Genomic DNA, 57,671 nt, shown 5'->3' with positions numbered 1-57,671 from the left:
AACCCGATTGGCGAGCAGAAATGGGCGATACAAGTGAAGTACGCATTGATGCCAATAATTTCAGCAGGCTATCCCCGACGAATTTCTATACAGTAAACGGCAACGTTCTTGAAATTCATACAAATTGGGGCGGAACGTTCGCTCTTGTTGACCTGAACGGCGCAGTTCTGTACAAAGTTCATATCAAAACGGGCGTCACCAGCCTGACCATTCCGGCCAAGGCAAGGGACAAGCACTGGATAGCAACACTCAACGGCAAGATGATGAATCGCTAAGAGATAAAAAATGGGGGTGCAGAAAAGATGATACATCTAAAAAAATTACTTTGCACAGCAGCGTTGCTCATGGCAACCGCTATTTTTGCGCAAACATACGATTTGCCCATTATATTTGTAGACACCAAATATCATCAATGCCTCGACGACAAGATTATCGAAAAAATACCTGCTACAATAAGAGTCCTGGACGGGAAAACAAACAACGTAGCCGATAGTTCCAAAGCAACCCCATACGAAATAGGCATCAAAGTCCGCGGAAGAGGTTCATCGGGCTTTCCCAAGCTAAACTATACCATCGAATTCCACGACTCGACGGACAAAGACATAAACGTGAGCCTTTTAGGCCTCCCGCCTTCCGACGATTGGGTACTGCACGGGCCTTATGTCGATAAAAGCATGGTAAGGAACTCGTTTGGTCACTGGCTCTTTCGGCAAACAGGCCACTACAGCCCACGCACCAAACACTTCGATTTGTACATCAATGGAGTCTATCGAGGCGTCTATGTGCTTATCGAAAGAATCAAGCGCGGCAAATACCGGGTCAACGTGAGCAAGCTTAAGAAAACAGACATCGAAGGCGACAACCTTACCGGTGGCTACATTTTGGCAATCGACCGAAAATATGACAGTTATTCGAAACTCAGCAAAACAGAATCAGAATTCGTGACCTCTGATGGAGTAAAAGTCATCTTGCGCTATCCCAAAAAAGATAAAATGGCGAAAGAGCAGGAAGAATATATACAAAATTATTTGAACGAACTCGAAGCACTATTCAAGGACGGCAAAAACGGGAGCGGATACGAAAACTACGTGGATGTAGCATCCGCAGCAGATTACCTTTTGCATCTAGAACTCACCAACAATATGGATCCTTATTTAGCGAACAACTTTTTCATGTACAAACCCAAGGATAAAACGGACGACCAAGGCAACAAGACCGTTGGCAAAATAACACTTGGCCCACCGTGGGATTTTTACCTAGCCTTCAAAAATAGGCTTACACCAGAAAGTAGCAACGATGATAAAAATGGAACCGATTCCACCATAAGTTCCCAATACCAATACGACAATATCTGGATAATCGAAAAACTCTACACAAGTTTTACTTCTTTTTTAGGTTGGCATCAGGCAAATTGGGTTTTTGAAATGTGGAAGGACAGCATTTTCCAGATTGAAGTGTCAAAGCGATGGGCGGAGCTCCGTAGCGGGGTTTGGCACACCAAGACCATAGACGCCTACCTGGATTCCATGAAGACACACCTCAAGAGCGCCGCCGACAGAAACTTCAAACGCTGGCCAACTCTAGGGAAAGCAAGCGGACAGAACGATCCTGATCCGGAACCCATGAAATATTGCGATACAACCATCAGATCTAGTAATTTCATGGGATTGGCTATAGGCGGATACAACGCAGACACCTGGGAAGGCGAATTCGAACACGTCCGTAAAACAACAAAAGAAAGAATAGCCTGGATGGACAAACAATTCGGCTTTACGGAACCTGCAAGCCCTGTAGTATTCGAGCCCATCATCCATGAACCCGATTGGCGAGCCGAAATGGGCGACACAAGTGAAGTCCGCATCGATGCCAATAATCTCAGCAGGCTATCCCCGACGAATTTCTTTGCCATGAACGGAGACCATCTCGAAATCCACACGAGCATCGGAGGCACCTTTGCCCTTGTTGACCTGAACGGAGCAGTTCTGTACAAGACCCAAATCAAGACCGGGCTCACAACGCTGAAAATCCCGTCCAAAGCCAGACACAAGCACTGGATTGCAACGCTCAACGGCAAGATGCTGAACCGCTAAGAGATAAAAATTGGGGTGAGGAGAAGATGTTTCATCTAAAAAAATTACTTTGTACAGCAGCACTGCTCATGGCAACCGCTGCTTTTGCGCAAACATACGATTTGCCCATTATATTTATAGATACCAAACAACAATGCCTCGACCACAATGTTACCGAAAAACTGCCCGCTACAATAAAAGTCTTGGACGGGAAAACAAACAACGTAGCCGATAGTTCCAAAGCAATCCCATACGAAATAGGCATCAAGGTCCGCGGAGAACATGCGGCGAAATTTTCCAAGCCAACCTACAGCATCGAATTCCATGATTCGACAGGCAAAGACATAAACGTGAGCCTGCTCGGCCTTCCACCCTCCGACGACTGGGTTTTGCATGGGCCGTATATCGATAAAAGCATGGTAAGGAACTCGTTTGGCCACTGGCTCTTTCGGCAAACAGGCCACTACAGCCCACGCACCAAGTATTTCGATCTGTACATCAACGGCCTCTATCGCGGAGTCTATGTGCTTATCGAAAGGATCAAGCGTGGCAAATACCGCGTCAACGTGAGCAAACTTAAAGAAACCGACATCGAAGGCGACAACCTTACCGGCGGCTACATTTGGACAATCGACAGAAATCATACCGATTATCTGATTCCCACCAAAACAGAATTAAAATTCGAGACATCTGATGGAGTAAGAGTCCTCTTGCGCTATCCCAAAAGGGATAAATTAGCAAAAGAACAGGAAGAATACATACAAAATTATTTGAACGAACTCGAAGCACTATTCAAGGACGGTAAAAACGGAAGCGGATACGAGAACTACGTGGATGTAGCATCCGCAGCAGATTACATATTACTTGAAGAACTCACCCAAATTAGAGATGCCTATGTGGTTAATTTTTTCATGTACAAGCCCAAGGATAAAACGGACGATCAAGGCAATAAGACCACTGGCAAAATAACACTTGGTCCACCGTGGAATTTCTACCTTGCCTTCAACAATGGCACTGTGAAAAAAAGTAGCAACGATGAAAAAACTGAAACCGATTCCACATTCGGCTTCAGAGACACTGGTAACTGGCTAATAGAACAAATCTACAATGGCTATACTCATTCTGGTTTTAACACGTACATGCCAGCAAAATGGCTTATTGAAATATGGAAGGATAGCGTTTTCCAGATCGAGATTCAAAAACGATGGGCGGAGCTCCGTAGCGGAGTTTGGCACACCAAGACCATGGACGCCTACTTGGACTCCATGAAAACATATCTGAAAAGTGCCGCAGAGAGGAATTTTAAACGCTGGCCTAATTTAGGAAAAATAAGCGGAACCCAAGATGGAGACCCGGAGCCCATGAAATATTGCGACTCCAGCAGGAATTCAACATTCAGAATGGCTATGGCCGGAAACAACGCAGACACTTGGGACGGCGAATTTGAACACGTCCGCATAACAGTGAAAGAACGAATGAAAAAGATGGACGAACTGTTCGGTTTCACGGAACCCGCAAACCCTGTGGTATTCGAGCCCATCATCCATGAACCCGATTGGCGAGCAGAAATGGGCGATACAAGTAAAGCTCATATTGAAGCCAGTAACTTAAGCAGACTTTCTCCGACGAACTACTTTGTCGTAAACGGCAACCGCATTGAAGTTCAAACAGATATCGGCGGGACATTCGCCATTGTCGATTTGAACGGAGCCGTTCTTTATAAGACTCGCATCAAGACCGGAGTAACGACGTTAGCAGTTCCGACCAACGCACGGAACAAGCATTGGATCGCAACGCTCAACGGCAAGATGATGAACCGATAGCAAATAAAGAGAAAGTTTAAATGTTTAAAAAGTTAACCTATATCATAGTGCTCAGTCTGTTAGCGTGCGCTTTTGCGCAGACCTACGATTTGCCCATTATGTTTATTGACACCGACCATAGGTGTCTTAACTACGATGTCATTCAAAAAATACCCGCCACCATAAAACTCTTGGACGGGAAAACAAACAACGTCGCCGATAGTTCCAAAGGCACGCAATACAACATAGGCATCAAAGTCCGTGGTCGAACCTCGGCCGAATACCCCAAGCCAAACTATACCATCGAATTCCATGACGCGACAGGCAAAGACACAAATGTAAGCCTGCTCGGCCTCCCGCCCTCCGACGACTGGGTTTTGCATGGGCCCTATGTCGATAAAAGCATGATAAGGAATTCGTTTGGTCACTGGCTCTTTCGGCAAACAGGCCGTTACAGCCCGCGAACCAAATTTTTCGATTTGTACATCAACGGAGTCTATCGCGGAGTTTATGAGCTAACCGAAAGAATCAAGCGAGGTAAATACCGTATCAACGTAAGCGAACTCAAAGAAACGGACGCCGAAGGCGAGAACCTTACCGGAGGCTACATTTGGGAATTCGATAGAAAATTCAATAGGCGTGGAGCAGGGGAAGTGATTGACTATACCACAAGAGATTTCAAGACATCCGATGGCCATAACGTCGTTTTGCTTTACCCTAGAAAGAAAAAAATCACAAACGAGCAGAAAGAATACATACAAAATTATTTAAGCGAACTCGATTCATTATATAAAGGCGATAAAAGCGGAAGTGGATACGAAAAATACGTGGATATAGTTTCCGCAGCAGATTATCTTTTGCATCTAGAACTCACCAACAATATGGATCCTTATTTAGCGAACAACTTTTTCATGTACAAGTCCAAGGACGAAACGGACGAGCAAGGCAACAAGACCGTAGGCAAAATAAATTTAGGTCCACCATGGGATTTCGAAATAATTCTAAGCAACGACTACCGCCCAGAAAATTACGAAATTAACAGCGATGATTCGGCTTTTTTCGCAACGATCACAAACTGTTATGTTGAAGGATGGGAAATAAATTGCGTTTATAAAAACACTGGTTTAGGCGGTGTTCAACCGATAAAATGGCTTCTTGAAATGTGGAAGGATAGCATTTTCCAGATCGAAATGAAAAAACGATGGGCTGAACTTCGCAGCGGTGTTTGGCACACCAAGACCATGGACACCTATTTGGACTCCATGAAAACGTCCCTGACGAGTGCCGCTGAAAGAAACTTCAAACGATGGCCGAACTTAGGAAAAGTAAGCGGAGCCCATGATGAGGACCCATTCCCCATGAAATACTGCAACACAATCAGGACTCAATGGGCGGGCATGGCTATGGGCGGATTCAACGCCGATACTTGGGACGGCGAATTCGAACATGTCCGCAAAAAAGTGAAAGAAAGAATAGCATGGATGGACGAACAACTCGGTTTTACGGAACCGGCAAACCCTGTAGTATTCGAGCCTATAATTCATGAACCCGACTGGCGAGCGGAAATGGGCGATACAAGTAAAGCTCATATTGAAGCCAGTAACTTAAGCAGACTTTCTCCAACGAACTACTTCGTTGTCATCGGCAAGCGCCTTGAAATCCACACGAGCGTCGGAGGCACATTTGCACTTGTTGACCTGAACGGAGCCGTTCTTTACAGGACTCGCATCAAGACTGGGGTAACGACGTTAGCAGTTCCGACCAATGCCCGGAACAAGCATTGGATCGCAACGCTCAACGGCAAGATGATGAACCGATAGCCGAGCATAGATTCGAGCAGACCAGAAAGACTTCCCTAGACGGGATGTCCTTTTTTAAGGAAAAAACGCAGAATTTGCATTTTTTTTTGCAACGGTCACCAGATGTCAGACTGTCAACACTTATAATGCATAATCTGTGATAAACGCATACTCCACCGACCTCATTATATAGATTACTATATGGAGTTTGGTCAAGGAGTATAATATGTTCAACAAATCAAAAATTTTCTTTTTTAGCATCGTTCTAGCGATGGCATTACCGATATTTGCGCAGTCTTACGACCTTCCGCTCATTATCGTGAACACACAAAATAGGCAAGCGCTCCAGAAGGGCGCCGACAAGATTCCCGCCACCATGAGCATCCTGGACAAAGGCACGAACAGCGTTGCCGACAGTTCCAAGGGCGAAAAATACAACATCGGCATCAAGATTCGCGGGCAGACTTCCGCCGACTTCCCCAAAAAGGGTTACGGCATCGAACTCAAGGCGCGCCCCTGCACGAACGTCGCCGATACGGCCTGCCACGACACAAGCCTCAAGGTTTTAGGCATGCCCAAAAACGCCGACTGGGTGTTCCACGGACCGTATGTTGACAAGACGCTCATCCGCAATGCGCTCGCATACTGGCTCTACCAGCGCACGGGCCGCTACAGTTCCCGATTCAAGTTCTTCGAGCTCTACCTGAACGGGCAATACAAGGGCGTTTATCTGTTGCTCGAAAAAATCAAGCGTGCCAAAGCCCGTGTGCATATCGCGAAACTCAAGGACGAAGATATCAGCGGCGACGACGTGACCGGCGGTTACGTGCTGAGCATCGACAAGGTGGAAAACAACTCCACGAGCGGTCTCGACAAGGAAGGGTTCAAGAGCAAGGACGGCTCCCCCGTCGTCATGCGTTCCCCGAAAAAGGAAAACACAAACAAGGCACAGCAGGACTACATCAAGAACTTCTTCAACTCCATCGAACAGAAGTGCGATAATGGCGACATCACCAGCAACGGATGCCTCGATATTTTGGATATAGAAGCCGCGGTGGACTACATCATCCACGAAGATGTCACCAACAACACCGACGCCTACATCTGCAGTTTCTACATGTTCAAGGACAAGGACAGCAAGGGAGGCAAGCTCCAGCTCGGTGCACCATGGGACTTTAACCTGGCATTCGGCGCCTACCAGCGTGTCGGGGGCGAAAAGGCGGACGGTTGGCGTATTCCGCAGAGTGCAAAAAGCGGTGCCGGAGAATGGTTCGTGGCAAAGTGGATACAGAACTTGTGGAGCAACAACACCTTCCAGCAAAAGTACAAGGAACGCTGGGCAAAGCTCCGCAGCGGTGTATGGCATACCAAGAACATCGACAAATTCATCGACTCGCTCAAGACCGTACTCAAGAACGCTGCCAACCGCAATTTCGAACGCTGGCCGAACCTGGGCCAGTCTAGCGGCACCTGCGATGCCGACCCGATGGAATCCGGCAACAATAATGGCGGGAACAACGGCGGCATGTGGGGCGGCTGGGGCGGCGGCATGGGCGGTTTCTGCATGGGCATGAAAATGAATTACTACAACGAGCCCACGTGGGACGCCGAAATCGAGCACCTGCGCAAGTATGTCAAGCAAAGGTTCGCATGGATAGACCAGCAGATGAGTTTCAGCGAACCCGCCTCCCCCGTAGTCACCGAAGCCCTCATCATTGACGACTGGAATTACTACGACAAGGATGACGATGATAACCCGACTACTCCGACAAATCCGAGTTCATCCAGCAGCAATACGAGTTCGTCAAGCCATTCAAGGTTTTCAAAATCTTCAAGCAGCTCAAATCCTGGGAGAGACGCAATCAGAGTCCATCAGGAAATAACAAGACTGAACTTCTACACTCTCAACGAAAACAGAATTACCGTCCAGAGCGAGAGAGGCGGCATGTTCAGGCTCATGGACTTCAACGGCAACGTTCTCTTCGAAAAGCAAATCCCAGCAGGCACGCAGTCGTTCCAAATTCCTCGGACGGCACGCAACCAGCATTGGGTTGCAACGCTCAACGGCAAAATGATCAGCCGATAAACGAGACTCCTTACCAAACCAAAAGGGGCGTCCGTGTGGGCGTCCTTTTTTTAGTCAGTAATTTTTAGTCAATGCGTCTTCGTCATCCTGGAGGGAGCATCGCGACCGATAGGATCCATGCAGAAGCTATACCCCTACAACCTAACCCCTATTACCTACCATAATTCGGATTAGAACCGAGCGAGACAAGGCGCGAGACCCCGTAGCGTACTAAGCGTACGTGAGGGGTCGAGTAACGCCGTATCGCGAAGGTTATAATTCGAATTTTACTTTGTCGGGTTGAAGCTATCCTTCAAACTAACAGTGCGGTTAAACACGAGGTGGCCCGGCTTAGAGTCTTCGCTATCGAGGCAGAAGTAACCTTGGCGCATGAACTGGAAGCGGTCTTCGAGCTTCGCGTCGGCGAGAGCGGGCTCCACCTTCGCCTGCTTCACGACCATGGAGTTCGGGTTCAGGTAATCGTGCCAGTCTTCGCCTTCCGGGACCTGAGCAGGATCTTCGAGCGTGAACAAGTTATCGATGAGTCGCACTTCGGCATCCACAGCGTGTGCTGCAGAAACCCAGTGGATCGTTCCCTTGACCTTGCGGCCATCCGGAGATTCGCCACCCTTGCTGAGCGGGTCATAGACGCAGTGGATGACCTTGACCTTGCCGTCATCATCCTTTTCGACGCTCTTGCAAGTGACAAAGTAAGCGCCCTTGAGGCGGACTTCGCCTTCCGGCTTCAAGCGGAAGTACTTCTTCGGCGGTTCTTCCATAAAGTCGTCAGCTTCGATGTAGAGTTCACCGCTGAACGGCACCTTGCGGGTTCCTGCGTTCGGGTCGTTCGGGTTGTTCTCGACTTCAATCATTTCGACCTTGCCCGCTTCCCAGTTGTCAATCACGAGTTTGACCGGGTCAATCACAGCCATCACGCGGTTAGCGGTCTGGTTCAATTCTTCGCGGATGCAGAAGTAAAGGAGGTTCACATCGACCATGGAGTCGGCCTTGGAAACACCGATGCGGCTACAGAACTCGCGGATGGAGCTCGGCGTAAAGCCACGGCGGCGGAAACCGCAAACAGTCGGCATACGCGGGTCGTTCCAACCAAGCACAGCCTTCGTCTGCACAAGTTCGAGAAGCTTGCGCTTGCTCATCATCGTGTAAGTGAGGTTCAAGCGAGCAAATTCAATCTGCTGCGGACGGTTCTGCAAACCAAGTTCAATGAGGAACCAGTCGTAAAGCGGACGGTGGGCTTCGAACTCGAGCGTGCAGATGGAGTGCGTGATGCCTTCAATCCAGTCGCTGAGCGGGTGCGCAAAGTCGTACATCGGGTAGATGCACCACTTGTCGCCCGTGCGGTGGTGCGTGCAATGCTTGATGCGGTAGATGACCGGGTCGCGCATATTCATGTTCGGGCTAGCAAGATCGACCTTGGCACGGAGGCACTTTTCGCCATCGGCGTACTTACCGTCGCGCATTTCGTGGAAGAGCTTCATGTTCTCTTCGACGCTGCGGTCGCGATAAGGGCTCGGGCGGCTTGGCTTGCCGGCATCGTTGCCACGGTATTCCTGCATTTCGTCGCGAGTCAAATCTTCGACGTAAGCCTTGCCCATTTCAATCATCTTTTCGGCAAAGGCGTAAATCTGGTCGTAGTAGTCACTTGCAAAAAATTCTTCTTTCCATTCAAAGCCGAGCCACTTCACGTCTTCGCGAATGGAATCCACGTATTCCACATCTTCCTTGGTGGGGTTCGTGTCGTCGAAGCGGAGGTTCGTAAAGCCGCCGAACTTTTTGGCGGTGCCGAAGTTCAAGCAGATGGACTTGGCATGTCCGATGTGAATGTAGCCGTTCGGTTCGGGCGGGAAACGCGTCAGCACGTGATCGCGCTTGCCGGTCTGGAGGTCGTTAACGATAATGTCCTGAATAAAATTCGAAGATTCGGGGATTTCCATAACAGGGTCCTTTTAAAATTTTACGAGGGAAATTTAGAAAATAGACGAGAGACTAGAGACGAGAGACGAGAGGAAATAGTGGCAATATAAGGTTATAGGACTTCGTTTTTCAAGAATTCCCCTCAAGAGCACGCGGCTTGTAATTTCATATAAATGACAATATTTTACATTCGATAAAGCTTTTTAAAGATTATATTAAAGATATGAAGTATTTGCATTCCATGTTATTGCTGTTGTCTTTGGGGAGCCTCGGTTTTGCCGCAGTAGGCGACACTCGGACCATAACCTATCACCTGAACGGGGGTGTCAACAACCCTGCGAACCCGGATAGCTATGTAGTAGTCTCATCCGTAAAGCCCGACGAATGCAACATTACACTCCTCGAGCCAACTCGCGAAGGTTCCCGATTTCTGGGGTGGTTTGAAGAAACTTATTACGGCATTTCCCCTTCACCCCAAAAAAACATATCCCGTTGCAGCGGAACCAAATACACATTAATAGCGCTTTGGGGTCCCGCCATCAAGGAACCCCAAGTAAATGCCGACAGCTGTTACCAAATTACCACTAAGGAGGAACTTTACGCCATCCCCAAACTTTCCGCTCTTGTTTGCATAGAACTCCAAAATGATATCGTTGTCAATGAAAATCTACTAGATGCAGATGGAAACCCGGACTCCACTCGCAAAGACATCATGTTCTGGGAGCCATTTAATTTTGGCGGGATATTTGAGGGTAACGGCCACACCATTTCGGGACTTTATTCCAAAACAGCTGGAGAAGCAGGCTTTTTTTCCAAGCTCTATATAGGAGCCGGCAAGCCCCCTGTTGTAAGGAACTTGGGCATTAAAGATTCCTATTTTGAGGGAAGTTCTTATGCGGGAGGTATTGCCGCACATATAGACCAGTCGGCACTTTTGGTCGATGTTTTTAGCAAAGCAACGGTTGTTTCCGGTAGCAGCGCCGGAGGCATTGTCGGTACAATCGTAAGCCACAAAGACTGGACATGCCTTGATAGCCCCGCTATGGTAAAGCGTGCACCGGCATTGTCCGAATGGCCAACAATGGCCCCGAATAACGTGGCAAAAATTATCAATGCGTACAATGCTGGCCGCATTACAGGAGCTTCTAACGATTGGGCCGGAACCGGAGGCATTGTTGGAGACGCGCAGGATTTGATTCTTGAGAACGCATTCAACATCGGAACCGTTTCTGACAAAGGCGATGCTATTTTCGGCCTTCAAGATCTTGATTGGTGTTACTATGACAGTTCCAGCCACCATATCGAAATCAAGAACACCTACTATGCCGGCGATGCAACGGTCAAATATGGTGGTTTAAAAGCCACGGAAAGCGAATTCAAAGACGGGACCGTTCTCGGCAAATTGCAGGAGAGCACCTACGGTGCCGCATGGGAACAAGACGTGGGCACGGATCCGCACCCAGTTTTAAGTTCGAAAGTGAAGTATTATCTGGACTATAAACTGAACGGAGGCAAGAACAGCAACCAAAATCCAAAATACTACACAAGCGATACTACCATTATTTTGGCAAGCCCCACAAAGGAGGGTGACACCTTTGAAGGATGGTTCACCGACAACTTGTATAAAGAAAGAATCGACACCATCAAGGCCGGCACTAAAAAATACTACACCCTTTACGCCAAGTGGGAAAGCGAATACTTCTTGACCTATGTAGCCAATGGCGGCATAAATTCTGCAATCAATCCCTCACGCTGGTCCTCGGATTCTGCAACCTATACGTTAAAGGAACTAGAAAAAACAGGCTACACTTTTGGTGGTTGGTACGCTGATTCCACATTCAAAACGCCGGTGAAGGAACTTACGCCAGACCGCCGCGATGACATTACATTATATGCAAAGTGGATAACAAACAACTATAAAATCACCTACCATTTGAACGGCGGTGTAAACAACCCCGACAATCCGACAACATTTAATTTCGACACCATCGCCACCTTAAAAGAACCGACTCGTAAAGGCTTCGTTTTTGTAGGCTGGTTTGACAAACTCACCTATGCCAGCAATATAAAGCGTTTCCCGCAAACAGACTATTACAGCCGAGACTTCGACCTTTATGCGCACTGGTACCCCGAACCCCAAAAGCCCGCCACAAACGAAAGAGGTTGCTACATCATCACAAATCGCAATGAACTGTACTGGTTCGCATTATATACGAGCAACAAACTCGATAGTGCCAAAGTTACAGAAACCCAGCCCTGTGCCTGGCAAAAAAATGACATTGTCGTCAACGAGGCCCTTGTAGATGCCGACAGCAATTGGGTAGATGGAATTGTACTGTGGCAGCCCATTGGTGTACAGCGTGCAGGCAATACTTTGGTTTATTATGCCAACAACCATAGTGTTTCGGGACTATTCGTCAACGACTATTACAGTCAATCTGTATGGGAAGAATTTTTCTGGCATCCGGATGGTAAGGGCTCCTTCCCATATTTCCTGAATAGCTGCGTAAACACAAACGATAGAACCATTTGGTCGAATGAAATTCCACGGCAATCGCTTCATACGATTTCCAAGGTGCCTACGTTCGGCGTCAGAGCCGCAGGCCACACATTGCAAGTCTATGGAGCCAAGATGGGTGCAATGGTAAGCGTATTCGACATGCAGGGCCGAGTAATTGCCTATGGGCAGGTGAATGAAGCCGGAAACGTCGCGCTCGAAATGCGCTGTGCCGGCAATTATCTGGTCCAAGTAGGCAACCAGGTGCACAGAATCAATGTAAAATAGCACTTTGATTTCTAACTTTCTCATCCGAAATGGCAAATTTTGGATATAGTTTTCTACTGGTTCTGGCGGCATTCCTCTGGGGATCCACCTTTGTAGCGCAAATCGAAGGGAACAACGTGGGACCGTTTACCTTTGTATGCATGCGAAATTTCATCGCCACCGGACTTCTGTTCGGACTAGCCCACATTTTAGATAAACTAGGCAAAAATTCACGAAGGCCCAAAACAAATGAAGAACGACGATTCCTTTGGAAAACCGGAATTTTCTGCGGGATAGCACTTTTCTTCGCAATGAACTTGCAGCAGATAGGGCTTTATCTCGGAACCTCCGCCGGGAAAGCAGGATTCCTCACAACATGCTACATTATTTTTGTTCCGCTCATGAGCGTTTTTCTCGGCAAACGGATTTCTCCTAAAATCTGGTTTTGCGTCGCATTGACTGTTGCCGGACTTTACTTGCTCTGTATCAAGGAACAATTTTACGTGCAGTTGTCCGATATCGTAATGTTGCTGTGCGCATTCGCTTTCGCAAGCCAAATTCTGATTGTTGACAAATTCGGCACCCAAGTCGATAGTGTGAGGCTTTCCGCCATCCAGTTTCTCGTAGTCGCAACGCTTTCCATTTTCCCGATGTTTTTCATCGACTTGAAAGGTTCATTTGCGGGCTTTAACACCATCGCCGAAGTCTATTCCCATTTCAAGCCGTGGATTCCGCTTTTATACGCCGCCATTCTTTCGAGCGGTGTTGCGTTCACGCTGCAAATCATCGCACAAAACAAAATAAAGCCCACCATTGCATCGTTATTAATGAGCCTTGAATCGGTCTTTTCCGTCATTTCTGGATGGGTGATGTTAAACGAGCGATTCACGCTCCAAGAGGGAATCGGCTGCATTTTAATGTTTACCGCCGTCATCCTTGCTCAAAGCCGCGAGCCGTAAGCTGAGAGCGATGAGTAAAAAACAATCAGCTTAACAGAACACCCCAAATAAGCCAACCTCGAAGCAGTCAATAAGTGCAACTAGGCTTTTACGCGAAAAAAAATCAAAAAAAACACATTTATTTTTCAAAATGAGTTTCCAAAATCAAAAAATTATACTATCTTTGTGTTCGTTCCGCTAAGGACCACGCGGTCGTGGTGGAATTGGTAGACACGCTAGCTTGAGGTGCTAGTGGGAGCAATCTCATGACAGTTCAAGTCTGTCCGACCGCAGAAAAAGACTCAGTGAAAACTGAGTCTTTTTTATTCGCCTTAACAGCGAATTTTCCGTCGCCTAATCCTTCACGCAGCGGACGGTGTACATGTTTCTTTTATTTTCATTGATAATTTTTGTATGTTCATTACAGCAAATACTCATGACCGAAGCACTATCCGCTTTTACACTCGTAGAATTCCAGAATCCCGTACAAAGGCCATTCATATAGAAGCCATCATCTACATCCCAATTCCCTATCGGACGTACTGCAAAGCCATAATCATCCGTACCATTTCCTTCGACATCATTGCAATAATCACACCAACCAACTGTAGTTCCGTCTGTTTTACCAGCTAAATCTGTAGTTTTGAGTACTTTACTTGCAATTAAACGCCCACCTACCGCAGAAACCAAAGTATTCCAATCACCTTCCGTTGGCAAATGCCAGCCTCTCGGGCATGCCTTCAACGCCGCAGACCATGCATAAAGTCGATCCGATTCAGCACAATTTTGGCCACTGTCGTCCCCATCTTGGCATTTGCTATTTTTTGTCTTATACTGTATATTTTCAGCCATCCAAGTTTGGCTACCGATTTTCACGGTCTTGTACGTTTTTTTGTCTCGCGGATCTTTAAAAGTTCCCCGAACCACATTCGAAGGGGGAACAAAAGAAGAAGCCCCATTCGCTCCATTCTTTTGTTCATCTTTAATACAGCGAATGCTATACGCATTGAACGAGAAATTATTTTGCAAAATTATGCTATCGTTACAGCAAGGCAAGCATACAGCCGTATCAGACGATCCATCATTTTCTATAGAATGGAAGCATGTCGTAAAACCGATTTTTTCGTCATAGTCATGATAATTCATTCTATATCCAGCAGGGAGTGCCGAAAAAACAAAATCATCCCTGCCGAATCCATTTTCAAAATGCCCCTTTTGGCGTTCGCAATAATGCCAATCGCTTGAAGCCTTCAGCATTTTGCCAGCCACAGCTTCGCCACCCGCAGCATTAATCAAAGTTTCCCAGTCAGCCTTTCGGGGCAAGCGCCAACCCGCAGGGCAAACGTTTACCAGCGAGCGCCAGTCATAAAGTTGTCCGTATTTTTCGCAACTACTAGAATCGCCATAACAAAAACTGGACTGCGTTTTATAATTGAGATTTTCAGCCATCCAAGTCTGCTTGCCGATTTTTACTGTTTTGTACGTGCGACCATCGCGAGAATCTTTCATGGTTTCCGCTTTTTTCGCTTGTTGCTTAGCGCTCGGCAATTTATCTTTCACACAGCGCACGTTAAAGCTAAATTTTTTGAGTTTATGAATTAAATTATTCTCATAGTTTTTGTATGCATGAAACATATCATACTCATAAAATTTACTATGCAAATTTACAGCAAACGAGCTATCTTTATTGATTTCCGTAGCACTCCAAAAATACGCACTGCTACCATTTTCTCTATACCTGTCTTCATCGCGGTCATAATACCCTGTAGGGATTGCAGAAAATCCAAAAACATCTAACCCATTAGCACCTCTATCCCAACCTTTTCTAGAATTTAAAGTTTGTTCTACAGAAACATTCGCACCCGCCATCCTCATTAGATTTACCCAATCCGTTTCCGTTGGCAAACGCCACCCCACAGGGCACGCCTCTTTCGCCTCATTCCACATATAAAGACGACCGTACTTCATACATAAGCTTTCATAATTTTTATAGCACACACTATATTCCGTATCGTAATTCAGATTTTCCGCCATCCATATTTTATCGCCAATATCTACAGTCTTATAAATTTGTCCATCGCGCGAATCAACGAGGATGTTCTCGTCAGAGGGGAGTTCTTTTTGGCTTTGCGCTGTACGGGCAACGTCATCATCCTTGATGCAACGAACACTATAGCCGTAATTATCTTTTTTGTCGGAATACTGGGAAAAGGCACTCCCGTCATAACTGCTCAGATACATTCCACGATATGCTTTAACAGGGCCCAATCCTGTAGAACTCCAAAAAGAAGCTTTTTCACCTCGAATTCCAAATCTCAATTTATTCTTATAATCAATTTCCAGCTTTCCTGCCGGGAGAGCTGTGAAACCAAAAACATCTCGCCCATTACTTTGATAATTCCAACCCGACGAAGATTTAAGCGCCATGCCAGCCGAATCGACCCCTCCTGCTGCAGAAATAAGGATACTCCATTCAGCTTGTTCAGGCAAACGCCAACCAGCAGGGCATGCTTTCATCGCCGCTTTCCACGTATAAAAGCGACCGTATTTCGCACAGCTGTCAGCACCATCCTCATCGCAATAACTCCCCTCCGTTTCAAAATTCATGTTTTCAGCCATCCAAGTTTGGTTGCCGATTTTCACGGTCTTGTACGTACGGCCATCGCGTGGATCCGTTACAGAATTTTTAATCACCGAAGCTGCAGATTTTTTTAAAGACGAATCCAAAAACACGGGAGAATGTTGTACACAACGAACCGATTGCCAACGCCTCCTATACTCGCCATCAAGCTTTGCATGGTCGTCAAAATAACGCAAATTCATGCTGAAAAATTCATACGAAGAAGAAGCATCTCTCCCCTTATCTTCCGACGAGCTCCAAAAACCAGCATAGGATTCACGATTTGCATAAAGGCCGTTTTCATATCGGATTCCAGCAGGCAGAGCCGAAAAGCCAACATCGTCAGAGCCATTTCCGCCATAAAGCCAACCCTTTTTCGACTTCAGGCTTTTGCCAGCATGTTTGGAACCGCCAGCAATCGAAATGAGTTCAGCCCATTCGGCTTCCGTCGGCAAACGCCACCCTGCAGGGCACACGTCCATCACCATTTTCCCTAAATAGAGACGACCATACTTCACGCAGTTGATCGCTTTATCATCAAAGCAATAGCTATTTTCCGATTCGTAGTTGAGATTTTCGGCCATCCAATTCAGTTTTCCAATCCGCACTGTTTTATAAGACTGACCATCGCGAGAATCGACAAGTTTTCCGCTTGGAGACAAATTCTCTGCAAAACCGCAAAGGATAAAACAAGTTAAAACAAGCAAGCAGACAACAGTCAACAAATTATTTCTTTTATTCATAATACCAAGCTCCAAATCATTAATGATTTCAGTCCTTTATGCAGCGAACATATAAACCGTAATATTTTTTAGCTACAAAAAAGAAAGTTCCGGCATCATCATGACGAAAACTCACTCCATTATCATACGAAGAAGGCTCTTCAATCGCCCAAAAAGCTACACCCTCTCCTTCAGATCCAAAACCTTTCCAAGCATGCCATCCTCCTGCAGGAAGCACAGAAAAACCATAGTCATCTGAACCCGTAACACTTACCGGATTATCTAGCTTTTCCTTTTTCCAATACCCGTTGCGGTCAACAACTTCAATTTCATCAATTCTCTTGCTAGACTGAATCCAGCCGTTTTTCGCCTTAAGAAACTTACCGGCCATCGTATAATTTCCACGTTCACCTAAAATACCCCCTACAGCAACAAACAAAGCTTCCCATTCAGATTTTGTCGGAACATGCCAGCCCAGAGGACAAACACCACGCACAGGATACCGAGGTGTACACTTTTCTCTATATCCACATCCTTTTCCATTCGTAGAAAAAAGCGCAGCACTATCCATCACATCAAACAATCTGTAAAGTTGCCCGTATTTAGTGCAGTTGCTATCAGCCTCGTTGTAACAGAAGCTGCTATCTGTTTTGAAATTCAAGTTTTCCGCCATCCAAGTCTGCGAACCAATTTGCACGGTCCTATAAGTTTGTCCGTCACGAGAGTCGGTGAGGAGATTGCCGATGACAGCGTTCCCCTCTCGTCTTTCATCTCTAGCCTCTCGTCTAGCAAACCCCTTAATGCAGCGTACAGAAAAGCCGTTCTTTTTATCGCTGCTATTCAAATCTGCACGGTCATTGAAGTTTTGCAAATACAGGCCATACGCCTCTTTTTCGCTTTCTTCCGAAGCGCTCCAAAAGATTGCATAACGGCCAGGATCGTTGTAAGTTCCGTCTTCAAATCGCACACCTGCAGGATCCGCCGAAAATCCAAAAACATTCGTGCCGAAATTCGGTTTTTGCCAACTGCTTACGGACTTTAACATTTTGCCCGCCAAAGGTTGCCCACCAGCAACATCCAGAAGATAAGTCCAATCCGCTTCCGTCGGCAAACGCCACCCCGCAGGGCACGCATTCATTGCCGCATTCCACGTGTAAAGCCGACCATGCCGAACACAATGAATAGCCTTATCGCCATTGCAATAACTATCATCCGTATTAAAGCTTAGATTCTCCGCCATCCACGTCTGCGAACCAATTTGCACCGTCTTATAAACCCAACCGTCACGCAAGTCGGTCATGGAACCGAAATTATGGTTATTTTCGAGATCCCAGTCATCTGCAAAACATGATGGCACCAAAACAGCAAACATCAAAACGCAAATAAAAAAGGTTATAGAGAAATTTTTAGAGGTGACCATAAGCAACTTCTTTGTTTATAAATAAGAATACAAATTGTTTTGTACAAAAATACAAATACTCCTTGTGCAAAATTGAAACTTTTCATTTACGATTTAGAGAAGAAATTCGTTCAAAGCGATACGACCTCGCCCTATCAATCCTTCACGCAACGGACGGAATATGCCTTGTTTTCGGGATGATTCATATCGACATTAAAGGCATCGTGTTTCAATTTCACGTAATAGAAATTTTTATCATCTACTTCCTGAGAGCACCAGAAGTTGGCAGACTTGCCTTCTTCCCTATCAATACCAGAGCCCAAACCAGCAGGAATTGCCGAAAATCCAAACGGATCCGTTCCATTTCCATCATTTATCCAGCCTTTTTTAGACTTTAGCGCATTTCCCGCCATAAATTGCCCACCCACGGCATTGAACAACTTTTCCCATTCCGATGGAGACGGCAAATGAAAACCTGCAGGGCAAGCCTCCATAGCCACGCGGTCCTCGTAAAGACGCCCATACTTAGCACAGTTACTAGGAACTTTGCCATAGCAATAGCTTTTATTGGGGACATCGTAATTCAAATTCTCCGCCATCCATGTCTGTTCACCAATTTTTATGGTTTTATAAGTTTGTCCGTCTCGCGAGTCCGTCATAAAAGACTCAGCACCTTTTTCAACTTTCACCGGTAATCTTGTAGAATCAACCTCTTTTCTATTTCCATCCTTGACACAACGGATCGAATACCGCATCGAATAATCACAATTGATAATTCTCGCCATATTCGTATAGTCTTCCAAGAACATTAAATACGCATGATTCGAGTCATTTTCTGCAAAGCTCCAAAAATCAGCATCCCCACCAAGGAATACAGATATTGAGGAAGCAATACCTGTAGGTATTGCAGAAAATCCATATTCATCTTTACAATCATCGCAACCATCCCAGCCTGTTTTATTTATGAGAGCCTTACCCGCTACACGTTGCCCCCCAACAGTAGAAAACAAGGTGTACCATTCCGCAGTTGACGGCAAATGCCAACCTACAGGGCATGCTTTTTTCGCCTCGTTCCATTCGTAATAACGACCTCGCACATCACAAGGACTATCTTCAACCCAGTCCCAGCAATTTGAGCCCGCCATGTCATAACTTAAATTTTCGGCCATCCATGTTTGGTCGCCAATATCCACCGTTCTATACACATGTCCATCGCGAGAATCGGTCATACTTCGCATCGGCATTACAGAATCTGAAGGTATTTTAGTAGAATATATACTTTGTATTGAATCAATCAATTCATCTTTTACACAACGAACATGATACTTCATATGCTTATATTTTTGGTCTAAAGACATTTCTTTATTATAGAAAGCCAACATATATGCCAAGACTTCATCAAATATGGTAGAACTCCAAAAGCCCATATTTTCATGCATTTCCCAAGCGTTCTTCGACCTAAGCGCAAGCCCCGCCTTGTCTTTTTCATCTAGCAACGAAAGCAATGTTTTCCATTCATCGCGAGACGGCAGATGCCATCCCGTAGGGCAAATTCCCTGTACCGGATACGTCGGAGAACAATATTCCCATAGTCCACAACCTTCACCATTTTTGGTAAATGTCGCAGAGCTATCCATAGCGGCAGCCCAGCTGTATCGACGTCCAAACCGGGTACAATTGATGCCAAGATCTTTTAGGCAATCACTATCATCTGTTTTATAGTTCAAATTTTCGGCCATCCAGGTTTGTTCGCCTATTTTCTCGGTCCTATAGACCTGACCATCGCGTGGATCCACAAGAATCTTGCGAGAAGGCGTTTCTGATTTTGCAGCAACACCATCAGAATTTACCGTTGCATTTTTGGAAGAACTGCACGCGATAAGCGTTGCAAAAACGGAGCAACAAACAAAAGCAATTAAAGCAACACGTTTATTCATAATTTAATCCTTGATGCAGCGAATATTTGCTCCATAATATTTTTCATAACCGTTCATGTAATTATCTAATTCAACACTTTCAATGCCGCTATACATAAGCAGAAGATAGGACTTACGTTTGTTCGATCTCGTAGAAGTCCAAAAGCCAGCCGTTTCACCGGCATATTTAAAGTTACCATTGTCATCCCGCAACCCTGCAGGGAGAGCCGAGAAGGAATAGGCATCCACACCATTCCCATAGTCTTTCCACCCTGCCGTCGAGCGGAGCATTTTACTTGCTCCAAACTCACCTCCGACACCATTAATAAAATCACGCCATTCATCAACGGACGGCAAATGCCAACCTTCAGGACAAATTCCTCTTACATTTCCCTCCAGTTCACAATTTTCACCATCCATGTAACCACAACCTTTACCATTGGGGGTAAAGTTGCCTACACTATCCATAGCAACCGCCCAAGTATAAAAGCGACCGTATTCAGCACATTTATCCGGTTCACCCTTATAGCAATAGCTATTGGCAGCTTGGTAATTCAGGTTTTGAGCCATCCAAGTCTGCGTGCCTACAGTCACCGTTTGATAAACTTGATTGTCGCGAGAATCGGTCATAGATCCCTTGATTACACTTGAAGGGGCTACAACAGAAGAAGATGAAGAAGATCTACTTAATTTTGCAGAGGAACTAGAAGACATTTTCGATGATGAAGACTCTATGGCATCTACATCATTCATAACGCAGCGAACGGAGTGCGCTTCGCGTTCATCATCACTATTAAAAGAAGCTACGGAGGTTAAATAATCAAATTGTACAAAGTCATATTTAAAATAACGTTTATCTAAATTATTCTGATGTTTCTCAGAAGTCCAGAATAATGCATCGAAGCCACTCTTGAAATATTTTCCATCATAATTTCTTTTTGCCCCCGGAAGTATCGAAAAGCCATATTCATCTTTTCCTTTACGATCGTTAAACCAATTTTTGGCATCTTTAAGCTTAAATCCGGCTATAAGCGGGCCACCCACGGATTTGAACAAAGCTTCCCAATCTGCACGTGTAGATAAATGCCATCCACCCGGACACGCTTCATTTGCAGCCTTACCTTTATAGAGGCGGCCATACCTAGCGCAATTTTCTAGACTATCTCCAAGGCAATAACTATCAGCTGTTTTATAGTTGAGATTTTCGGCCATCCAAGTCTGTTTACCAATAGTTACAGTCTTGTAGATTTTGCCATCACGAACATCCACAAAAGAATCGTTAACAACATTCGATGGAGATACCGTCGCAGAGCCGAGTATCCTCGCCTTCTTTTTACGAACTGGCTTCACCGTTTTCGATTTTGCCACAAGCGAGACGCTATCTAAAATACATCGAATCGGAATTTCATAAGAATCCTTGTCTTTCCCCCATTCTACAGGCTTATCATCATACAGATTTACAAACGACCGATCCATAGAACTCCAGAATTCCGCATAACCGAAATCTCCATATGTTCTTTTACGATAGCCACTAGACTTAGACTTTTCTTTGGAATTTTGGGGAGTTTCATACTCCTTGAGACCCGATAAAAGCGCAGTAAATCCAAATCGATCCGCATACTGAATACGCGGAGGGTCGTCTTCAAACCCATAGAAAGTGCAAAAATTCCATTCCAAGCCCGATGAACATTTTGACGAACCTACAATCCGATCACAAGCACTGTTTGGCACAAAATGAAGCGTTCGACCCGCCACGGAATCACCGCCCACAGTAGCAAACAAAGTTTTCCATTCTACAGAATCGGGCAAGTGCCAGCCCGCAGGGCAAGCGTTCTTTGCAGAAACCCACTTGTAATAGCGTCCTAACTCGGCACAAGATGCAAGAGAATCTTGTTCGCAACTGCTATTCGTCGTCTCGTAATTCAAGTTTTCCGCCATCCACGTCTGCGAACCAATTTTTACAGTCTTATAGGTCTGACCGTCACGCTCATCCGTCATAGAGCCGGGTTCAACAAGTACCGAAGATGATGACAAAATTTCAGTATCCGTTTTTCTTTCACTTTCCGTCCCCATTCCATCTTTAACGCAGCGCACGGAAAATCCACGGTTTTTATTTTCGTTAGAATAATCAGAAAAGCCGTTTTTCATGCCCTGATACCAAGCTTTGAACGCATCTGTTTCTGTAGAACTCCAAAAAACAGCGGTTTCACCCACAAGGAAATCACCATCAAAATCCTTATCACCAGCCGGAAGCGCCGAGAATCCATAATCATCCGTGCCATTACCATTTATCCAGCCGTCCCTAGACTTCAACAAATTCACATTCTTTTCGCCAACAACAGTTTTCAATGTACCCCATTCAGCTTTTGTCGGCAAATGCCAACCGACAGGGCAAGCACCTTGTACTGGGAACGTTAGCGAACAACGTCTATCGAAACCGCATTCTTTGCCTGTTGCACGGAGAATGCTTGCGCTATCTACCGCGGCAGCCCACGTATAAAGACGCCCGTACTTTTCGCAATTACGTGATTCATTCTGGTAGCAATAACTATTGGCTGTTGCAAAATTCAAGTTTTCCGCCATCCAGGTTTGCGTTCCAATGGTTACAGTCTTGTAAAGCCTGCCATCACGGGAATCAGTTACAGAACCTCTCTCAACCTTCAAAGAAGAAGAGGAAGAAGTATTTCCTTTAGGCGTAGAACTAGAGGATAAAACAACAGCAGGTTCTCCTTTTAGGCAGCGGACAGACATTCCTACTTTTTTGTCATCGAGATCTAAATCGACTTTATCGTAATAATACAGAGACAATCCATACGCATCATCGTTTTCTTCTGATGCGCTCCAAAAGAATGCACTTTCACCATCGGCGCTATACGTGCCATCACTGAACCGAAAGCCTCCCGGCAAAGCGGCAAAGCCAATTTCATCAAATCCATTTTTCCCATCAAACCAGCCATCTGACGACTTGAGCGCATTGCCAGCCAAATTGAATTTAGTCATGTAAGACCAACCCATCTGTTTATCTTCTTTCCACTTATCCAGTAAATTTTGCAATTCGCTTTTTGTTGGCAAATGCCAGCCTGCAGGGCAAGCATTCAGAGCAGCCGACCATGTATAAAGTTTTCCATATTTATCGCAATTCGAATCGTCATTCGACCGACAATAACTCTCGTCTTTTTTGTAATTGAGATTTTGAGCCATCCAGACTTGGTCGCCAAATTTCACAGTCTTGTAAATTTGTCCATCACGAGGATCAGTCAATGAATCTAATTCGACCTTTCGAGATGAAGATGACTTTGCCGCCGATTCTGAACTTGAGAGATTCAACGTTTGTATTTTGCCAGCGGAAGAAGAACTATTAAATTCAAGGCTATCGTTTTGCACACATCGAACTGAAAAAGCGAATTCCGGACGATCTCTATTAATGCTAATAGAATCACTATAGTAGTAGAAAGACACACTATTCGTATCTACAGAGCTCCAGAATACAGCATTCTTCCCTCCTGCAATATAATAGACATCATCCTTTTTGGAGAAAATATCTCCGAAGGAATTCGGACCACCCTTTGCTCCAGCCGGAAGCACAGAAAAACCATTATCATCTATGCCATTGCCCCCATTCAACCAGCCAAATGTCGATTTAAGCTTTTTACCAGCGGAACTTTTTCCACCCACAAAAGAAATCAATGTATTCCATTCAGTCGTATCAGGAAGATGCCAACCGTCTGGGCAAACTTTTACCGCCCTTTTTTGCGGATAAAGATATCCGAATTTGGTGCAGTTGCTAATGTAGCCATCATAACAATAACTGGAAATCGTTTCCTCTTCGTATCCTTCCTCAGACATTGACTCAAAGCCATATCCATACATAACGAAATTGTAGATTTTTTCGATTTTGTAATTCAGGTTTTCGGCCATCCAGATCTGCGAACCAATTTTCACGGTCTTGTAAATCTGGCCGTCTCGAAAATCTGTCATGAATCCATATTCAACTCCATCACGCAGAGTATTTTCCACATCGCCAGACGAATTTCGCGTAGAGCCACACGCAACCAAAAGCACGAGCATCAATGCACTTGCAACAGACAAAACAATAAAACGATTATTCATAAGTATCTTCTTTGTATATAAAGAATATAATACGATTCTTGACACGCAAAGATACCTAAATTTTTGTACAAAATTAGAAACACAAAAATCTTATTTAAACCAATGGATAAATTTTGCTAAACCGCTATACAAGAAGAATTCATCCTTCACACAGCGCACTGAATAGCGGCTGCTTTTATGTTCATCGTGCATGGAATAATAATGGTCTGTACACTCATTACCCGAGATGCAAACATCGCCACCACCGCAATTAAAATCCGCAAAGCAGGTCAATTCAAAGCTATACGATTTAGCACTATTTTTTTCCGAGGCACTCCAAAATTCTGCATCACGTCCAAAAATAGAAGCTCTAGCAGGAATAGCCGAAAATCCAAATTTGTCCGTACCGTTTCCGTGATTACTCCAACCCTTCGTAGATTTGAGAGCCTTACTCGCAGAATCATTTCCTCCAGCCGAATGAATCAACATGTTCCATTCAATCGAATCCGGCAAATGCCACCCCGCCGGGCAAGCCGCAATCGCAGCATCCCATTTATAAAATCGACCGAATTTAGTACAGTTGCTATCGGCATTCTTATAACAAGAACTGCTATCCATTTTAAACTTCAAATTCTCGGCCATCCAAGTCTGCCATCCGATTTTCACAGTTTTGTAAGTTTGATTATCGCGAGCATCTGTAATTTCGCCTTTTGGAATAGAGGATGCCTTTTTTTCAGCTAGCTCATTCAATTGTTTCAAAATGAGTTTGCGAGTTTTTCCAAAGTACCTAGATTTTCCCTTTATTTTTATATCATTATAATTTTGCATAAATGAATAAAAATTAGGACGAGACAAGCTTATCCCTTTTCGAGCCTTACCTTTGACACAACGTACCGACAACTCCTCTTCTTTACCATTATCGTAATATGGGTTTACATCATCGCGGTCATAAAATAAACGCGTGGAATAAGCGTCATTTTCGTTAATCTCTGTAGAGTTCCAAAAAGCAGACGCATTCAAAAGAGGTTTATCCCCATAGAATAACAATAGTTCACTCAGCAAGGCTGTTGGATATGCAGAAAAGCCATATTTATCAGAACCATCGCCAGCAGAGGAACAGTGATTCACAAAAATTCCATTTTCATTCCGCATACGATATTCATTTTTACACATCCATCCACTTTTCAATTTAAGAACCTTCCCCGCTACTTTTTCACCTACCGTTGATATCAAGGTATTCCAATCACTCACATCCGGCAAATGCCACCCTGTCGGGCAAGCTTTCTTTGCCATTTTCCAATTGTAGAGGCGACCATATTTACCGATACTATCGCGTCGATTATAGAACTGACTACTCCCCTTTATCTTGTATCTCAAATTTTCGGCCATCCAAGTCTGTTGGCCAATTTTTACAGTCTTGTACGTCTGTCCATCACGAGGATCCCTAAAATTTCCTTTAGCATTATAGACTTCAACATCCTTGAGACAACGAACGGAAACACCGGTGATTGAGCCACTGATTGAGCCACCGTAAAAATCTACTTTATCGTTATTATAAGATAAATAAATCTTATCTTTTTCAAAAGCACCTGCATCCATAAAAAATAATGCATAACGATTTTTACCAACAAATCTCACTTTACTAGAGTCAATTTTTAATTTTGATTTTGGGGTTATATGACGCGGGTCAATTTTTAATTTTGCTTTTGGGGTTCCATGATACGGATTATCATCTATATCCCTTAAGAAACAACCGAGTCCCGCGGGAAACACCGAAAATCCAAATTCATCAGTACCGTTCCCATCATCAAACCAACCTTCTGTAGATTTTATTTTTTTACCCACTGTAGAAGAATCATTCAAAACACTAAACAACTTTACCCATTCCCATATAGCAGGCAAATGCCAACCAGCAGGACACACATTTTTCGAATTCACATACAGACGTCCATATTTCGTACAGTTGCTATCCACATTGTCGTAACAAAAACTGTTTTCAGTTTTGTAATTCAGATTTTCAGCCATCCAAGTCTGCGAACCTATTTTCACAGTCTTGTAAGTTTGTCCATCACGAGGGTCCGTCATAACATCCTTCGTTATAGAATTCGTGTTACGAGAATCATTTAAATTTGCTGAAGCATCAAGAGAGTCATCAACCTTCTTTATTTCCATATTTTTATCGTTTGCGACTTGACTTCCATCTATTTTTTCATCTTTAACACAACGAACCGAAAGAAAATGCTCCAGCATTTTTCTTTCATATTTATCCAATACTTCCTCATCTATCGCAGTAACAGGATGTAAACCGATAGTATCAGAAAAATTCGATAAATTCATACTATACACGCTGGATTCTGAATACACCGTAGAACTCCAAAAAATACAAGCCCCGTCGTGATCGTTGCAATCCTTATAATTTCCCAAACCATTCCAGCCGTCCGAAGATTTGAGAACTTGATCCATCCATTTTTCTCCGCCAACTGACAAAATCAAAGTTTTCCATTCACTCGAATCAGGTAAATGCCAACCCGCAGGGCAAGCATTCATTGCGGCATGCCATTTATAAAGTCGGCTCGACATAAAGCAATCATGATCTCCAGGACCAAAACAATAACTGTCATCTGCATTGTAGTTCAGATTTTCAGCCATCCAAGTCTGTTTGCCTATTTTCACAGTCTTGTAAACTTGGCCATCGCGAGGGTCTTTCATAAAACCTTTTTCCATCACGACAGATTCTCTTAATGATTCACCATCATCGCATGCGACAAGAGAAGCAAGCACAAGCAAGCAAACACAAGATAAAAGAGCAAAACGGTAGTTCATATAATTAGTTGAAAACGGTTAATGACTAGAGAAATCTAAGAAATTCAGTGATATACGTTTTTTAAAAGCCAAATTACAATTTCTTAGGCGTGCACACACAAATTCTAAGTAAAAAAAATAAAGCGTAAGCAATTCTTTGCAAACGCTATAATGATTATTTACCAAGACTCCCCCAAGTCATCGCCCCCCTTAATCGTAGCCATAAGCATCGTTCCATTCATAAGAGCGTCCATATTTCAAACTTTTTTCACGTCATTCGTCATTCCTCTCTCGTCTAATACTATATTTAGATTACTATGCAGATTACTAACGCTTCTCAACTTACTGGTGTATTTCCCGCGTTGTTCACCCCGCTAAAGAACGACGATCCTAAGAACCTTCGCAACTCCATCGACTACAAGAAGATGGGGCAAATGATTGACGATGTTATTGCAGCAGGAGCAAGCGGCGTTCTCCCTGCAGTGACCACGGGTCAAAGTGCCACAGTCTCTCCGCAGCAGCACCTTGACGTGATCAAGTTTACTTTGGACTATGTCGATGGTCGCGTTCCTGTGATTGCTGGTGCTGGTTCCAACTGCACTCGCGAATCTATCGAAATGATCGAAAACGTTTTGAAGATTGCTCCGGTGGCAGTCCTCTGCGTCACGGGCTACTACAACAATCCACCACAAGAAGGTTTGCTCAAGCACTACCAGACGCTCAGTAGCGAAACGGGTGCAAAGATTGTTATTTACAACGTTCCAGGCCGTACGTCCAGCTACGTCCATCCGGACACGCTTATCGCTCTTGCCGAAGACAAGAACATCATCGGTCTCAAGCAGGCGGTTGAATTTGGTTTTGGCGAAAAGTATCACGAAGATACAATGCGCGTCATCAAGGAAACAAAGGGCAAAGACTTCGCCGTGATGAGCGGTGAAGACGGTCTCTTTGCGGACCTCCTCGAAATGGGCGGCACGGGTATCGTGAGTGCATCAGGCAACATCCCTGAAGCTTGCAAGATTTTCGTTGACCTGTACAAAGCATTCCAATCTGGCGACAAGGACAAGGCTCACAACTTGCAGAAGGAAGCTCGTGACTACATCGATATCACATTCTGCCGTAAGAACCCGATTCCTCTCGGAACGCTCTTCAACAGCCCGTTGTTCCAGCCGCTCGTAAGCGTGAAGGACACTGCTAACGGAGCTGACGCTGTCGCCCGCATCATGAAGCTCATCGACGAGAAGGCACCCAGCTTGAAGAAGTATCATGTTTAGTAGACAGTGGTTAGTAGGCAGTAGACAGTAACATTACACGTGCTTCGCACGTCTATAAAAAGGCGGCAAAGCCGCGATTATAAACTCGCTATTCCTAACCACCAACCACTAATCACTAACCACTTTTTCTCAGGAGACATACAATGGCTAAGAATGAAAAATCCGTTACAGACTTGGTCTGCGACCACATCAAGAAGCAGAAGCTTCTTCCCATCCCGGTTCAGACTTTGAACGAAGAAGCCGAAGCCACTCGCTACTTCGGCGGCGACCTCAAGGAATTCTTGGCAGCAGCCAAGACCCTTGGTGCAAAGGGAATCTTCGTTGAAACGTTGTACCTCGAAGACGACGAATTCTACTACGACAGCGGCATCGATGACGAAGAATACCTCGCCATGAACGGATGCGACAGCAGTTGCACCTGCGGTTGCGGAGAGAACTGCAACTGCAAGAAGGGCGACAAGAAGAAGTCCAAGAATGGTTCGACAAGCTCACCAACCGAAAAAGACGACGATAAGGTTGATGGCGTTCTCTTGGAACCGGAAGATCTCGAAGGCCTCGACCTCTCGCTCCTCCGTCCGGAAATCGCCAAGTTCCAAGACCGCGTGGGCGAATGCTGCGGCGTGCGTCTGACGGTGCCGGGCGTGGACCATCTCGAAGTCGAAATCTTCGCAGACTGGTACGACGAATTCGCAGAGCTCGTTGACGAAGCTTCTGAAATCATCGAAGAAGATCCGAACGGCGCCCTCGAACAAGTAGAAGCAATGTTCAAGGAAGCAGAAAAGGCAGCCAAAGAAGCCGACGAAGACAAGAGCGTGAAGAAAATTGCCGCTCATCCGCCGAAAAAGGCCAAGAAGTAAGTACAAATTAAAAAAAATATGAATAGCGAGTTCCGAAAAGGGACTCGCTTTTTTTAACCGCTCACAAATTGTAATCAACTAAAATCGAGGCAAATTCAAGGTAAAATAAAAAACGCACCCCGTTATTGGGGTGCGTTTTTTTGTCTAAGGAGGAAAGCTTATTACTTCACAGAGAAGCGCTGCATGTAGTTGCCCTGCTTCACCATGTAGATGCCGGAGTTCTTGAAGTTAGCCTTCAGGACATCGTTCACAGAGGAACCAGCTTCGACCTTCATGTTGCCGAGATAGCGGCCCTGCATGTCGAACACCTGGAAGTCACCGCTCTTGAACTGCATTCTCGTAGTCATGTGGAGAGCTTCTGTTGCACTGCTGCTGCGATGGTGAACGGAAGCACTAGAAGATGCCGGAGCAGAAGCACTTGACTTGGGAGCGCTGGCACTAGATTCCGGTTCCGGCTGCGGAAGCGGATGCTTCTTGTCAGTCATCTTGAAGTAGGTGACATCGAAGGAACCCGTACCACCGCCGGCTTCGACGAGCACCTTGGCTTCGTACATCTTACCCATCTTCATGCCGAGTTCTTCCCATTTCTTGAAGTGAGCCGTGATGTCAATATGGCCGCAAGAACGAGCACTCTTACGAACGCTGAAGAACTGCGGGAAAGTCTGATCCCCCTTAATGGAGGGCTTGTTTACACGAGTGTTCTGCCAAATTTCGTAGGTATCACCGTCAACCGTGAATTCACCCTTTCTCTGGCCAAGGAGATTTGCACCCGGCTTGCTGAACCAGTCATCAACGATGTAGTATTCCACGAGCGGATCAACCGTCCAGCCATAGATTCCAATGTAGTTGTAACCACCGGCACTACCCTGTTTTTTCCAGTTGAAATAGGCATCGATGGGGCCAACTTGCTCGTAAGTCTGCTTTTCGTCGTATTTGAATCCGACACGAGCAAGGAAGTCACCTGTATTGCTCCAACTGGCCTTGTAAGTACCATTATCATAATAGGTCATGGAATTGTTGCCGCCCTGGTACCAGATTTCATAGTGGTACGGAGAACTGCCAACGTTACCCGTCACGCTGGAGTTGTTCTGGCCCTGAGTCCTCGATTCTTTGCCTTCGTGGCCCATCTGATCCTTGCAGGCATCAATCTTGCCGCTAACAGCAGCACCGGCAGAGGATTTCGGAGTCGAGGCAGAAGAAGTCGGAGTAGAAGCAGAAGAACTGGGCTTCACTTCACCATCAGCAATATAAACCTTAGCATGCGGGAAGTCCATATGGCCACCATTGACTTGACCATTGACGTTACCAGCTTCACCAAGCACCTTGGCTTCGTAGAGCTTACCCATGGTCATGCCCATCTTTTCCCACTGTCTCATGTGTTCGGAAATATTGATGGTACCACAATCACGCGGTTTGTCACGGACGCTGAAATACTGATAGAACTGCACGTTGCCGGAGGTCTTAATTGCAGGACCGGTACGAGTATTACGATAAACGGTATAGGTACCACCATCAACCGTAATGGTCCCTTTTCTTTCATTACCAATCCAGCTACCCGGCATGTCATTGGCGAGAGTATTGTCAATCACATAGTATTCAACCAGGTTGCTCGGAGCACCGGAAACTTGTTCCATCCAGCCATAAATGCCGATATAGGAGTAACCCACATTACTCGCACCGCTCTTCACAAGCTTGAACTCGGCAATCATATCGCCACCAAGTTCCTTGTAAGTCTTGTTACTGCCAAGAGAAAGGCCCGCACGGCAAAGATAGTCCTTGGCACCTGTGATAGTGCAGTCCATGGAACCGTCACTATAGAAGGTTGCAGAACCGCCATGACCGTTTTCGTCCCAGAGCTCGTAACCGATATCGCCGATTTTACCAGTCTGGTTCGAAGAAATTTTCACAGATTGGCCGGAATGTTTAGCATTGGTACAGAAATCCTGAGCAAAAGCTCCGGACACCATTCCAAATGTCATGGCCAATCCAAATTTGGCTACATTAGACATAAGTTTCATATTAATGTACTCCTCACATTATAGTTATGCTTTATATAATATATTAGAGACTATTCCAAAAAGGATTTTTTTTTAGAAATGTTTGTTGTTGAAAAAAACAACAGCATTATGTTTACATTGATAGACTATAGACGAGAGACGAAAGACGAAAGGGTAGTAGGAAGTAGGAAGTGGTTAGTGGTTAGTGGCTAGTGGTTAGTGGTTAGTGGTTAGTAGAAAGTAGACAGTAGGAAGGGAGCTGGAAGCGTCATTCTCGACCGGAGGGAGGGAATCCATGAGGTTCAAGGCGATTTATGCATGGATCCTATTCCCCGGCTCGGGGGCCGGGGCTAAAGGCGATAAATGACTTCGTTGTTCATGTCGGCTCCAGAATGACAGTTAACGGCATGCCGCTAACAATTCATCACTCATTGTTCATTGCACTTTGCTCACGGCTCACGACGCGTTCATAACGTGCTTACGCCATTTTCCGCTCTTCCAGCGGCGCCAAAAGATAATCGGGGCCGTACTATAGACAGCAACCACCGTTATCCAGGCGATATGCGCCGGTAAATGGAACACATAGGCGGCAACATACAAAGCACCCGCCACGCACCAGTTCATGATAGCACAAGCGAACATCACCCAAACGGTATCGCCTGCTCCTCGGAGCGCACCCGCATAAATCACGAGCAGAACTTCCACAAAAATGTAGAACGTCGCAATCCGCAGCATAAAAATGCTCATCGGACGAGCCGCCTCAAAAATCGCAAGTGCACTTTCCGTAGCCTCCGCGACATCGGGCTTGAAAATATCCGTCAATACGCCAGGCAGGAATATGAAGAATATTCCCATTAGCAAGGAATAGCCCCACCCCAGTTTAAGCCCGGAATACGTCGAACGCGTTGCCGCAGCCCCATCTTTCGCGCCTACGTAACGCCCCACAAGGCTCGTCGAAGCGACTTCAAGCCCCATCAGCGGCACATACGCCACCATGTCCCAGTTAAACATCACCGAAGACGCGGTCGCAGCCTCGGAGCCTAGTGCATGGAACATCAAAATCAAGAGCTGGAACGCCGCCATGTTCAAGAACATTTCTACGCCAGAAGGGATTCCCTTTTGCAGAAGTTCGCGGGTCAAAGGCCAACTGAATGCAAACGCAAAACGCGTGCGGAACCGACGATGACAACTCTTGCTGAAAAATTTCGCAAACAAGATAACTGTAGAAACCACATTGCCGATAAGTGTGCCATAGGCCGCACCAGCAACACCCATCGCAGGCACAGGGCCGCACCCGTAAATTAAAACAAAGTTGCACGCCACGTTCACAAGCATGCCGACAAACGCCGCCTTCATCACGACCTTGGTTTCGCCGATACCGCTAAAGAAACACGGAGCCGCATTGCGAACAAGATTTATCACACCGCCGAACATCAAAATGTTGAAGTACGTTTTCTGGTATTCGAGCTGGTCTGCCGGCAAATGCTCCATTCCAAAAGCCCAATGTCCCAGCGGAATCGTGAGGTACAAAAGCGGTACGGAAATCAGCGACAGATACACCGATTGCATGAACACGCGAGCGCAATCCCAACGTTTTTTGCTACCCAGACGCTGTGCAACCATTGCCGTCGTGTAGCTAATCGCGCCCGTAAAAAACATCGTGAGGGCAAGCTGCACCGCCCCCGCCCCAAGTGCAGCATTCATTTCGGCAGGGCCAAGCTTCGAGAGGAACAAGCGGTCGATAAACGTCATGAACGTGTCAAACGACATCGACAAAAGCATCGGAAGCGCCACCACGAGCACATCCTTCACGTCCCCATTCTTCTTGAATTTAGAAGGTTTATAGAACCTATTTAAAATAGCATCAACCATAGCTTGGCAAAGATAGAAAAATCAAAGACCGCGCGACAGCCCAAAAACAAAGAACTAACGTTTTAATTTTTTCAGATTTTCCAATCGGTTAAGCGCTTCGTAAAGCGTTTCGTCTTTTTTTGCGAAATGCAAACGGACAAGATGGTCCACCGGTTCGCGGAAAAAACTCGACCCCGGAACCGCAGCGACACCCACCTTCTGTGCCATATCAATGCAGAATTGTTCATCGGGCAATGCGTCGGCCACGCATTTTACATCACTACAAGATTCGCGCGAGCCGCTAACACCGCGCCGACCATAACCGAATTCGCTAATATCAATCAGCACAAAGTAAGCTCCTTGCGGTTCGGTAAAGTGCAAACCGAGATTGCGGAGTCCACTCGTAAACACGTCCTTCATGTGCGTGTAATGAGCCAGCAAACCCGCATAATACGAGTCGTCATAACGGAGCGCCGTCACAGCAGCTTCCATCAACGGAGCCGCAGCACCCACCGTCAAAAAGTCGTGAACTTTTTTGATGCGTTCCATAACCGGTTCCGCTGCAAGCACGTAGCCCAAGCGCCAACCCGTAATCGAATACGTCTTGCTCAAGCTGCTACATTCAATCGTACGTTCGAACATTCCCGGGAGCGTCGCGATGTACGTATGGCGATGCGGAGCGTAAATGATATGCTCGTAAACTTCGTCCGTAATTACGTACAAATCGTACTTGATAGCAAGCGATGCGATAATCGAAAGTTCTTCGTGCGTAAAGACCTTGCCGCTCGGGTTCGCCGGATTGCAAAGCACAAGAGCCTTCACGCCCGGCTGCGCCATCGCACTTTCGAGCACGTTCGCATCAAAACTCAAATCGACTGGCGAGAGTGGCACATAAACCGGAGTCGCCCCGCATAAAATCGTATCCGCAGAATAGTTCTCGTAGAACGGCGAAAACAACACTACCTTATCGCCCGGATTGCAGACCGATATCATCGACGCCATCATAGCTTCGGTACTGCCGCACGTAATCACAATCTCTTTTTGCGGATCGTAACGCAGCCCGCTAAAATGGAACTGCTTATCGCTCAGAGCCTCGCGGAAATTCTGTGCGCCAAACGTAATCGCATACTGGTGCGGGCCAGTCAAAGCCACTTCCGAAAGACGCTTCGTGAGCGATTCCGGCGGGTCAAAATCAGGGAAGCCCTGCGACAAGTTAATAGCACCGCACGCATTCGCAATGCGGGTCATTCGACGGATAACAGAATCGGTAAAAGTTTCGGTACGTTGACTTAATGGTTGCATAGCAAAGCAAATTTAGAAATAAAATGGTTATATACAACAAAAACACTCCGGACATCCGTCCGGAGCGTTTTGATGGTTACTTATGCGTCCAGAGACGCTTCAGTCTTTACTTGATGGAGATGCGGGCGGTCTTGCTTGCACCGTTCATCGTAACACGTACAACGTAGTTGCCATTGCTCATGTTCTTGAGAGAGAACTGGTTAGCGCCGGCAGAAACGCTTTCGTTGAAGCTTTCAACAACGTGACCCATCATGTCGAACACCTGAACAGAAGCCTTGCCTGCCTTGCTGAAGTTTACGTTCAGCATATTGCCTGCAAAGCCGAGCTTGATGCCACTTGCTGCACGGGCAACAGTCTTGATTCCCGTACCACCGCTCAAGCACTTGAGGTCATCCACATAGAGGTAGTTGATTTCCGGCTGTTCGTCAAAGCCTTCATAGCCAACGACTTCCCAAGCCATCTTCTTGATAGCAGCCTTGTTCAAGTCAACCTTAGCCTTCGTCCAGACCGGCTGTTCGAGCTTTTCCCAAGGAATAACAACATTCGTCCATTCCTTAGCATCCTTAGCGAGGAGTTCGTGGTAAGCGTAATCCTTCACCTGACCGTCCTGAACCTTGAACTTATGAGCAGCACCCTTGTAGCGGTAGCTGAGAGCCGTGCATGCGCTCAAATCATAGCCCTTGGTCGTATCGACCAAGTTGAGGCCAAGAGCCACGAACGGAGCATATTCGTAATCCGCCTGATTCCAGAAGATTTCCGTGAGGCCGACAAAGCCCTTAGTACCATTGGTAGCATCCTTCGTACCCGGGAACACAACGACGTAGCCCGGAAGTTCCGGATCATAGGCGTTAGAAATCTTGGACTTGCCACCCGAAGCGCTATCGGTATAAGCATACCAAGAACCGCCAACATTGAGAACTTCGTCAAGGTCTTCGACATCATCGATAACCAAGAGGTCCTTAGTCGGCACAACTACTGTAGCAGAAGATTTCGGAGTCGTAGCAGAGCTAGACTTAGCCGTTGCGGAGCTGGACTTTGCAGTTGCAGAAGAAGAGGTCGGAGCAGGGCCGTCACCAGCACTGATCGCCGTGATAGAAGCACCATTGCAACGTACGTCATCCACATAGAGATAATCGTACTTCGGCTGGTTCTTGCTATCCGGGACATCGAGAGCGCCCTTGACTTCCCAAGCAAAGCGCTGCACCTTGTTCATGCCCTTGTCACCGAGGCTGAAGTGCTTGTCATCATCGCCCCAGCTTTCCTGAGTGAACTGGTCCCAAGTGAGTTCCACTTCCTTCCATTCTTCGGAACCGTCCTTGTTCACGTGATGGAAGTTCCAGTTCGTGACGAGAGAAGTTTCAACGCGGAAGTTGTGGCTTGCACCCTTGAACTTGTAGCTGATGGACTTGCAAGCAGAAAGGTCGATAATAGTCGTATCGCGCTTGAGGTTGAGGCCGATTGCCACATACGGAGCGTACTTGTAAGCACCCTTGGCAAGCTTGATCTTTTCGATACCGGCCATGTACTTGGAGGTGTTCTTGTCGCCCTTCTTCGGCATGAGCACGTCATAGACCTGCTTGCCGAAATCGTTTTCCCACTTGCTGTTAGAAATAGAGGTTTCACCCTTGCCGTCCGTATCGTCGTCGGAATCAGCAAATGCAGACCACCATCCGCCCGTGTAGGCAAAACGGTCACCGTCTTCAAGGTCGTCAATAAGGTCGGTTGTAGCACCGTTAGCAACACCCGTCGAGTAACCGCTGTTGCCGCTGCTGCTGCCGTTTTGGAGGCCGCAGTCCTTATAGCCGCTCGTTCCGTTCATCCAGCCCTTGACCATATTACCGGAAGTCGTAAAGGTAAGGCCGTTGTCGATAGCGAGGTTCTGGAAAGCTGCGGACTGTTCCTTGATAGCGGAAGCAGACCAGTTGGCCCAAGAAACATTGTTCTGGTTCATCCAGCTAATCCATGCTTGGCTTGCGCTCTGGTTCGGGGAGCCGTTACCGTCGGCGCTGACCGTACCCCATTCCGTAGCAAACACAGGAACGCCGGCAGACATAGCCTGAGCGGCACGATCATTGTAGCCACCGTTACCCGTCTGGTGCGTTGCAGCATAGAAGTGGAGCGTGCAACCGAAGTTTTTCTTGCTGTCCTGAATGCCAGCCTGGGCGCACTGTTCCGGATGGCTGGACCATTCCGGGCTGCCCACGAGCACGAGGTTGTCGGAATACTTACGGATTGCGGCAATCACGGAGTTCGCATGAGAGGCGACCGTACCCATGTCGGCACCGACAGGTTCGTTCCACACTTCGAAAATCACGTTGTTGTAGGAGCCGTATTCCTTAGCGGCATATTCGAAGAACTTGACAGCTTCAGAAGTATTGCCGTTTGCACTTTCGATGTGCCAGTCGATAATCACGTAAATGTCGTTTTCGATAGCGGCATTGACCACGTTCTTGAGGTAGCCCTTCTGCAAGGTTTCGCCCTGCGCGCTGCTCAAGTAGCCACGGCCCTGGTCCTGGAACTTTTCCTGAGTCACACCCATTGCAAAGCGGATGACTTCGATGTTCATCTGCTTCACCATGGCGTTCACGGCCTTTTCGGAATAGAAAACGGTAGAGCTATCTGCACCCGAACTCCAGAAGAGGCTCATGCCCTTGACTTGGACGGCCTTGTTGGAGTAATCCGGGCAAGTACCGGAAAGCTTGCCGCCGTTTGCCTTAAGTTCACCGTACGTGCTCACAGGGCCAACACGGCTAGCACTAACTGCCATAGCAGACGTTACGGCAGCGCACATCAGAAATGCGAAGATTTTTTTCATAAACATCCTTTTGGGTTCACCCAATCTCCGCAACCATATAATCCCAGATAAAAAATACAAAATGCGTAGAAAAAAAGTTGTAATTTATTTGGAAACATTCCAGAATGTGCAAAAAAACACTTTACGTATAGGAAAAGTTACATATTTAGTAGACAGTAGGCGGTAGGAAGTGGTTAGTGGTTAGTGGTTGGGAGAGCGAGCGATGAGGTATGAGGTCGGCACTTCGTGCCTTTGAGTATTTTACAAAGCTCAGCAGAGAAAAATACTTGTTTGCTTTACATACTAAAATCATTTTTTGCGCAATTTGATATGTAATCGGCAATCGATTACTCCAGTGCATTACATACTAAAAAGCATTTTTAAGGTGTTTAGTATGTAATTTTTGCTTAAAAAAAGGCATTTTGGGGGGCTTTTTTGCAAAAAAAAGACTAAAAAGTCGCTTTAACGCCATTTTTAAGTGCTTCTCAGCCCATTTTTTACATACTAAAACACAAAAAAACAAATTTAGTATGTATTACAACAAAGTATCATACGTTTGCAAGGACAATTATTCATTGCGCACGCCTCAAAGCTCACGGCTTTTTAACGAATTTCATCGTATGAGTCGTCATCCACGTCGAGAGGCGGACAATGTAAACGCCAGCACGCAAAGAGCTTAAGTCAAGCACGCGGACATCGCCCACTTTCTTAAGGCCCGTTACATCGACGCGGTGGCCGTCTATCCCGATAATATCCAAACGAACAACGTTTTTCGTTCCGACTACAAGGCGGTCCGAATTCGAATCATAGAAAAGGTATTCCTTCGAAGGAACATACACAGCAATGCCCTGCTCCTCTTTGCTAGAAGATGATCCAGGAACCATTGAGCTACCAGAACTTTCACTGGATCCTTCGCTCGATGAGCTCAGGATGACGGCATTGGAAGAACTCAGGACGTTGGAAGAGGAGCTATACTCCATCACCTCGCCATTGCTGCCCTTATACGCCACCAGAGCGTCCTTCAACTTTTGGTTCACTTCGCTTGCGGCATCGTCAACGGAATTGTCGAACACCCACTTGAAATCGCCGCCCTGCACGCGGCCAGCATACCGCACAACGTTATCACGTGCCACCGCAGGATCATCTGCCTTGTAGCTATACATGAAAGACTTGTCTGTATCGAAGTTGTTATAAACGTTCGCACCAGCGTAAGACGTCACGTTTGAAGGCACTTGCGTATCGCGTTTTTCGACAACGTAAGCATCGAAATCAACCTTTGAGTCAATGGAACCTACTGCGGTTTCCACACCCTTGAGCATGTACTTGCTTGCACCATACGGGATAAACGTGTAAGAGCCTTCCATGTAATTGTTATAAGCCTTGATGGTCCCGCCCGCTTCCTTGCTGAACGTGCCGTTATTCGTCGGATCGCGCTTGGTGCCGCTCGCATAAACGTCAGTTCCCTGCAGCGAGGTCATCATCGGGTACTTGCAGTTGCGGAAGTAATTCGCCTCCATGAACACAGAAGAACCAAGCGTGGAACCTGCACCATACTTCGCATTGCCATCATAATAGTTGTTATAAACGTGAGCGCTGTAGTAACGCACACGCGGATGGCGACTATCGGAGTGGTCGTACCAGTTGTGATGATACGTGATGTAAAGACCTTCGGTCGTGCCTTCAGAGAGGCCTAGCAGGTTCGACTTGCCGTTATCCCAAAAGTGGTTGTAGCTGAATGTCACGTATGTCGATTTTTTGCAATCCAAAGCGCCGTCGCCCTTGACCTGATCCTTGTCGCTCCCAGCATGACCATAAAAGAAATCGCAGTTGTGCACCCAGATGTACTTGTTCTCTTGCTGCAAGCCCAAATTGTCGCCTTCGTCGGAATCCACGTTCATGAAACCGATATTCCTGACCTCGACATCTTGGGCGCCCTTGATACGGAGACCCCAGCCGTTTGCCGTAGCATCGTTGCCGATACCCTCAATAGTCATAGACAAGCCTTCTTTCTTGTCCATATCCACGAGAATATCGCCCTTGTCGGTATCGGCTGGGTCCGTAACGTTCCCCACCAAACGAATTACAAGAGGCCGTTTGTCATAGCCTTTTTTAAAAGCATTCAAAATATTCTGGAGCCCCACAAAATTGTCCGTTCCGCCTTTGTTATTCTTTGCAACATCGAGCTCAACCGTATTCTTTGTCGTCTCGGAAACGTAAAGGACTACAGCACCATTCTTGAGTGTACCGTCGGCATTATAAGCCCCCGGAACATGGCCATCGTTAAATGCAAAACCGCTGCGATCGTGCGACTTGACTTCAAACGATTTGGAAGTAGCCGAAGCGGTCTCCTTGCCTCCCTTGACAGAAGCCACCTTGAGCGTGTAACTCCCGGCCTTGAGGCCAACCACATCGACGCGGAACTTGGAGCCATATTTGCGGATGAGAGGCGCATCGACCTTGACATCTTTGGAGCCAGCCCCCGAATAATAGACATTGTAACTATCGGAACCGTCCGAAGCCCACTCCGCATAAGCCGATTCTAGCGAGCCAGAAACATTTTGAAAAGAGACTTGAGCACCAACCTGAGAAAAGGCTGCTATACAAGTACAAGCAAAAACAGAAACGACACGTTTCATAAACATCCCAACTTTTTAGACCCCACCAACAGGTCTTTTCGAATACAAATATATAGTAAAGCGTATTTTTCTTCAATATATTTCTTCGATAAATCCAAAAAAAATCTTCAAAAAATCTAAAAAATGCCAAAAAAAGCGTAAAAGTTCCCATTTTTACCAATCGTGAATTTTATTTTTCATGAAATATTTTTATAAAATTTTATATTGTGTTCGCTAGAGTGTGGATGGGTAACCTTTTGAGGATGAGTATGTTAAAAAAGACATTTTTGGCAAGCCTTGCCGTTTGTGGATTTGCATTCACAGATAGTTTTGCGGGCCTAAGCGACGATGATTTCATCGAAGCCGCATGGATGACCACCCGATTCTACGGAGCCCAGCGCTCCGGCCAAGGGCCGAACTGGATTCTCGACGGCACGAACAACCCGACTAGCTTTACAGGTGACAAATACAACGGAAAAGACGTGAGCGGCGGCTGGTTCGACTGCGGTGACCACGTGATGTACGGACAGAGCCAAGGTTTTGCCTCCTACGTTTTGGCCCTCAGCTTTGCTGAATTCACCAAGGGTTTCTACGACCTTTATACGGGCGACTATACGGACTACAAGGCCAGCAAGGACTACACCCGCAAGGGCGGTAAGCCAAACGATGTGCGAGACCTTCTCGAAGAACTCCGTTACGAAGCCGACTTCTGGGTCAAGGCAGCCATTGACGACGGTCACTTTGTGACTGTGAAGGGTGACGGCAACAAGGACCACAACAAGTGGGTGACCGCAGGCGCCATGAGCAAGCTCGGAAACGGCGACGGTGGCGAACCGCGCGATATCACAGCAACCGCAGACGACTCTTACACACCGGGTATGGCAGCGGCAATGCTCGCCGTCATGGCTCGTATCGACCCCGATTCCACCGCCCGTGAAAAATACTTGAAGGCGGCAAAAACCGCTTTTGCCTACGCCAAGAAGAAAAATGGCGTTACAAATTCCCAGGGCTTCTACGAAAAAAGCTGGTGGCAGGGCATCTACGAAGACGGTCCGTGCCTTGCAGCCATGGAACTTTATCGCACAACCTTGGATTCCTCTTACGTAACTGAAGCAAAAAAATATTACAACAAGGTTAACTTTGAAAAGAATAGCTGGACTCGATTAAGCTATTCTGACGCAAGCCCGATTACTTACATTTTGGGAGAATTCTATTTCAATTGGCATCCGCAGGGAGACCTCGCCGGCAGCGAGAACTACCTTGAAAGCATGTATAATCAGCCACAAGACAAGAACAAGGATATTTTCGTCAAGGACGCCAAAGAATCTGGGTTCCCCACACGCTCTCCGTCTGGCGGCGCATTCTTGTACGCACTCTACGCCAAATTCTCTAAAGACAAATCCTACGATAACCTTATTGAAAAGAACATCGCCTACCTCCTTGGCGACAACAACGACAAGAAATCCTACGTCGTAGGCTTTACCCGCAATGGAGCCAAGGCTCCTACGAGACCGCACCACCGCGGCTACTACGGCAACGAAGATCCTGGTCGCGATGTCAACGGCGTAGGTTCGGCCCCCGAAAAGAACAAGCTCTTGGGCGGCATGATTGCAGGCAACTTCAATAGCGGAAGCCATGACGGTAACGTTTCCAACTGGCAAGTGAACGAAGTCTGCGTTGACATTAACGCTCCTCTCGTCGGTGCGCTCGGTTACATCTTGAGCAAGAAGGCCCCGGTCGATAGCGTTGGCAGCGACGTCGAAAGCCCAGAAGACAAGAAGAAACGCGAAGAAGAAGAACGCAAGAAGAAAGAAGAGGAAGAGAAAAAGAAGAACGAAGGAATCATCTCTGGCCGCATTTCGAGCACGAATGCATTCAGCCTCGTTCGCAATACGTCCTCTATCACAATCAGCAGCGCTAATAACGAAGCTTTCAAGGTTCATGTTTACGGCCTCAACGGCAAACTTGAACAGGAAGTCCTCAGCAAGGGCCAAAGCCTGAACGTAAACCTCCAGGACAAGGGCTTGAAGATTATCAAGGTCATGTCCAAGAACGAATCCAAGACGTTCAAGGTGAACTGTTATTAGGAGTTAGGTTATAGGTCTTAGGTTTTAGGACTATAATCGCAGCAAAGCTGCAAACTAATAAAACTTAGAAGTCCTCGCAAAAGCGAGGGCTTTTTTTGGAAAAAAGATGTATGCTGACCCAGGAATAAATCCGGGGTGACATATTGACGACGAGCTTTTTTTATTGAAGAATGCGGTGAATCGCTTCTTTGAACAGTGCTGGTTCTTGCAATAGCGAAATGACCACCCAGCCGTCTTCGTCAAAATCAAAGAAGAAGCCCGGCTGCACAAGCACATGCTTTTCACGCAACAGGCGAAGCGTGATTTCTTCGTCGTCTTCGCCAAGACGCACAACAGCGTACCAACCACCAAGCACTTCGGGGCAGTACTTGCTCGGAAACGCTTCGCGAAGCGTCTGCCAATTTGTCGAGAGCCGTTCACGAATGCGCAATTCGTAAACAGCGGATGCCGCTAGCATAGGGCGCGCTAAAGACTGTGCAGGGGCGGACACACTCAAATAAGCATCTTCAACAAATTCAAGGGCCGCACGAATTTCTTCGAAATTTTCTCGCGGAGCGTAGAACGCCATCCAGCCCAGTTTGAGCTGCGGCGAGCCAACCGCTTTGCTTAAACCGTTCAACCAGAAAATCGGACACTTCGGACCGTCTTCGGGAAGGTTGACAAAATCGCCTCCGCCAGCATCCCAAAACGCATCGTTTTCTTGCTCCACATTGTCATTGCGAGAGTGCACTGCACTCGAAGCAATCTCCGGCTCAACATTTAAATGAGATTGTTCCCCCTCCCTTCGGTCGAGGATAACATTTTCTCTCTCGTCTCTCGTCTGTAGCGAGCCTGCGAGCGTTCCCTCGTCTAATACATACTGCCAAGTACGCGTGACTTTATCCGAGAATGCATAATCGCCAAAGACTTCATCGACAACAAGAATCATGTCGTTTTCTTCGCAGAAGCGGACCGCAGCATTCCATTCTTCACGCGAAACGCAATGTCCCGTCGGATTATGCGGCGAGACGAGCAGCAAAATTTTCGCACGTTCGGGAGCAGCAAGCAAACTGTCGGTATCTAGAACAAAGCGGAAGGAAGATTTTACTGGATTCTTCGCTCCGCTCAGAACGACGCTGTTTTTTGCCGCAATTTTGTCATTGCAAGAACGCGCACACTCTCGTCTCTCGTCTGTAGCGAGCCTGCGAGCGTTCTCTCGTCTAATTTTAAGAAAGTACGGAGCGCATTCGAGATGTTCCAACTGCGCAAGCGTATCGAGCAGCGGATAGCCAGGCATTGGCGTGAGAATCACATCGCCCGGATCGCAGAACGTCTTGAACAGCACGGAATAAGCTTCGCTTGTACTTGCCGTCAAAATAATCTGCCCAGCAGTAAAATTGCCACCGCGTTCGCGGTAATACTCCACCACCGCCTCGCGAGCATTCCGACGACCAGCGGCATCAGCCACCCACGTTCCAAATTCAGCTTTCGCTTCATCAATTGCAGGAGCCAAATCAAACGGCAAGCCCACACGAAGCGGGCTGCTCACCGTCATGTCGATAAACGGGAGAGCTTCTGAATTTTCACACTTCGCAAGCACATCGGCTTTAGCGCGTTCCAATTCTGCAAAGAACGGCGACGGGGATAAATCTTTGGGCAATCGAGAAGATAACATGAATATGGGAAATTTAGAAAAACAAAAAGTAAAACAACACCTGAATCAAAAAAAAATCGATGCACCCAATTGCACACCGATTTTGTGAATTATAAATAAATCTTCATTAATCCGATCGCACTATTTTTTTACGAACGATGCTTTACCCGCTATTTTTCCATCAAAACGAAGCACCGCCAAGTAACGCCCTTTGCCCATGCGTGATGCGTCAAAACGAACGTCGTGCGTTCCCGCATCATGAACATTCGAATAACGGCCCACTTCACGTCCGTTAAAACCAAGAATGCGAACATCGACCTTCCCAGTATGCATAGCAGCAAACGACACATGCATAGCCCCCTGCTCATAACGGCAAGAGAACGGAGCCCTCAAACGAGCCTTCGACGGACTAGACGGTTTTACCCCAATACGCGGCCCCGACGGATTGTCTGACGGAACGTAACGTTCAGGATCGCTTCCAAAGAATCCCGTCGAATCCTTCTTTTCGGCGACAAACGAAACGCTTTTCAAAGTCGGGAACGATGCTCCGGATTCAAACGACCAAATTTTATCGAAATCAAATTTGCTAAAACTCCCACGAGATTTCATCTGTTCACTTGTAAGCGAAATTCCATAATTCGCTGTATCTATAACAGAGCAATTAGACACATTCCAATAATATCCATCCACTCCATGAAGCATTTCCATTGCACAAACTTTATTCACATTCGCAGCAGAATTTGACACGGCCCCCATAGAAAAGCTGTTTTTTACGACAGACGAAGAATCGTTAAGAGAGATAAATGAACTCGCTTGATAATAATCGGATTCTGCCGAATAGACATTCCCTGTCGAGAACGAATTCGTCACACTGGAATTTCTGAGAACAGACGCAAAACCCGAAGCTTCGACATACCCTTCAAGCACGTCCCCCGTCGAATAGCTTTGATCGATAGAAGAGTTCGTGACCGAGCCGACAAATCCGCCTACACAAATTTCGCCATAAATCGAGCCCGTCGAATATGACAATTCTGTCGAGCCTCCTTCTTGCTTACCGATGAAGCCACCTAAATTAGTCCCCCCTTGGACATGCCCCACGGAATGCGACTTCGAAATCCTTCCCGTATTTTCACCGGCAAAACCTCCCAAATTCACATATCCATTGATGTTACCCGTAGCATAGCAGTTTTCGAGAATCCCCGTAGTTTCGTTCTTAGCAACAAAGCCACCAGCAGTTGACGCGGATTCATCGACATCGCCCGTCGCATACGAATTGCGAATTTCACCATAGTTATAGCCGGCAAAGCCACCAAGATAAGCAGAACCGACAATTTTTCCCGTTGCAAAACTACTATCAATCTTTCCTCTGTTCGTACCGACAAACGAACCGCTTGTCGCATTAGCAAGTACTTTTCCCGAAGCACTGCATCCCGAAATTTCGCCGAACGCAACGCCAACAAGCCCACCGGCATTACTTTGAGTCGCCGTAACATTACCGTTTGCATGGGAATTATAAATTTTACCGCTATCAATAGCGACGAGTCCGCCCAAAGCGCCTATGTTATTGAGGGTCAGTCCCATGTTATTCGTACCCCCCGCCCCTTGAATATTCACGGACGACGAACAACGTTGCACAACGCCATAGTTCATGGACGCAATACCGCCAATATTCACAGAAGCACTAATTTCGCCCGATGCCTTGCAATCCGCAATAGTCCCCTTGCTGCGATATGCAATTCCACCAAACATGGTCGGCATTCCCGAAAAATCGCCATTTTTAAGGACTACATTGCACTTGGAAATCGTACCGAAATTATCGTAAGCAATACCACCCACATACGCCCCCGAAATCGTTCCCGAAAAACTACTATTCGTAATCGTGCCATAGTTTTCGCTCACAAAGCCACCCGCAGAAGTCACAAAACTAAGCGTATCCGTATCAATATGCACTTCATTGATCGTTCCGCGATTCACTCCCGCTACGCCGCCAGAATAAATTCCCTTGAAGTAATAACTCTTAAGCGTGAGGCTATCCAGCCGCGCTGTAGAATCAAGCGAGGAGAACAAACCCGTACTCGCTTCAACGAAATGGACCATCTTCAAATTGCTGATTTTATGCCCAGCCCCATTGAACGTTCCCGAAAAAGGAACCGACCAAGATTTCACAGTCGAATCTCCGGCAGCCAAAGATGTTGTAGATGGATAAAGATTCCCTATCGGCTTGAAGCCGCTTATCGTCGATTCCTTTTCACCTGTAAAAGTTTCCGTTTTCGAAGCACTCGCATCAATATCTGCCACAAGACGGTAATGTCCGTTCATCGTATAGGGGGATACGCCTACCTTTTTTAAATCTTCGTAGTCCGCGACTTGCCACGGATCAGCTTTAGTACCAGACCCAGCCATGTTTCCACTAGTCGCAAAAGAAACAACCGGAACAAGAAATAGCAATGGTAAAACACGAGGCATATAAATTTCTCCTTTTATACCACGCAAAATACAATTTTTTTACATTGCAACCGTACCACAGCAAGTAGAATTTGTTGTAAAAAAAACAACACCAAATGGTGGTCCACCAAGTAGTGCAACAACATTAATCTTTCACACAACGGACGGAATACCGATCTTTGTCCATCTTACCCAAAATACCATCGTTTCTAGAGCTTCCGTCATCACTGAATAAAGTCGCATTGCCCGAATCAAAGCCCATTAACAGCATATTGAAACGACATGAAGCATTTTTACGCGACACAATGAACCAAGCTCCAACATTCAAATAATAAAAGCCAAGGAAATCATCACCAAACCTGCCTGCCGCTATAGCCGAAAAACCGAACACATCAAAACCACTTCCACTCACCCCCTCATCATAATCTTGCCATCCCGTCTTAGATTTCAAGAAATAACCGGCATTATGCCATAAAGACTTTTTCTCATCATCTTGAACGCCGCCAGCATTTTTCAAAAGAGTTTCAACCTCGTTCACCTGCGGCAAATGCCAACCCGGAGGGCAAGCTTCTTCGGCTTCGTCCCATGAATAGAGGCGACCATACTTTTTACAATTAGCGGAATCATTTTTATAGCAGGCGGCCTCTCCCTGTTTATATTTCAGGTTTTCAGCCATCCACCACTGATCACCTATTTTAACAGTCTTGTACTTTACACTGTCTCGACTATCCTCAAAAATTTCCTCAACAATTTTTGTGGGCGAAACTTTTTCCAACAATTTTTCAGCAGCTTTTCTATCCCTTATTTTACCATAAGCAGTAATCTTATCTTCAATTTTGAAAATAAATTCCAAAGAATCTTCAGCCGATTTTTTTTCGTTCTTTTGATCTAAACAAGCAATCAAAAAGAACATTGCAATAAACACAAGAATCGTCAGGATGCGTTGCATACCTATTTTATTCCAAACAAAAACTTAAATTACTTCTTGCGTTTTTTCAAGAAACTCGCAAGAGCAACGGCGATGAGTATGCCCGCAGGGAGCACGACGGCAATCGTCAAGAGTAAAAGTTTTTGGACATCGCTCAAGCCCTTGAGCGACTGCTTGAAGTTCTTGAGACGAGCACGAAGGCCAAGCTTTACGGCTTTGCCCTCTGCATTTTCGCCATCCACGGGAGCATCATTTGCATCCGCCAAATCTTCGGAACCGGCAAAAGCCTTGAATCCGGGAACCAGCGCGAACAACTTAGACACTGAATCCTTGACGGGTCCGACAAAACGGCTGACATACGAGCGTACCTTGCCGTAAACTTTTTTGAAAGGGCGTTTCAGTTGTTCTAACATCATTTTCTCCTTTGGTGACGAGATGGCGGATGGTTCGGCAGGCTCACCAACCTTAGTCCGCCATGACGTTTTATGCCTTCTTGTACAGCAAGTTCACACCGCCGAAGAGGGCTCGCATGTTCGCCTTGAGCGTATCGCTAGAGACGCCGCGGCCTTCGACTTCTTCGCCATTTGCCTTCAAGACGATGCGGCTTAAGCCACGGCCGGCCCACAACTTGTCCTTTTCAGGAACGACGAGCTGGCGGTACTTCACAAGTTCCACCGGCATGCCGATTTCACGCATAAGCATAAGAGCTGCCTCGATGGGGCCTTCAGCCGTCACGGACTTCACCAAAGCTTCGCCATCCTTCTTGAAATGGAAAATGAAGCGGTTCTCGTCCGGGATGACTTCGATGTTGTTGAACACCAAGCGACCGTTCACGTTCACGCGCTGTTCGCGGAACACGTCCAGCACACGTTCGGCGCTGAGTTCGCCTTCCTTTTCGCTCAACTGCTTGAGGATGGGCTGCAGCATGGAAGCTTCTTGCAAAGTCATCTTGTAACCGAACTTCGTGATGATTTCATACACGGCGGTGCGGCCGCTCTGGCTTGTAAAGCTGAGCGTATCGTTCTGGTTACGGCCGATGATAGAGTAATCAATCGGACGGTAAGCGCCCTTCTTCATGTCCTTCGTCTTGGAAGCTCCATCCTGATGGATGCCGCTGCGGTGGACAATGGCTTCGGTTCCGATCAACGGAGCGCGAATGTATATAGGCACGCCGCTCCAATGGCTGATGAGAATCGCGGTTTCGTAAATGCGTTCCAGATGCAGCCCCGTATCGACACCGGAGTTGTGCAAGCCAATCGCAACTTCGTAGAAATTCGTGTTGCCGCAGCGTTCGCCGAGACCGTTCAAAGCGACTTCGAGCTGCGTTGCACCGACAAAAAAACTTTCGACGGTCGCCGCAGTCGCCATGCCGAGGTCGTTGTGGCAGTGCACGGAAATCGTGATGTTCTTGGGCAGAGCTTCATAGACCTGCTTGACCTGATCCACATAGAGCTTCGGGCGGTAGCGTTCCACCGTGTTCGGCAGGTTGATCGTCGTAGCGCCCGCTTCGACAACAGCCTTCAGAACGTCAATCACAAAGTCCATGTTTTCGAGGCAGTCACCAAAATGTTCGGCACTGAATTCCACATCGCCGCGCTCCCCGACCAACGACTTGGCAAGCTTGACACAACGCACGGCCCTTTCCTTCACTTGTTCAGGAGTCATGCGCAGCACGTTTTCCATGGAGAGGGGACTTGTCGCGAGGAACGTGTGGATACGCGGATGCGGTGCGTACTGGACTGCTTCCCAGCAACGCTGGATATCGCTTTCGATGCAGCGGGCAAGGCCAGAAACCACGACGCTCTTTGCCGTTTCGTCACCTTCAGAAGCCATCTGAGCGGTGAGCTTTGCAAGTTCCATGACCGATTCAAAATCCATTTCGCTCGATGCCGGGAACCCGACTTCGGCCCCTTGCACACCGAGCTTCAAGAGCAACAGATAAACATCTTTTTTCTGGGCGTTGTTCCACGGCTTCGGAAGAGCCTGGTTGCCATCACGCAGTGTTACGTCATAGAAGAATGGTTTTCTCGATTCAGTCATTTTTATCTCCTTGCCGGCTTCAAGACCGCAAAGTTCCTTTAGTTTTTCAATTCAAAAATAGAATTTCGCATTAACAAAAGAACCCGCTTCGTTCTCGAAGCGGGCGCTTTTAGGTTGAAATTCGTTTGAAAATCTTTGAAAAATCCCTAAACCCTCGCTTCGTTAGCGATGCCAAGTAGAAGTAGAAGGTTCAAGATTTTTCTCATGTGCATGAATATACAAAGATTCGAGGGAAATGGCAAGGGAGATATTAATCCAAATCATTTTTTGACAAGACCCCATTAGAGAAAGAAATAATTGATGACAAACTGAATAGTCCACATTTTCGTCTTGTTTTCAGCAATGACAGGTTTCACTCGTTTTTTCTCTGATGAACTTTTCACGTAATCGTCATAAGCCAAAATTTCATCGCCATCGTAATAATAGCGGATTTCATCGTTCTTGTGAATTCGGTCTAAATCCAGAATAAATCGAACGCCAAAATCTCCAGAACGCCCGCACAAGCCAAAACCAAACACAAGAGACGTAACCTCGCCCTTGACTTTCCATTTTTCCAAAGATTCTTTTTCGCGTTCAACAGAACGAACCTTATAACCGTCTCTGTTCTTGTAATCCTTTGTTTGCGCGGTTTCCAAATTATAATTGAGTTGAGCCCCCGCATCGACATAAACAAAATCTATCGGATTGAATCGAAAGAGAATCGGCACGTTAAATTTAAAAATGGTGCGCGTCTCCTCTTCCGTATAAGTAACATTTTGCGATACCCAAGACAGATTTCTGAAAACCTCATTGATGCCAAGGTCCAATTCTAACAAGAGATGTAGTGTTTCATTTATATTAAGTTTGAACACAAGACCCAAATCAGCCGCAAAGCCTCCCCAATCGTCTTCATCTACAAGATACTTAGGCGGAGTATCCCAATAGCCCGTAGGTCCGAAGCCAAAATGAAAGCCCATACGGAGTAACGGCTCAGGATCGTCTTTAGCCAAAGCATTTGTACTAAAGAGCAAGGCAATTGCGACTGCAAGGATGAACGCTCTCATGATCAAATCTTAAACACTAACCAAAGAAGTAGTTAAATACAAACTGAATGGTGTACAACTTCGAATTATTTTCAACAAGTTTTAAAAGCTTGGAGTCATCAATGTCGTAATAAAGCTTGTCGTATTCGTTCACTCCGATGAGATCCCAAATGACACGAACACCAAAATCACATTCATGACCATTGATACGCATTGTGGTGCCTATACCCGCAAGAGCCGAGGTAATAAAAGTTTTGACTTTCCAATCCCCTGCATAAACTTTAACATCCTCAAGCTGATGGTTTTCATCGAGACGACGCAAGGCATTACCATTTTCGTCTGTATATTCGTAATCATGCGACGTTCCCAAATTGAAGCTAAGACGCACACCACCTTCAAGATAAACAAAAGGAACCGTCAAACGGAGCGCAAGCGGAATGTTGAGATTGAAGAGCGTTCGGGACTCATTTACCTTATAATAGCCAAAATCATCATCATAACCAACACCACTCATTCCCTGTTTTTCAAACTCTTCCAAGATGTAATCCATGCCGAAATTCACTTCGGGTACAAAGGTAAATAAGGCATTGATACGATATTTGAACACAAGACCGAGATCCATGGATACACCGGACCAGTCATTCTTACCAAATTCCCAAATGAAATCTTCATCCGTCGGGTAATCGTACATGGCGGCATAACCAATACCCAAATGAATACCCAAAAGCAGTGACGGACGCGTATTATTGCCTTTAGATGAAGCTCGGGCTTCTTCAAAGCTCTTGTATTCGGTTTGACCGTACGCCGGAAGTTTGTTCCCATAACCGTCATCAACGGTGCCTTCCTGCCTTGCAGGTGGGATGTCGTTACCATAGCCATCATCTTCAGCAAAAGCATTTGAGCAAAGGCACATGGCAATAGCGGATGCAATTATGAATTTTTTCATTCCTACTCCTTAGGATAACTTTAACTTTTCTAAACAAACACCCCTAATTTTTTTATAAATTACAAAAAAAATACAAACAAAAACAAGTTTAAAAAAGAAATTTCCCCTTTAAACGCAAATTTGCAAAAAACAGGACATTCCATTTTTTAATCAAGTTCTTGAAAAGCGTTCCAAAAAGGAACTGAGTCGCTTGTTCTGCGACTGGTTGAACACAAAGTCCGGAGTTCCCTGTTCCACGACCACGCCCTGGTCCATAAAAATAACCTTGTGAGCGACATCGCGAGCAAAAGCCATTTCGTGAGTCACGATGACCATCGTCATGCGATCTTCGGCAAGATTCTTGATAATCTTGAGAACTTCGCCTGTGAGTTCCGGGTCCAAAGCACTTGTCGGTTCGTCGAAAAAGAGAATTTTCGGCTTTAAAGCAAGCGCACGCGCAATGGACACGCGCTGCTGTTGGCCGCCCGAGAGTTCACACGGGTAAGACTTTTCCTTGCCTTCGAGGCCCATCTGCTTGAGCAAACGACGTGCTAGTGCGCAGGCATCTTCACGATTTTCTCCGAGCACGCGGATTGGCGCAAGCGTCAAGTTCTGAAGCACGTTCAAATGCGGGAACAAGTTAAAGTTCTGGAACACAAGTCCCGTCGAAAGGCGAATTTCACGGAGCGTCTTTGCCGGAGCGTACTTGATTTTGCCACCAACGCTCGATCCAAGAATAACCATGTCCTTGCCATCGACACGCACCTCGCCCACCTCGAAAGTTTCGAGTTGAGTCAGACAACGGAGAAGCGTGCTCTTGCCAGAACCCGAAGGCCCGATAATCGAAAGCACCTCGCCCGCTTTGAGGTCAAACGAAATATCCTTGAGCACATGCAAATCGCCAAAGGACTTCTTTAAATGCTTGACTTCAAGAATCGGAGCAGAATCCATGACACGCCTCACTTGTAGTAATCCAGTTTACGTTCAACGTAAGCGAACAACACGCTCAAAAGCAAATTCGCCACATAGTAGAATACGCCCGCCACGAACAACGGATAAATGCTCGCGTAGGCAGCCTGCTGCTTTTTCGCGAGTGCGAAAAGTTCCGTCACGGCAATCACCTGCGCCAAGGAAGTGTCTTTCACAAGCGTAATGACTTCGTTTGCACTTGCAGGCACAACGCGCTTAACCACCTGCGGGAGAATAATACGAAAAAAGGTCTGACTGCGTGTAAGACCGAGCATTGCCGCGGCCTCGTACTGGCCCTTCGGAATCGACTGAATGCCGCCACGGAAAATTTCAGCAAAGTACGCCGCGTAGTTTATCGAGAACGCAACAATCACCGCCGGGAAACGGTCGAACGATAACGCCACTCCCGTGTATTCGCTCAAGTAATACGAGCCAAAGTAAATCGCCACAATCTGGAGCAAAAGCGGAGTGCCGCGCATCACCGAGATATAGAACGAAACTGGATAACGCACAATGCGGTAGCGGCTCATCTTGAGAACCGCGACGAGCAAGCCGAGCGGAATCGAGAACAAGAGCGTCAGTGCGAAAATCGCGAGCGTTGTGCAGAAGCCGCCCCAGAGAATAGGCAAAAGCGTTGATAATTCCGACATAAAAGAAAAACCTCAAAGGAGCACTGTGCCACCCACAAACATCAAGGCTCCCGTAGGGAGCGAGCCCACACCTATTTGCCGAACCACTTGGCGGAGATGGCTGCGAACTTGCCGTCAGCCTTCATCGCAGCGAGAACGTTGTTCACGGAATCGCGGAGAGCCTGATCCTTTTTGCGGAAGCCCACAGCATAGACTTCGTCGGAGAGGCCTTCTTCCAAGACGACGTACGGCTTAGCGTTCGTGACAATCCAGTACATGGCAACGATTTCGTCGAGGAACACGGCATCGACACCGCCCTTGTCCAAATCCATGAGAGCCGTCTGGTTATCATCGAACGGGACGATTTCCTTGGCAGCCTTGCCCGCTTCGGATGCATCGAGCAACTTCTGTGCGGTAGAACCGTTCTGCACAGCAATCTTCTTGCCAGCAAGAGCAGCGAGGTTTGCGAGCGCCTTGTCCTTCACCGTGAAAATCATGCGGTTCTTGAGGTAAGCGTCGCTCAAGTTCATCACCTTGGCACGTGCAGAGTCAACGCTCATGCCGTTCCAAATGCAGTCAATCTTGCCGGTGTTCAGTTCCTGTTCCTTGGCATCCCAAGAGATCGGCTGAGTCTTGAGCTTGATGCCGAGACGAGCGCAAACTTCAGTTGCAAGGTCGATATCGAAACCGACGATGTTGTTGTCCTTGTCGCGGAACCCCATCGGCGGGAAAGAATCGTCGAGGCCGAGCACGAACACGCCAGCGGCCTTGACCTTGTTGAAGGAGTCATCGGCGGAGGACTTGGATTCGGACTTTTGATCGTTGCAGGCAAAGAGAACGGCTGCAGCACATGCGGTAATTGCAATACGAGAGAAAAGATTCACGATAATGCTCCTTTTTTTTGTTTCGGTCCAAAGTTAGAAAAAAGGGAGTATTTTCCACATATGTAAAAAATGCTATTAGAATTTTTCTGAGGGCAAGCCCGAAAAATCAGCCAATTTTTTGGAGGAAACGACAAAGGGAGATGCGACACAAGAGAGGCTACTTCAAATTTTCAATGAACGAATTTAGAAGCGTTTCGCTGATATGTCTTTTAGACTTCCGAAGGATTTCGGCACAAGCCAGCGCCTCTTCTTTGTTCAACAAGCCATTCTCGTTAGCGGCAATCAAGATGCCAATCGTGCCGGTAATACGCAGTTTCATCGTCGTGGCGACATGCCTTGCACGAACTTCGTCAACTATCAAAAGGTCACTTTTGTTTTCGTCAGAATAAACGATGGCTTCACTTTCGCCAAGATCCAAGCCGGTCACACGCATCAACAAGCCAACCGCATTACTGTTGCTAACGGAAACCTTTTTGAAAAACTCGCAGGACTTCACTTGTTCGGCTTCTTCCAGAAAATCCTGGTTAGAAGTCAATTCTTCGTAAACAGCTTCTGGAAGCAGGACTTCGCCAAAAAGTTTTCCAAGGATGTCTAGACGATTAATTTTAAGGAAAGAAATAATCGGAGTTGCATCAGAAACAACAATCATCCTTACCTCTTGGAAAGGAGTTCCATGACGTTGGCGGCATCCTGTTCGGCTTCATCCCAGCTCTGGTCGATATAGGGAATACCCTCGCTTCCGTAAAGTTCGATGAGTTCCCATTTGGAGATTCCCAGAATTTCCGCAGCTCGACCATGGGAAATAGTCTCGTTCTTGATAAACGGATACAACAGCAACGCATTACGACGGAGTTCGTCGCTCTTATTATCGCATACCATGAGGTCAGCAATATCTTGCGGAATGTCCATTGTTACTGTCGGCATAGGAAACCTCCGTATTCAATATATCTTTTTATCGAGAAAAAGGCAAGTTCGCTGGTTTACACACCGCCATTAGATGTAGTTCCTTGATAATTTCTCCTGGGGTATAACGCTTAGGAAGAACTATCTAGAACCAACTACAGCCCCTATGAGTTGACAATATAAAGCAAAACCATCTATTTGCGGATGGCTTAGAAGAGACCATACATCATGAATATGAAAAAATCCAAACAAATGCAAATTTAAACATTTTTTCACAATTCTGTTTTTAAAAATCATCTAATGCTTTTTTTGTTTGGCAAGCTTCATTTTCTTTAGCTTTCCGTTCAGCAATCTTAGAACGTTCTTCAGCAACGATCTTCTTTTTTTCCGCCAACCTCAATAAACGAGCTTCATCAGCATCTTTTTCCGAAGATATATAAGCGTTTCTTATTTTTGTAGAACTCATTGCCTCGTACAAATTCATCAATTTGAATTTTATATCAAAAAATCTCTTGGCAAATGTATTCGAATCCATCACAAAATAAAGTACATCAGCTAAGCTTTTAGGAAATTCAGGAATCTTACCAACACTAGACTCCTTGTAAAAGGAAACTGTATTTTTTATTTCACCACTACCTGCATAAAATTGAACGTAAAAAGCCCCCCCCTTAACATAAAGCATTGCAATATAATTGCCACTAGCATTGGTGTATTTCAAGCAGATTGACTCATCTTGAACATACTGAAAATCCTTAGGGCAATCATAAAGATCTATTTCTAAGCAAGACCCATCTGCCAAATTCACGGAATACTTATTATCCACTAATACAACTGATTGATTGTCTATACCATTTTTTGCCTTATCCAAGATATCATCTATTTGGCTATTCTGAATTTTTTCTTCCAATTTTTTAAGTATTCCACTCTCATCGCCACTATTTTTCATTTTCAGAAAAGCGGAACTTCCACACGCCCATTGTTTATAAGTGGATAGTCCATCGTACATTCTTCTAAATTCAGCAGACGTAAAATCTATAATCTTTTCTTGAAATAGTTTATTGACTAAATCAACTTTTTCCTCTTCATAGGAATAACTATGAATATAGTTACACGTTTTTTCAAACACACGTTCATCAGGTTTTTTCAACTCTTCTTCAGAAGGGGCCTTTCCAATATAGAAATTTAATTTATCCGTATATAAAATTTGTCGTTTTTCATTCGCATCTAGTTTTTCTTTTTGATGATACTCGCGAATGCCATAAACACAACCATCAACAATATATTCATATGCTTTTTTTGAAGAGTTTATCAAAATTTTTTTAGTTCCAAAGATGTACATATTCCAATTATCTAACAAGCCTCCAACATCCGAACTATTTACAGTAGTAAAGGCAAAATACAAGGACAATTCTTTCAATTCATTTAACTGAGAAATGACCTTTTCCATAATAGCTTTATCCCCGTCAAAATAAAATTTTTCAGGAAATTCCCCCTCCAATATTGGACGAGCGTCAGTCATTTCCTTGGCTACATTCTTTACAGTATCCAAGCCTTTTTCAAGCAATCCACTAAAAAAGCCCATATGGTACTCCTTTTGGTTAAAATGTTAAAATTCTATGTTTTATAAATTTTCTTGTTATTCAACCATCAACGGTTCAAGTTTCTTGTTCGAAAACAGAGTCTAATCCACAATAAGAGTTTCATCATACTTGTTCGCCAAGAAGCGTTCCCTATACAAATAAGACGCTGTTTCGCAAACCTTTGCGGTAAAGTAAGCATTAAATCCACCGCCTACAGCAGCACCAGCCACTGGAATAATTTGAGCAAGTTTAGCCTTTGTAAGTCTTACACCAAGTGATTCAGCAATTTTCTTTATAACAACAACCATGGCATGCTCTTCTAACTTTTCCCACGATTTCTTCGCAGCTACATCCCTGCTTATTTTTACCAAGCTTGCCATAATAGTCCCCTTTTTCGCATCACCAGCAGAAGATGCATAGGAGAGCACGTTCATTGCAAAAAGGCGTTCTTCTTGAAGATTATTGTTGAAACCATAATAACAACAATACTCGCCAATAGCTCTCAAATTAAGAGAAATAATAGAAATTAAATCAGGAGCTATACCTGGTAAACCTAACGCCCCAGTAGCAGCCCCCTCTGCAGCCGCTAAGCCTTTGTACTTTGCAGCTAAATAACCGACAACTTCGTCTATTTTTTTCAATTCTAGTTTTGGGATATCTGCAATACAATTTACATTGCAGCCTTTCTTTTTGAAATCTTCAATAATCGCGTCCTGACGCACCGTAAATTGAGCAGCATCGTTGCATAGGCTGGTAACGCCACTAACAACCGTTTTTATCACGTTTCCTACACCCGGAGTATTCATAACAAGTTCTCCTGCCTTGTTGATCGGAGCGTTTACAACTTTGACCAATTTGCCAAAAAAGCCATCTTCTTCGGGATGTTTCCAACGTTTAATTTCTTTCAAGGTCTTCTTTTCGTATGGTAATAAATTATAAGGCATACTCAACACTTTACAAATTTGAGATTAATAGTTAAACTTTTCTTTACTCTTCAAAAAATAACTTAAATATTTTCAAAAAGCTCTACAAACATAGGCTTATTGAAAAAAAATGCATTTTTACGAAGCAGTTGCGGGGCAGGCTCTAGACCCGGCTAAGGCGGGCTAATGGAGATGCCCGCCTACGCGGGCATGACAATGAGGGTGGGGCCGGGGCTATAGCGAGGGGGATACCTCCCCCACCAAACAAAAAAGGACCGCATTTCTGCGGTCCTTTTTAACGCTTTAGATCCTTCGACTTCGAGGCTACGCCTCTCCACTTAGGATGACAGCTAGTGGCAGCGGCTATTCCTAACCACCAACCACTAACCACTGTTTACTAGTCCTTGCCATAAACCTTTTCGGCGTAGGTGACTGTTGCGCCGAGGTATTCACGGTTCATCTTGGCGATGTAATCCACGGTGATACCCTTCGGGCAGGCAGCCTGGCATTCGTAAAGGTTCGTGCAGTTGCCGAAGCCTTCCTTGTCCATCTGGGCGACCATGGCCAAAACGCGCTTCTTGGCTTCGACCTTGCCCTGCGGCAAGAAGCTGAGGTGAGAAACCTTAGCAGAGACGAAGAGCATAGCAGATGCGTTCTTACATGCAGCGACGCAAGCACCGCAACCAATGCAAGCGGCAGCGTCGAATGCGCGGTCGGCATCAGCCTTCGGAACCGGAATCGTGGAAGCTTCAGGAGCGGCACCGGTGTTGACGGAAACGAAACCGCCAGCCTGGATAATGCGGTCGAAAGCGGTACGATCAACAACGCAGTCACGGAGAACCGGGAATGCGGCAGCACGCCACGGTTCGATCACGATGGTATCGCCATCCTTGAACTTGCGCATGTGAAGCTGGCAAGTGGTGGTCGCATGGTCGGGGCCGTGCGGCATACCGTTGATGACGAGAGAGCACATGCCACAGATACCTTCGCGGCAGTCGTGGTCGAAAGCGAAGCCTTCCTTGCCCTGCTTCATCTGTTCTTCGTTCACGATATCGAGCATTTCCAAGAAGGACATGTCCGGAGAAACATCGTT

36 protein-coding genes and 1 tRNA gene (1 of these 37 running past the window's edge) are annotated in these 57,671 nt (G+C 46.2%); 11 read left to right on the top strand and 26 right to left on the bottom strand.

Features of this window, described 5'->3' with window-relative positions; all coding sequences use genetic code 11:
• The 5 genes from IKG78_RS11865 to IKG78_RS11845 all read left to right on the top strand — a co-directional run.
• Positions 1–275, top strand: partial view of a CotH kinase family protein gene (locus tag IKG78_RS11865; protein ID WP_290943693.1) — the 3' portion only. The gene continues 1,450 nt to the left of window position 1, outside the view; only the last 275 of its 1,725 coding nucleotides appear in the window; the start codon falls outside the window, past its left edge; its stop codon occupies positions 273–275.
• Positions 276–344: 69 nt separating this feature from the next.
• The gene (locus tag IKG78_RS11860; protein ID WP_290943691.1) at positions 345–2,090 is read left to right on the top strand and encodes a CotH kinase family protein; all 1,746 of its coding nucleotides are present in this window, start codon (positions 345–347) and stop codon (positions 2,088–2,090) included.
• 26 nt (positions 2,091–2,116) lie between these two features.
• Complete coding sequence (locus IKG78_RS11855; protein WP_290943689.1) at positions 2,117–3,892, top strand: CotH kinase family protein; 1,776 nt, start codon at positions 2,117–2,119, stop codon at positions 3,890–3,892.
• Positions 3,893–3,912: 20 nt separating this feature from the next.
• Positions 3,913–5,691 (top strand): CotH kinase family protein, encoded by a 1,779-nt coding sequence (locus IKG78_RS11850; protein WP_290943686.1) that lies wholly within the window; start codon positions 3,913–3,915, stop codon positions 5,689–5,691.
• 205 nt (positions 5,692–5,896) lie between these two features.
• The gene (locus IKG78_RS11845) at positions 5,897–7,756 is read left to right on the top strand and encodes a CotH kinase family protein (RefSeq protein ID WP_290943684.1); all 1,860 of its coding nucleotides are present in this window, start codon (positions 5,897–5,899) and stop codon (positions 7,754–7,756) included.
• Positions 7,757–8,022: 266 nt separating this feature from the next.
• Here IKG78_RS11845 and IKG78_RS11840 read toward each other — a convergent pair whose 3' ends face one another.
• Positions 8,023–9,690, bottom strand: coding sequence for a glutamine--tRNA ligase/YqeY domain fusion protein (locus IKG78_RS11840; RefSeq protein ID WP_290943682.1), 1,668 nt, complete (start codon positions 9,688–9,690; stop codon positions 8,023–8,025).
• Positions 9,691–9,911: 221 nt separating this feature from the next.
• On the opposite strand from IKG78_RS11840, the gene IKG78_RS11835 reads away from it, so the two are divergent.
• The 3 genes from IKG78_RS11835 (at position 9,912) to IKG78_RS11825 (ending at position 13,665) form a co-directional block, all read left to right on the top strand.
• Positions 9,912–12,455 (top strand): InlB B-repeat-containing protein, encoded by a 2,544-nt coding sequence (locus IKG78_RS11835; protein ID WP_290943680.1) that lies wholly within the window; start codon positions 9,912–9,914, stop codon positions 12,453–12,455.
• A 29-nt stretch (positions 12,456–12,484) separates the two neighbouring features.
• On the top strand, positions 12,485–13,393 hold the full coding sequence (locus tag IKG78_RS11830; protein ID WP_290943678.1) for a DMT family transporter: 909 nt from the start codon (positions 12,485–12,487) through the stop codon (positions 13,391–13,393).
• Positions 13,394–13,581: 188 nt separating this feature from the next.
• Positions 13,582–13,665, top strand: a tRNA-Leu gene (locus tag IKG78_RS11825).
• A 61-nt stretch (positions 13,666–13,726) separates the two neighbouring features.
• Here the strand turns inward: IKG78_RS11825 and IKG78_RS11820 are convergent.
• From IKG78_RS11820 to IKG78_RS11800, 5 genes are all read right to left on the bottom strand, one after another.
• Positions 13,727–16,735 carry a fibrobacter succinogenes major paralogous domain-containing protein gene (locus IKG78_RS11820; protein WP_290943676.1) on the bottom strand — a complete coding sequence of 1,003 codons (3,009 nt, stop codon included), beginning with the start codon at positions 16,733–16,735 and terminating at the stop codon, positions 13,727–13,729.
• Positions 16,736–16,763: 28 nt separating this feature from the next.
• Entirely contained in the window at positions 16,764–18,086 is a 1,323-nt protein-coding gene (locus IKG78_RS11815; protein ID WP_290943674.1) for a fibrobacter succinogenes major paralogous domain-containing protein, read from the bottom strand.
• Positions 18,087–18,268: 182 nt separating this feature from the next.
• On the bottom strand, positions 18,269–20,050 hold the full coding sequence (locus IKG78_RS11810; protein ID WP_290943672.1) for an FISUMP domain-containing protein: 1,782 nt from the start codon (positions 20,048–20,050) through the stop codon (positions 18,269–18,271).
• A gap of 3 nt (positions 20,051–20,053) precedes the next feature.
• Complete coding sequence (locus IKG78_RS11805) at positions 20,054–24,139, bottom strand: FISUMP domain-containing protein (protein ID WP_290943670.1); 4,086 nt, start codon at positions 24,137–24,139, stop codon at positions 20,054–20,056.
• A 90-nt stretch (positions 24,140–24,229) separates the two neighbouring features.
• Positions 24,230–26,941, bottom strand: a complete 2,712-nt coding sequence (locus IKG78_RS11800) for an FISUMP domain-containing protein (RefSeq protein ID WP_290943668.1) — start codon at positions 26,939–26,941, stop codon at positions 24,230–24,232.
• Between the two features lie 296 nt (positions 26,942–27,237).
• Between IKG78_RS11800 and IKG78_RS11795 the strand changes: the two genes are divergently transcribed.
• Both IKG78_RS11795 and IKG78_RS11790 read left to right on the top strand, forming a co-directional pair.
• Positions 27,238–28,194: a dihydrodipicolinate synthase family protein gene (locus IKG78_RS11795; RefSeq protein ID WP_290943666.1), complete on the top strand. Its 957-nt coding sequence runs from the start codon at positions 27,238–27,240 to the stop codon at positions 28,192–28,194.
• A gap of 143 nt (positions 28,195–28,337) precedes the next feature.
• Positions 28,338–29,051 (top strand): hypothetical protein, encoded by a 714-nt coding sequence (locus tag IKG78_RS11790; protein WP_290943664.1) that lies wholly within the window; start codon positions 28,338–28,340, stop codon positions 29,049–29,051.
• 161 nt (positions 29,052–29,212) lie between these two features.
• Here IKG78_RS11790 and IKG78_RS11785 read toward each other — a convergent pair whose 3' ends face one another.
• From IKG78_RS11785 to IKG78_RS11765, 5 genes are all read right to left on the bottom strand, one after another.
• Entirely contained in the window at positions 29,213–31,069 is a 1,857-nt protein-coding gene (locus tag IKG78_RS11785) for a glycoside hydrolase family 11 protein (protein WP_290943662.1), read from the bottom strand.
• Between the two features lie 435 nt (positions 31,070–31,504).
• Positions 31,505–32,920 carry an MATE family efflux transporter gene (locus IKG78_RS11780; RefSeq protein ID WP_290943660.1) on the bottom strand — a complete coding sequence of 472 codons (1,416 nt, stop codon included), beginning with the start codon at positions 32,918–32,920 and terminating at the stop codon, positions 31,505–31,507.
• A 54-nt stretch (positions 32,921–32,974) separates the two neighbouring features.
• Positions 32,975–34,201, bottom strand: coding sequence for an aminotransferase class I/II-fold pyridoxal phosphate-dependent enzyme (locus tag IKG78_RS11775; protein ID WP_290943658.1), 1,227 nt, complete (start codon positions 34,199–34,201; stop codon positions 32,975–32,977).
• A 106-nt stretch (positions 34,202–34,307) separates the two neighbouring features.
• Positions 34,308–37,016 (bottom strand): CIA30 family protein, encoded by a 2,709-nt coding sequence (locus IKG78_RS11770; protein WP_290943656.1) that lies wholly within the window; start codon positions 37,014–37,016, stop codon positions 34,308–34,310.
• Between the two features lie 572 nt (positions 37,017–37,588).
• A complete protein-coding gene (locus IKG78_RS11765; protein WP_290943654.1) occupies positions 37,589–39,631 on the bottom strand; it encodes a pectate lyase in 2,043 nt (680 codons plus the stop codon).
• Positions 39,632–39,879: 248 nt separating this feature from the next.
• On the opposite strand from IKG78_RS11765, the gene IKG78_RS11760 reads away from it, so the two are divergent.
• Positions 39,880–41,697, top strand: a complete 1,818-nt coding sequence (locus IKG78_RS11760; protein ID WP_290943651.1) for a glycoside hydrolase family 9 protein — start codon at positions 39,880–39,882, stop codon at positions 41,695–41,697.
• A gap of 160 nt (positions 41,698–41,857) precedes the next feature.
• Here IKG78_RS11760 and IKG78_RS11755 read toward each other — a convergent pair whose 3' ends face one another.
• The 15 genes from IKG78_RS11755 to IKG78_RS11685 all read right to left on the bottom strand — a co-directional run.
• On the bottom strand, positions 41,858–43,351 hold the full coding sequence (locus IKG78_RS11755) for a pyridoxal phosphate-dependent aminotransferase (protein WP_290943649.1): 1,494 nt from the start codon (positions 43,349–43,351) through the stop codon (positions 41,858–41,860).
• A gap of 120 nt (positions 43,352–43,471) precedes the next feature.
• A complete protein-coding gene (locus IKG78_RS11750; protein WP_290943647.1) occupies positions 43,472–45,796 on the bottom strand; it encodes a GLUG motif-containing protein in 2,325 nt (774 codons plus the stop codon).
• A gap of 124 nt (positions 45,797–45,920) precedes the next feature.
• A complete protein-coding gene (locus IKG78_RS11745) occupies positions 45,921–46,724 on the bottom strand; it encodes an FISUMP domain-containing protein (protein ID WP_290943645.1) in 804 nt (267 codons plus the stop codon).
• Between the two features lie 29 nt (positions 46,725–46,753).
• On the bottom strand, positions 46,754–47,119 hold the full coding sequence (locus IKG78_RS11740; RefSeq protein ID WP_290943642.1) for a hypothetical protein: 366 nt from the start codon (positions 47,117–47,119) through the stop codon (positions 46,754–46,756).
• Positions 47,120–47,186: 67 nt separating this feature from the next.
• Positions 47,187–48,743, bottom strand: coding sequence for a 2-isopropylmalate synthase LeuA2 (leuA2, locus tag IKG78_RS11735; protein WP_290943640.1), 1,557 nt, complete (start codon positions 48,741–48,743; stop codon positions 47,187–47,189).
• 281 nt (positions 48,744–49,024) lie between these two features.
• The gene (locus tag IKG78_RS11730) at positions 49,025–49,786 is read right to left on the bottom strand and encodes an outer membrane beta-barrel protein (RefSeq protein WP_290943638.1); all 762 of its coding nucleotides are present in this window, start codon (positions 49,784–49,786) and stop codon (positions 49,025–49,027) included.
• Positions 49,787–49,802: 16 nt separating this feature from the next.
• Positions 49,803–50,711 carry an outer membrane beta-barrel protein gene (locus IKG78_RS11725; RefSeq protein WP_290943636.1) on the bottom strand — a complete coding sequence of 303 codons (909 nt, stop codon included), beginning with the start codon at positions 50,709–50,711 and terminating at the stop codon, positions 49,803–49,805.
• A 150-nt stretch (positions 50,712–50,861) separates the two neighbouring features.
• Complete coding sequence (locus IKG78_RS11720; RefSeq protein ID WP_366075338.1) at positions 50,862–51,641, bottom strand: amino acid ABC transporter ATP-binding protein; 780 nt, start codon at positions 51,639–51,641, stop codon at positions 50,862–50,864.
• 8 nt (positions 51,642–51,649) lie between these two features.
• Positions 51,650–52,309, bottom strand: a complete 660-nt coding sequence (locus IKG78_RS11715; protein WP_290943632.1) for an amino acid ABC transporter permease — start codon at positions 52,307–52,309, stop codon at positions 51,650–51,652.
• 71 nt (positions 52,310–52,380) lie between these two features.
• Positions 52,381–53,172 carry an amino acid ABC transporter substrate-binding protein gene (locus IKG78_RS11710; RefSeq protein WP_290943630.1) on the bottom strand — a complete coding sequence of 264 codons (792 nt, stop codon included), beginning with the start codon at positions 53,170–53,172 and terminating at the stop codon, positions 52,381–52,383.
• Between the two features lie 157 nt (positions 53,173–53,329).
• The gene (locus IKG78_RS11705) at positions 53,330–53,821 is read right to left on the bottom strand and encodes a hypothetical protein (RefSeq protein WP_290943628.1); all 492 of its coding nucleotides are present in this window, start codon (positions 53,819–53,821) and stop codon (positions 53,330–53,332) included.
• Positions 53,822–53,823: 2 nt separating this feature from the next.
• Positions 53,824–54,096 carry a UPF0175 family protein gene (locus IKG78_RS11700; protein WP_290943626.1) on the bottom strand — a complete coding sequence of 91 codons (273 nt, stop codon included), beginning with the start codon at positions 54,094–54,096 and terminating at the stop codon, positions 53,824–53,826.
• Positions 54,097–54,361: 265 nt separating this feature from the next.
• Positions 54,362–55,657, bottom strand: a complete 1,296-nt coding sequence (locus IKG78_RS11695) for a hypothetical protein (protein WP_290943623.1) — start codon at positions 55,655–55,657, stop codon at positions 54,362–54,364.
• A 99-nt stretch (positions 55,658–55,756) separates the two neighbouring features.
• Entirely contained in the window at positions 55,757–56,599 is an 843-nt protein-coding gene (locus tag IKG78_RS11690; protein WP_290943621.1) for an EcsC family protein, read from the bottom strand.
• Between the two features lie 376 nt (positions 56,600–56,975).
• The coding region (locus tag IKG78_RS11685) for a succinate dehydrogenase/fumarate reductase iron-sulfur subunit (RefSeq protein ID WP_290943619.1) at positions 56,976–57,671 on the bottom strand (696 nt) is incomplete at its 5' end.

Origin of the sequence: Fibrobacter sp. (assembly GCF_017545445.1) — a bacterium.
Taxonomy (GTDB): Bacteria; Fibrobacterota; Fibrobacteria; order Fibrobacterales; family Fibrobacteraceae; genus Fibrobacter.
Note: the sequence above shows the minus strand (reverse complement) of the source record. Positions and strands in the feature narration are given on the sequence as shown.

Coding starts and splice junctions, on each gene's coding strand:
- IKG78_RS11810 (WP_290943672.1), bottom strand. CDS start 20,050: ATGAATAAACGTGTTGCTTTAATTGCTTTTGTTTGTTGCTCCGTTTTT.
- IKG78_RS11845 (WP_290943684.1), top strand. CDS start 5,897: ATGTTCAACAAATCAAAAATTTTCTTTTTTAGCATCGTTCTAGCGATG.
- IKG78_RS11790 (WP_290943664.1), top strand. CDS start 28,338: ATGGCTAAGAATGAAAAATCCGTTACAGACTTGGTCTGCGACCACATC.
- IKG78_RS11705 (WP_290943628.1), bottom strand. CDS start 53,821: ATGATTGTTGTTTCTGATGCAACTCCGATTATTTCTTTCCTTAAAATT.
- IKG78_RS11725 (WP_290943636.1), bottom strand. CDS start 50,711: ATGAAAAAATTCATAATTGCATCCGCTATTGCCATGTGCCTTTGCTCA.
- IKG78_RS11830 (WP_290943678.1), top strand. CDS start 12,485: ATGGCAAATTTTGGATATAGTTTTCTACTGGTTCTGGCGGCATTCCTC.
- IKG78_RS11785 (WP_290943662.1), bottom strand. CDS start 31,069: ATGAAACTTATGTCTAATGTAGCCAAATTTGGATTGGCCATGACATTT.
- IKG78_RS11755 (WP_290943649.1), bottom strand. CDS start 43,351: ATGTTATCTTCTCGATTGCCCAAAGATTTATCCCCGTCGCCGTTCTTT.
- leuA2 (WP_290943640.1), bottom strand. CDS start 48,743: ATGACTGAATCGAGAAAACCATTCTTCTATGACGTAACACTGCGTGAT.
- IKG78_RS11780 (WP_290943660.1), bottom strand. CDS start 32,920: ATGGTTGATGCTATTTTAAATAGGTTCTATAAACCTTCTAAATTCAAG.
- IKG78_RS11690 (WP_290943621.1), bottom strand. CDS start 56,599: ATGCCTTATAATTTATTACCATACGAAAAGAAGACCTTGAAAGAAATT.
- IKG78_RS11715 (WP_290943632.1), bottom strand. CDS start 52,309: ATGTCGGAATTATCAACGCTTTTGCCTATTCTCTGGGGCGGCTTCTGC.
- IKG78_RS11805 (WP_290943670.1), bottom strand. CDS start 24,139: ATGAATAATCGTTTTATTGTTTTGTCTGTTGCAAGTGCATTGATGCTC.
- IKG78_RS11730 (WP_290943638.1), bottom strand. CDS start 49,786: ATGAGAGCGTTCATCCTTGCAGTCGCAATTGCCTTGCTCTTTAGTACA.
- IKG78_RS11720 (WP_366075338.1), bottom strand. CDS start 51,641: ATGGATTCTGCTCCGATTCTTGAAGTCAAGCATTTAAAGAAGTCCTTT.
- IKG78_RS11765 (WP_290943654.1), bottom strand. CDS start 39,631: ATGAAACGTGTCGTTTCTGTTTTTGCTTGTACTTGTATAGCAGCCTTT.
- IKG78_RS11855 (WP_290943689.1), top strand. CDS start 2,117: ATGTTTCATCTAAAAAAATTACTTTGTACAGCAGCACTGCTCATGGCA.
- IKG78_RS11700 (WP_290943626.1), bottom strand. CDS start 54,096: ATGCCGACAGTAACAATGGACATTCCGCAAGATATTGCTGACCTCATG.
- IKG78_RS11835 (WP_290943680.1), top strand. CDS start 9,912: ATGTTATTGCTGTTGTCTTTGGGGAGCCTCGGTTTTGCCGCAGTAGGC.
- IKG78_RS11800 (WP_290943668.1), bottom strand. CDS start 26,941: ATGAACTACCGTTTTGCTCTTTTATCTTGTGTTTGCTTGCTTGTGCTT.
- IKG78_RS11740 (WP_290943642.1), bottom strand. CDS start 47,119: ATGATGTTAGAACAACTGAAACGCCCTTTCAAAAAAGTTTACGGCAAG.
- IKG78_RS11820 (WP_290943676.1), bottom strand. CDS start 16,735: ATGAATAAAAGAAATAATTTGTTGACTGTTGTCTGCTTGCTTGTTTTA.
- IKG78_RS11795 (WP_290943666.1), top strand. CDS start 27,238: ATGCAGATTACTAACGCTTCTCAACTTACTGGTGTATTTCCCGCGTTG.
- IKG78_RS11695 (WP_290943623.1), bottom strand. CDS start 55,657: ATGGGCTTTTTTAGTGGATTGCTTGAAAAAGGCTTGGATACTGTAAAG.
- IKG78_RS11760 (WP_290943651.1), top strand. CDS start 39,880: ATGTTAAAAAAGACATTTTTGGCAAGCCTTGCCGTTTGTGGATTTGCA.
- IKG78_RS11850 (WP_290943686.1), top strand. CDS start 3,913: ATGTTTAAAAAGTTAACCTATATCATAGTGCTCAGTCTGTTAGCGTGC.
- IKG78_RS11745 (WP_290943645.1), bottom strand. CDS start 46,724: ATGCAACGCATCCTGACGATTCTTGTGTTTATTGCAATGTTCTTTTTG.
- IKG78_RS11770 (WP_290943656.1), bottom strand. CDS start 37,016: ATGAAAAAAATCTTCGCATTTCTGATGTGCGCTGCCGTAACGTCTGCT.
- IKG78_RS11840 (WP_290943682.1), bottom strand. CDS start 9,690: ATGGAAATCCCCGAATCTTCGAATTTTATTCAGGACATTATCGTTAAC.
- IKG78_RS11750 (WP_290943647.1), bottom strand. CDS start 45,796: ATGCCTCGTGTTTTACCATTGCTATTTCTTGTTCCGGTTGTTTCTTTT.
- IKG78_RS11815 (WP_290943674.1), bottom strand. CDS start 18,086: ATGTTTGCTGTTTTGGTGCCATCATGTTTTGCAGATGACTGGGATCTC.
- IKG78_RS11775 (WP_290943658.1), bottom strand. CDS start 34,201: ATGCAACCATTAAGTCAACGTACCGAAACTTTTACCGATTCTGTTATC.
- IKG78_RS11860 (WP_290943691.1), top strand. CDS start 345: ATGGCAACCGCTATTTTTGCGCAAACATACGATTTGCCCATTATATTT.